A 53,939-nucleotide genomic window follows, 5' to 3' on the forward strand; every position below is an offset into this window, starting at 1 on the left:
CCTCCCCACCCCCGCCTTCGCCCACGCCTCCGACCGCGGCCACGTGCTCCTCCTCCCAACCGGCTACTACCTGATCGGCGGCGCATTCGCCGTTGCCGTCAGCTTCCTCGTGCTGGCGCTGCTGCCCGCAGCTTCCCTCGATCGGTTCTGGCGCCGGCGCCTGCCGCTATTCACCCGCGGCGACAGCACCCGCACCGCCATCAGCCTGTTATCCTTTGCCGGCTTTGCAATCCTCATAGTCGCCGGATTTTTCGGCAGCCGCGACCCGCTCTCCAACCCCTTGCCGCTGGTGATCTGGACGCTGCTGTGGGCCGGCCTCACGCTGCTGCAAGGCGTCTTCGGCGATCTGTGGTCGTGGCTGAACCCCTGGTACGGGCCGTGGCGCCTTGCCTCGCGTCTACTTGGAACAGCCGATGAAGGCCCATGGCGCCTCCCCCGATGGCTCGGCTGCTGGCCGGCCGTCATCCTGTTCTTCGCCTTTGCCTGGTTCGAGCTCGTCGATCCGGCACCCGACGATCCGGCTCGCCTCGCCTGGGCCGCCGGCCTCTACTGGCTGTTCTCTTTCCTGGCCACGCTGGTGTTCGGCTATCCCCAGTGGAGCCGCAGCGGGGAGTTCCTGACCATCTTCTTCGCGATGGTGGCACGCTTCGCGCCGGTCGAGCGCGATGAGAAAGGCCGGCTTGCACTGTGCTGGCCGGGGGCCAGGCTGCTGGCGGCGGAGCCGCTGCCGCCCAGCGGCATTGCCTTCCTGCTGCTGGCCCTGTCCTCGGTCTCCTTCGATGGCCTGTCGAAGACCTTCTTCTGGCTCGGCCTGTTCGGCGTCAATCCGCTCGAATTCCCCGGCCGCACGGCGGTGATCGGCAGCGGCAGCCTTGGGCTCGCTCTGACTTTCATTCTGCTGGCGGCGGTGTTCCTTTTCGCCGTCATCCTCGGCCAGCGTCTGGCCGGCAGCGATCAGCCGCTCGCCCAGGCAGCGGGACTGCTGGTCTGGTCGATCGTGCCGATCGCGCTCGCCTATCATGTCGCGCATTATCTGACGGCGTTGCTGGTCGATGGCCAATATGCGGCAGCCTCCCTGTCCGACCCGTTCGCGCTGGGCTGGAACCTGTTCGGCACCGCCGACATCCAGGTCGAGGCCGGCATCGTCGCCGGCGCGGAGTCGGCCTGGTGGCTGTGGAACATCCAGGCCGGCGCTATCATCTCAGGCCATGTGCTTGCCGTCCTCGTCGCCCATGGCTTTGCCTGGCGCCTGCATCCGCAGCCCGGCCGCGCCGCACTCAGCCAGTTTCCGCTCACCCTGCTGATGATCGCCTACACCGTCTTCGGCCTCTGGCTGCTTGCCACGCCAACGGTTGGATGACAAAAAGGCGGCCCCGATGTCGTTGGGGAAAGCTCGCTTGCCACGTCAAGGCTTTGGTGATTTAGTTTGTACACATGCAATTTTCCGCATCTTCTGAGCGAGGATGCCGAACCCGCCTTATCGTTGGTCAAGACTGAAAAACAGGGGAACGAACATGGCTGACAAGAACGGATTTTTCGACCTCTCCAAGACTGCACTTACCCGCCGCACCGCGCTGAAAGGTCTGGCCGCTGGCGCCGGCCTTGCCGTCGCGCCAGGTTTCGTCCGCTACTCCCAGGCGCAGAGTTCGGCGCCGATCAAGATCGGCTTCCAGTCGCACCGCACCGGCATCGGTGCTGCCTATGGCCGCTGGTACGAGAAGACCACTGCTGCCGCGGTCAAGGCGATCAACGCCGCCGGCGGCATCAATGGCCGCCAGGTCGAGGTGATCATCGAGGATGACGGCACCGATCCCGGCCGTGGTGCGGAAGTGGTCGGCAAGTTCGCCACCCAGCACAAGACCGACATCGTCTTCGGCACGCTGTTCTCGCATGTCGTCATCGGCTCGGCGCCCGCCGCCGGCGAAAACAAGATGCCCTATTTCGTCGTCAGCGAAGGCCACCACGTCGCCTCGACCAAGCTCAACCGCTATGTCTTCCAGCCCGGCATCACCGATGTGAAGAGCCAGATCCAGTCGATGGCGCCGTGGATCGCGGCCAATGCCGGCAAGAAGGTGACGCAGATCTTCCCCGATTTCGCCTTCGGCTACGACCATCGCGACTACCTGCCGCCGGCGCTGAAGGCGCAGGGCGCAGAGGTCATCGCGCAGATCGCCATCCCGCCGACGGAATCGTCCTTCACCAAATATTTTCCGCAGATCCCGCCCGAAACCGAGGTGATCTACCATGTCATGGTCGGTCCGGCGGTGCTCACCTTCGTCAAGGAACTCGGCGAGTTCTACGGTTCCAACCGGCCGCAGCTGTTCGGCTTCATCGATTCGCTTGAGGCCACCGACATCAACAGCCCCGGCCTCGAGTTCCTCGACGGCAGCCATTTCTGGGAAGGCTCGCCGCGCTATGCCCAGGCCGACGATTCCGAAGCGCAAAAAGCCTATCGCGCGGCTGTCGGCATCGACGACAATGGTGCGGCCGTCGGCGACCCCAAGGACGTCTCCACCGCAGCGCATATGTTTGGCTGCTGGGAAACGCTCTATGTCGTCAAGAAGGCGATGGAAGATGCCGGCTACAAGGGTCCGGAAGACCGCGCCAAGCTGGTCGAGGCGACCGAGGCGCTGACCGCCTTTGCCGAAGGCCCGGAGCATCCGCAGGGCGCGAAAACCTTCAACGGCAAGATCCACCAGTGTTTTGGTATCCAGAACATCTCCAAGGTCGAAGGCGGCAAGCTGAAGGTCGTGCACAAGACCAAGATCGAGGACGGACTTTACGAGGCCGAGGGGGATTATACGAAGCAAGCGCTGTGAGCTTAGCTCCAGCAGCGTGAGCGCCAAGGCACCCCCCTCTGTCCTGCCGGACATCTCCCCCGCAAGGGGGGAGATCGGATGTCGTCTTGGGTTTCGCCAATCCCCAAGGTTGGGGGGTGGGCGCCTTCGCAGAAACTGCCAATCTCCCCCCTTGAGGGGGGTGAGAAGTGGTCCGCGCAGCGGACGGAAAGCCAATTGCTTGGCTTTCCGAACGACGAACGCCCGGAGCGACAGCGGAGGGCCGGGCCCGGCAGGGCAGAGGGGGGTGCCTCGCGCATCCCTCGGTGCCTAGCCCATGCACTTCGGACCTCATCTCCTCCTCGCCGCCCTCGAAGGCCTCGTCACATCAGCGGTGCTGGCGCTTACCGCGCTTGGCCTCTCACTGGTGTTCGGCGTCATGCGCGTCGTCAACGTCGCACATGGCGAGTTCTTCATGCTGGGCGCGGTGCTCGCCTGGGCAATCACCGCGGCGATCGGTGGCCACCCGGCGCTCGGTTTCCTGGCGGCACTGGTGATCGCGCCGCTGATCGTCGGCGCCATCGCGCTGGTGGCCGAGCGGCTGGTGCTGCGCCGGCTCAACTACAATCCGGAAGCCACCATCGTTGCCACCATCGGTATGCTCTACATCATCCAACAGCTGGCGCTGAGCTTCTATGGCCCCGAGGCGCGGCCGGTGGAGCCGCCGTTCAGCTACCGCATCCTTCTGCCGTGGTTCGGCTATTCCGGCTACAAACTGTCGATCATTGCGGCTTCCGCACTTCTCCTGATCGCCACCTGGCTGGTGCTGACACGCACCAGGATCGGCCTGATCATGCGCGCCACGCAGTATGACAGCGAGACGGCGCAGGCTTTCGGCATCCCGGTCGGCCGCGTCTATGGCGGCGTCTTCGCGCTTGGCGCCATGCTGGCGGCGATCGCCGCGGTGCTGATCGTGCCGATCAGCCAGGCGCATTATCTGATGGGGCAGGATCCGCTGCTCTTGTCGTTCATCGTCGTCATCATCGGCGGCCTCGGCTCGCTGCGCGGCACTGTCGTCGCCGCCGTGCTGATCGGCCTGTCCGACGGCATCATCTCGATGTTCTTCTCGCCGACCCTGGCCAAAATCATCGCCACGCTGCTGGTCGCCATGGTGCTGGTGTTCCGGCCGCAAGGACTGTTCGGGACGACATCGCGATGAGCGAAGCTTCGCCGGCAAAGGCCTATGCGCTGCATCTCGGCGTCATCGCCCTGCTCTTCGTGCTGAGCTTCGTGCTGCCGGACTACTATCACGGCCTGCTCGCCCGCATCATGGTGCTGGCGGTGTTCGCCATGGGCTACAACATGCTGTTCGGCTATGTCGGCCTGCTCAGCCTCGGCCACGCCATGTTCTTCGGCGCCGGGCTCTATGGCGCCGGCCTTGCCGTCATCCAGCTCGGCTGGAGCGTGCCGCTGGCCTTCCTCGGCGGGATTGCCTGCGGCGCGGTGCTGGCGCTGGTGATCGGCCTGCTGGCGCTGCGCACCACGGGTGTCGCCTTCATGATCGTCACCATGATGTTCGCCCAGGTGTTTTATCTGCTGATCCTCTACTTCGCGACCTGGACCGGCGGCGATCAGGGCCAGGTCGTACCGCAGCCGGCGCGCGTGCTCAATTTCGGCACGACCTCACTCGACCTCACCAACCCGACCGTACGCTACATGAGCGCGCTGGCGCTGTTCTCGCTGGTGCTTCTGGTGACGCTGGCCATCGTCCGCTCCCGCTATGGCCGCGTGCTGGTCGCCATCCGCGAGAATGAGGAGCGCACGAAGATGCTGGGCTACGACACTTTCTCCAACAAGCTCATAGCCGTGGTCGTCTCCGGCACGATCTGCGCGGCCTCGGGGGCCGCCTATGCGCTGCTGTTCGGCTATGTCGGCTCGAGCTTCGCCTCGGTGCAGTATTCGATCCTGCCGCTGTTGTGGGTGCTGCTCGGCGGTGCTGCAACGACGCTTGGGCCACTGATCGGCACGGTCTTCATGTACTATGTCATCGACGTCACCAGCGGCTACACCTCGGCCTACCTGCTGATCGTCGGCGTTGCCCTGATCTTGCTGGTGCTGTTTTTCCCGAAAGGCATTCTCGGCACCGCCCGCCAGCGCTGGCTCGGGTGGCTGCCATGACGCCACTTTTGACCACCAAGGGCCTGTCGCGCCATTTCGGCGGGCTGCGTGCCGTCGACGGCGTCGACTTCACCTTGATGCCGGGCGAAATCCGCGCCGTCATCGGCCCCAATGGGGCGGGGAAAACCACCTTCGTCAGCCTGGTCAGCGGCCGCATCCAGCCCTCTTCGGGCGCGATCGTCTTCGACGGCGCCGACATTACCGGCCTGCCGGCCTATATCCGGGTGCGCCAGGGCATCGCCTACACCTTCCAGATCACCAGCGTCTTCGCCAATCTCAGCACCTATGACAATGTCGCGCTGCCGGTGCAGCGCACGCTGAGCGATGGTCGCTCCAAGGGCGCGGTCAAGGCCGGCGTCATGACGGCGCTCGAACGCACAGGCCTCGCCGATCGCGCCCATATGCCGGCCGGGCAATTGTCCTATGGCCACCAGCGTCTGCTGGAAGTGGCAATGGGGCTTGCGCTGAAGCCGCGCCTGCTGATCCTCGACGAGCCGACGCAAGGGCTGGCCGACAGCGAGATCGACAATTTCATCACCCTGGTGCGCGAGATCGCGAAAAACGCCACCGTGCTTTTGATCGAGCACAACATGCCCGTCGTCATGCAGCTTGCCGACCGCATCACCGTCTTCAACGCCGGCAAGATCCTGGCGGAAGGCACGCCCGAGGCGATCCGCGAAAACGCAGCGGTGCAGGAAGCCTATCTGGGGACCGCCCCATGATTGAGACGAACAAGGCGGAAGCATTGCGGATCGCGGGACTCGACTGCTTCTACGGCGAGGTCCAGGTGCTCTATGGGCTTGACCTCGTGCTGAACGAGGGCGAGGTGCTGTGCCTGTTCGGCCGCAACGGCGCCGGCAAGACGACGACGCTGAAGGCGATCATGGGCCTGGTTCCTTCAGGCGCCGGCTCGATCAAGCTCGCCGGCCAGGAATTGACCGGCCTGCCGGCGCATGAGGTGCCGAAGGCCGGCGTCGCCTATGTGCCGCAGGGCAGGCGGCTGTTCGCCGAGATGACAGTGGCGGAGAACATCGAGATCGGGCTGATGGCGCGCGGCAAGGGCAAGGCAACGCGTGAAAATGTGCTCGACCTTTTCCCGCTGCTACGCCAGCGGCTGCGGCAGCGCTCGGGCACCTTGTCCGGCGGCGAGCAGCAGATGCTGGCCATGGCGCGCGCGCTCTGCCTCGAACCGCAAGTGCTGCTCCTCGACGAACCGACCGAAGGTCTGATGCCGTCGATGATCGCCAAGATCCGCGAGACAGTGGCGAAGCTGCGCGACATGAGCGTCTCGACCATCCTGGTCGAGCAGCGGGTCGATGCGGTGCTGTCGGTCGCCGACCGCGTCTCGTTCATCGAGAACGGCCGCAACCGCGAGACGGTCGATGTCGAGGAATTGCGCGCGGATCCGTCGGCGGTCAGGCGCTATGTCGGCGTCGGCTGAGGATTACCCTCCCCCTTGTGGGGAGGGTGGCTGCGAAGCAGCCGGGTGGGGGTGCCGCACCAGACCCCCACCCGGACCTGCGGTCCGACCTCCCCACAAGGGGGAGGTAAGGGCTCCCTCTCACCCAAAGAACAGAAAACCCGCGATCAAAAAGGTCGGGATCAGCACCAGCCCGGACCACAGCATATAGCCGAAGAAGCCGGGCATGCTGACCCCGCGCTGCCGGGCGATGGCATAGACCATGAAGTTGGGCGCATTGCCGATATAGGTGTTGGCGCCCATGAAGACGGCGCCGGCTGAAATCGCCGCCAATGTCGAGGCAAATTCAGTCATCAGGTGGTGTGGGTCGCCGCCGGCCAGCTCGAAGAACACCAGATAGGTCGGTGCGTTGTCGAGGAAGGATGACAGCGCCCCGGTCAGCCAGAAATAGGCGAGATTGTTGGGTGTGCCTTGATCGGAGGTGACGAGCGCGACCAGCGGAGCCAGCGCGCCGTCGTGACCGGCCCTTAGGATGGCGATGACCGGCACGATGCAGATGAAGATGCCGGCAAACAATTTTGCCACTTCCGCGATCGGACCCCAGTTGAAGCCGTTCGCCGCGCGGTATTCCTGGCGCGAAACCGCCAATGAAACGAAGGCAAGCGCCAGGATGATGGCGTCGCGCACCAGGTTCTGCAGCTCCAGCGTCACGCCTTGAATAGAGAAGCTGACCTCCGGCTTCCATGTCGCTGACAGCAGGATGGCGCCGATGACGCCAGCCAGCAGCGGAATGTTGGGCAAGCCGCGGATGCGAACCTTCGAATCCGGCGTCGGGTCCTTGATCTTCGGCGCGCTGGCCTCGCGCCGGTGCAGGATGATGTCGATGGCCAGGAACACCGCCAGAACCAGGCCGCCGACGAACAGCGTCTCGCGCCAGAGGTTCGCGGTCGTCCAGAAGAAGTCGACGCCGCGCAGGAAGCCGACGAACAGCGGCGGGTCGCCGAGCGGCGTCAGCGAGCCGCCGATGTTGGAGACCAGGAAGATGAAGAAGATGACGACATGGGCGTTGAACGGCCTGGCGTCGTTGGCGCGGATGAGCGGCCGGATCAGGATCATCGAGGCGCCCGTCGTGCCGATGACCGATGCCAGCAGCGCACCGACCAGCAGCAGCCCGGCATTGACCAGCGGCGTGCCGTGGATGTTGCCGGCGACCAGGATGCCACCCGAAATGGTGAACAGCGCGAACAGCAGAATGATGAAGGACATGTATTCGGTGAGCAGCGCATGCAGCACGGCCTCGGTCGCCGAAGGGATGCCGAAGGCCAATGCCAACGGCACTACGACCAGGGCCGCCCACAAGGCCGCGATCTTGCCGTAGTGATGCTCCCAGACATGGTGGAACAGCAGCGGGCCGGTGGCGATCGACAGCAGCAGGCCGGCAAAGGGCAGCGCCCACCACAGCGACATCGAGGCGCCGGGCAGGGCGTGTTCATCAGCCGCGAAGGCCGCTCCCGGGAACAGAATGGCGAGAGCCATGGTGATTGCCACTAAGGTATTCGCGGATGAGAAAGGCCCCCTCATCCGGCCGCTGCGCGGCCACCTTTGCCGGGGCGAGTCGCGGGCCTCGCCCGTCCTTCGGACCCCCGGTGGGGAGAAGAGACTGGCGCCGGCGCCGGCGCCCTCCTCTCCCCTTGGGGAGAGGTCGGATTGCCCCGAATTGCTTTTCGCAATTCGGTTGGCAATCCGGGTGAGGGGGTTCTGCCCCACCGCCCGTCAGTCCGACAACTGGTCTTCAAGCGTCACGCCGGCATCGCGCATGCGCTGCAGCATGGCATCGAGCGAGCCGTTGAGGTCGATGCCACGACAGGCATCGAGCCGAACGGTGGTTTTGAACCCCTGGCTGACGGCGTCCAGCGCCGAAAAGCCGACGCAGAAATCGGTCGCCAGGCCGACCAGGGTGACGGTGTCGATGCCGCGCTCCCTGAGGTAGCCGGCGAGGCCGGTCGGGGTCGTGTGGTCGTTCTCGAAGAAGGCCGAATAGCTGTCTATGGCGGGCCGAAATCCCTTGCGGATGACGAGTTCGGCCTTGGTCCAGGCAAGGCCGGAGTGGAAATCCGAGCCGAGGCTGCCCTGGATGCAATGGTCCGGCCACAGCGTCTGCTGGCCGTAGGGCATCTCGATCATGGTGAAGGGCTGCGCGCCCGGATGGCTGGAGGCAAAGCTCGAATGGCCGGCGGGGTGCCAGTCCTGCGTCAGCACGACGTGGTCGGCGCGCCGGATCATATCGTTGACCAGCGGCACGATCTCGTCGCCGCCGGTCACGGCCAACGCGCCGCCCGGGCAAAAGTCGTTTTGCAGATCGATGACAACAAGCGCTTCGTCGGCCATGGGCTTCCCTCTTCTGTACGTCATGCTCCAGTGGAAAATGCCGCGAACGCGACCGGAGGCAGAAACTTGACCAGATGGCCGGCCGCGTCAACCTCCGAGGGCGTAACAATCTTGTTGCCGGTCCCCCGGCAAGCACGACAGGTCAAACTCTGGCTTTGACAATTTCCACCGGCTTGATATCATTTGCATACGAATGAATTTCCGGTTCGAAAACCGGCACGACAATCCCGGGGTAAACGCCTTGGGAGGGCCAAATTCGGGGAAGGCCCACTCTCTGGGAAGGCAAAGCGTGATCCGTTACGCAAAACCCACCACGGTCGACGAAGCGCTCGCGCTGCTTGGCGAGGGCGCCTGGCGCATCCTTGCCGGCGGCACCGATTTCTATCCGGCGCAAGGCGCGAAGCCGTTCCGCGACAATGCCCTCGACATCAACGGCCTCGCCGCGCTGCGCGGCATCGCCGAGACGGACGACCACTTTGTCATCGGCGCGCGCACGACCTGGACCGATCTCATCCGCCATCCCTTGCCGCCAGCCTTCGATGCGCTGAAACAGGCCGCACGTGAGGTCGGCTCGCCGCAGATCCAGAACGTTGCATCCGTCGCCGGCAATCTCTGCAACGCCTCGCCGGCCGCCGATGGCGTGCCGGGCCTGCTTGTGCTCGATGCCGAGGTCGAACTGCGTTCGGTGACCGCCACGCGCCATCTGTCCTTGCCAGATTTCATTCTCGGCAATCGCCGCACGGCCATGCAGCCTGGCGAAATGGTGACGGCCATCCGCGTGCCGAAGCCTGCCGCCGCCGGTACGTCCGCTTTCGTCAAGCTCGGCGCCCGGCGCTACCTCGTCATTTCCATTGCCATGGTGGCGGCGCGCCTGGTTGTCGAGAACGGCACTGTCATTGAAGCGGCGATTGCCGTTGGATCGTGTTCGGCTGTCGCCAGGCGGCTTGCCGGCGTCGAGGCCGCGATACGCGGATTGCTGGCCGATCATGGGCTCGCCGCTGCGATCCAGTCCGCGCCGATGACCGAGCTGTCGCCGATCGCCGATGTGCGCGGTAGCGCCGAATACCGGCTTGATGCGGTGCGCGAGATTGTCGCGCGGGCTGTGCTGATGGCCGCCGGACCAACAAACGACCATATGGTGGCGGCATGAGCCAGGTTCTGCCTGAAGTGGATGAAGCTCTGCTCTATCCGGGCAGGGTCCAGCCTGGCCTTTACCGCGCCAACATCGCCTTCGCGGTCAATGGCGCCGCCGTCTCGGTCAATGTGCCGCCGCTGCGCCGGCTGTCCCAGGTGCTGCGCGATGAATTGCAGTTGACCGGCACCAAGGTCGGCTGCGACGCCGGCGATTGCGGCGCCTGCACGGTGCTGGTCGACGGCGACCCCGTCTGCGCCTGCCTGATGTCGGCGGCCTCAGCCACCGGCGCATCGGTGACGACAGTCGAGGGGCTGGCCAATGGCCGGCTTTCGGCATTGCAGGCCTCCTTTCTCGCCCACGGCGCGGCGCAGTGCGGCATCTGCACGCCGGCGCTGCTGGTCGCGGCGACAGCGCTGCTGGATACCAAACCCAGACCGACCGAGACCGAGGTGCAGGATGCGCTGGGCGGTATTTTGTGCCGCTGCACCGGCTACCGGAAGATCATCGCGGCGGTGATGGAGGCTTCTCAGCAGGCAGCAAGCCTCGATTTCTGCCTGCCCCAGTCCGGCCACGCCGTTGGCGCGTCACCCGTCAGGCTCGACGGCGTGCCGAAGGTCACCGGCGGCGAAAAATTCGGTGGCGATTCCTTCCCTGCCGATGCGCTTGCGGTGCTGGTGGTCCGTTCGCCGCATTATCACGCCAGCTTCGCCTTCGGCGACCTCGACGGCTGGGCCAAGGCGCATCCCGGCATCGCCGCTGTCTTCACCGCGGCCGACATTCCGGGCAAAAACTGCTTTGGCGTGATCGGTCCGTTCGCCGACCAGCCGGCGCTGGCCGATGGGTTTGCGCGCCTGCGCGGCGAGGCGGTGGCGCTGGTCGCCGGCGAGCGCGAGGCGATGCTCGATCTCGAGCTGTCGGATTTTCCTATCCGCTGGACCGAACTGCCGCATGTCCTGCAGCCTTGCGAGGCGCAGGCCGAGGGTGCGGCGCTGATCCATCAGAACCGCCCTTCGAACCTGCTGACCTCCGGCTTCGTCGAGCGCGGCGATCCCGAGGCGGCCCTTGCTGTCGCCGCTATCACGGTTACCGGCGCTATCGATACCTCCTATGTCGAGCACGCCTATATCGAACCGGAAGCCGGCTATGCTTACCTCGATGGCGAGACGCTGGTTGTCGTCGCCTGCACCCAGGCGCCCTACATGGACCGCGACGATACGGCAAAGGTGCTCGGCCTTGCCGTCGACAAGGTGCGCATCGTGCCGACGGCGACCGGCGGCGGTTTCGGCTCGAAACTCGACGTCTCGCTGCAGCCTCTCATCGGCCTCGTCGCGCTGAAGACCGGCCGGCCGGCGGCGCTCGCCTACACCCGCAACGAATCGATGATGTCGACCACCAAGCGCCATCCCTCGGAGATGAAGGCGACCATCGGCGCCGACGCCGGAGGCCATGTCACCGGCATGATCTTTGCCGGCGATTTCAACACCGGGGCCTATGCCAGTTGGGGGCCGACGGTGGCCAACCGCGTGCCGGTGCATGCCTCCGGCCCCTATGCGACGCCGAACTACCGCGCCGAGGGCCGCGCCATCCACACGCATGGCCCGATCTCCGGCGCTTTCCGTGGGTTCGGCGTGCCGCAGGCGACGATCATGCAGGAGACACTCTACGACGAGCTGGCCGACAAACTCGGCATCGATCGGCTCGACTTTCGCTTGAGAAACTGCCTCCGGAACGGCTCCGAAACGGTTACCGGACAGCGGCTGGAGTCCGGTGTCGGTATTGCCGAATGCCTCGAGGCGCTGCGGCCGCATTGGGCGCGGGCGACGGCTGACGCGGAGGCTTTCAACAGTGCCCATGTGGGCAAAAAACGCGGCGTCGGCGTCGCGTCCTGCTGGTATGGCTGCGGCAACACCTCACTGCCCAATCCATCGACCATCCGGGTCGGCATCTCGGCTGACGGCACCGTCATCCTGCACCAGGGCGCGGTCGATATCGGCCAGGGTTCCAACACGGTGATCACCCAGATCTGCGCCGACGCGCTTGGCCTGCCGCTGGAAAAATTCCGGCTGAAGAGCGCCGATACGGCGATCAGCCCCGACGCGGGCAAGACTTCCGCCTCGCGCCAGACTTTTGTGACCGGTAAGGCGGCCGAGAAGGCAGGGCGAGCCTTGCGTGAAAAGATCCTGCGCTTCGCCAATGTTTCCGAAAAGGCATCTCTGCAACTGGACGGCGGGGCGATCGTCATCCGCGAGGGCGAGGCCACACGCCGCATCGATCTCGCCTCGCTCGACGCGGATGCCGACGGCTTCGTGTTCCGCGCCGAGGAAACCTACGACCCGCCGACACTGCCGCTCGATGCCAAGGGCCAGGGCAAGCCCTATGCGGTCTACGGCTACGGCGCGCAGATCGCCGAACTCGAGGTCGATCTCAAGCTTGGCACGGTGAAGCTCATCAAAATCACCGCCGCGCATGATGTCGGCAAGGCGATCAACCCGCTGCTGGTCGAGGGCCAGATCGAAGGCGGCATCGCGCAAGGCATCGGCATGGCGCTTATGGAGGAATACATTCCCGGCCGCACCGAGAATCTGCACGACTATCTCATCCCGACCATTGGCGACGTGCCGCCGATCGAGACCATTCTGGTCGAGGTTCCCGATCCCGAGGGGCCGTTCGGCGCCAAGGGGCTGGGTGAGCATGTGCTGATCCCGACGGCGCCGGCGATCCTCAACGCCATCCGCCACGCCACCGGCGTGCTGATCACCAAGGTTCCGGCGACGCCGACGCGTATCCGCGCCGCCATCCGCGAAAAGGAGGCACGCGTATGAGCGAGCTTGCCGAGCGTTTTGAGACCCATGATCCCGGCGAGAAGCAGGTGGCGGAAAAGATCCGCTGCGATGCCTGCCCGGTCATGTGCTACATAGCCGATGGCCGCACCGGTGCCTGCGACCGCTACGGCAATGCCGGCGGCCGGATCGTGCGCATGGATCCGCTGACCATTCTCGACCATGCGGCCGAGACTGGCGCCTCCATGGTTCCCTTCGTCGCCGAAGGCGAGGCATGGGATGGCGAATTGCTCAACACCGGGCGCCGCTTCGTCACGGCAATAGGCGCCGGCACCACCTATCCCGACTACAAGCCGGCGCCGTTCATCGTCAGCCAGGAGGTCGAGGGCGTCGATCTCGTCACCGTCGTCACCGAAGGCATTTTTTCGTATTGCGGCGTCAAGGTGAAGATCGACACCGACCGTCATCTCGGGCCCGAAACGGCTGTCGTGCGCTCGCAAGGCGAAGCGATCGGCCATGTCACGACCGGCGAATATGGCTCGCAGATGCTGTCGCTGGGCGGCGTGCATCATCTGACCGGCGGCTCCAAGGCGGAAGGCCGGGCAACCTGCGACGCGCTGCTCAACCTGTGCAACCGCAAGCCGGTGGAACTGACCATCGACGGCGGCGCCACCATCATCGTCGAAGCCGGCGAACCACCTGTCATCGACGGCAAGCAGGAACACCGCATGCGCGTCGGCTGCGGCTCGGCCACCATCGGCATGTTCGCCACGCAATGGCGCGGGCTGGTCGACGAGGTGGTGGTGGTCGACGACCACATCACCGGCGTCGTCTCCGAGCACCAGGCCGGCAAGGTGCTGGGCTGGCAGGATACAGGCATAAAGATCATCGGCCGCCGCTCGACGCCGGGTCGTTATTTCAAGGTCTCCGAGCCCGGCCTCGGCTGGGGCGGCACCTCGATTTCCGATCCGCTGTCGATCCTCGGCGAGTGGAACGCCAAGAAGGGTGCGCGGCCGGGCCTGTCGCTGCTCATGGTTTCGACCACCGGCGAGCAGTTCGCCTATTACGAACTCGACGACGATTTGAAGCCGGTCGAAAAGCCGTTTCCGGAGCGGCTGCAGAAGTCGGTCAATCTGATCGAGGACAATTGCGAGCCGGCGCTGTGCACCGTGCTGTTTATCGGCGGCGCCGGCGGTTCGCTGCGCGCCGGCGTCACCGAAAACCCAGTCAATCTCACCCGTTCGGTGCAAGGCTTGAAGACCTATGTGACGGTCGGCGGCGCGCCGGTCTATGTCTGGCCTGGCGGCGGCATCACGCTGATGGTCGACGTGACGCGCGTGCCGGAAGGCGCCTTCGGCTATGTGCCAACGCCGGCGCTGGTGGCGCCGATCGAGTTCACTTTGCGCCGCGATGACTATGTCCGGCTCGGCGGCTACGAAGCGGAAATCCGCAGCGTCGAGGATATCGTCGCCAAGGGCGGCGAATACCTCAACCCGCGCCGCGGCACCGGTGCGCCGACCGACAATCCATGGCCGCCGCTGGCGCAGTTGCGGCGCGCCGCGTCGAACAGGACCGGATGATGGACGGCCCACAGGCGCATTGGCTGCAGGACGGCAAGCGGCTGCATCTCAACCACGGGCCGATCGACCTGATCGTCGAGGCCTTTGGCGAGGTCCAGGAATGCCGCCTGGCCTACGAGCAAGCCGTCGCGCGCTTCCAGACGATCCTGATCGAGTTGGTCGAGGAGCTTCCCGAATTGCGGCTGCCGGCATTCTTCTTGGCGCCACGCACCTTTGCTGGCCCGACGGCGCGCCGCATGGAAGCTGCCGTCATGCCCTTGGCGGAATGTTTCATAACACCGATGGCTGCCGTTGCCGGATCGGTAGCCGACGAAATGCTCGCCGCATTGCTTGCCGGCCGCAAGCTCCAGCGCGCCTATGTCAACAATGGCGGCGACAGCGCTCTCCATATCGGCACGGGCCAGTCGATGGGCCTGGCGGTCGCCGGTACCGGCAACGGCATGGCCGACCGGATCACGATCCGCGCGGAAGATGGCGTTGGCGGCGTCGCCACCAGCGGTTGGCGCGGTCGCTCCTTCTCGCTTGGCATTGCCGACGCCGTCACCGTGCTGGCGCGGACTGGCGCCGAAGCCGATGCGGCGGCGACGCTCATTGCCAACGCGGTAGACCTGCCCGGCAATCCCGCCATCAAACGCATTCCCGCACGTGAACTGTCGCCTGACAGCGATCTCGGCGAGCGGCTGGTGACGCAAAGCGTCGGCACGCTTGCGCCTGGCGAGGTGGCGCGGGCGCTGGACAATGGCCTTGCCGTCGCCGAAGATTTTCGCCGGCGCGGCCTGATTGCCGGATCGGCGCTGTTTCTTGGCGGTGAGGCCCGCATCAGTGGCTCGGTTGCGCTTGCCGCGCCCAACAAAAATCCGAGGGAGGAAGTTGCCCATGCCTGAGTTTCCGATCCGCAAGATCGCGGTGCTGAGCGAAGAGATCTTTCATGAGGGCGGGCCGGTCGCGGACGTGCCGCGCCGGCGCGCGGCGGCCATGGCCGTGGTCAAGAACCCGTTCGCCGGGCGCTATGTCGAGGATCTGCAGAGCGCCATGGATGATCTGAAGCCGCTCGGCCTGCTGCTTTCCGACCGGCTGATCGTGGCACTGGGCGGCGACGTCAAGCAGATAGACGGCTACGGCAAGGGCGCCATCGTCGGCACGGCGGGCGAACTGGAGCACGGCGCGCTCTGGCATGTGCCGGGCGGCTACGCGATGCGCGAGCGGCTCGGCGACGCCAAGGCGATCGTGCCGTCGGCCAAGAAGGTCGGCGCCTTCGGCTCGAAGCTCGACGTGCCGCTCGGCCACATCAACGCCGCCTATGTGCGCAGCCATTTCGACGCCATGGAAGTTGGCATCAGCGACGGTCCGCGCCCCGACGAGATTCTTTTCTGTCTGGCCATGACCTGCGGGCCGCGGATTCACAACCGCATGGGCGGGTTGGCGGCCGACGGCATCAAGGCCTGGGACGGACTGCGGTGAGCGGCGGGGAGCTCAAGCTGGTCGAGGCCGAAGAGCCCGAGGAACACGACTATCTCCTGCAGGAGCAGGTCGGCTTCATCCTGCGCAAGGCGCATCAGCGCCATGTCTCTATCTTCGCCGCGCATATCGGCGACCTGACGCCGCCGCAATTCGCGGCGCTGGCCAAACTGCGCGATGTCGGCGAGACCTCGCAGAACCAGCTCGGCACGCTGATCGCCATGGATGCGGCGACGGTGAAAGGTGTCATCGACCGGTTGAAGGCGCGCGGCCTGGTCGAGCTCTCCAAGCACGAGGTCGACAAAAGACGGTTGCTGGTCAATTTGACCGCCGAAGGCCGCGACGCCATCGAACGCCTGATCCCGCTGGCGCGCGAGATCACCAGGGAAACACTGGCGCCGCTCTCGGCCAAGGAGATCGCCACCTTCACGAAGCTGCTGGCGAAGCTGGCTTGAGGTCTATCGGATGTCTGCTGTCTCAATCATGATCAGGACCTGAACACCTCGGAACAAAGCGCCTGCAATTTCGAAAAGACGCCCTTGCCGCCTGTGACGACCTGCGTTCCGCTTTGCAGCACCGTCTTGCGATCTGCCTTCAGGACCGTGCCGCCGGCCTCCTCGATCAGCAGCATGCCGGCCAGGCAGTCCCAGGCGTTCATGTGTTCTTCGACATAGCCAAGCAGCCGGCCCGAGGCCACATAGGCCAGCATCAGGGCGCCGGAGGCGTTGCGGAAGAAGACGCCGCCTTCGGCGAGGAGCTTCTTGATCAGCACGGCGATGTTCTCGGCCTCGGCCCGGTTCGAGAATCCGGTCCCCACCGAGCCTTCTTCGAGGCTGGTCGCAGCACTTGCCTTGATCGGCCTGCCGTTGACAAAGGCGCCGCCGCCGAGCCTGCCGTGAAAGGTCTCGCCGGTCGACGGTTCGTGGATGACGCCGACGACCGTCTCCCCGTCCCTGGCGCAAGCGATCACCACGCACCAGGCCGGAATGCCGCGCACGAAATTGGCGGTGCCGTCGATGGGATCGATGACCCAGACATGGCCGGTCGAGCTGGCGACCGAGGCATGTTCCTCGCCGACGATGCCGTCTTGCGGATAGTCGGCGGCGATGGCCGCGCGGATGAACAGCTCGACCTCGCGGTCGGCTTGTGAGACCAGGTCCTGATGGCCCTTGCTCTCGATGGTCAGGCTTTCCAGATCGCGGAAATATTCGAGCCCGAGTTCGCCGGCACGCCGCGCCAGATCGATGGCAAACTGCGTGCGTGCGTCAAGATCATGGGTCACGGGAAGGCTCGCTCTTGCCTGGGGATGCGCCGCACTTAGCAGAGCATCGCTTCTGGCAAAAGCACCTGGCGGATAAATGTCAGGCCGCCTTGGACAGCGATTTGTGCGCCTCGGCCAGGATCTCGAATGACCGCACCCGCGCCGCGTGATCGAATATCTGCGCGGTGACCATCAGCTCGTCGGCGCCGGTGCGGCGCACGAAGGCGTCGATGCCCTGGCGAACCGTTTCGGGAGAGCCGACGACGGCGCAGGACAGCGCCTGGCCGAGCATGGTCTTGGCCATCGGGTCGAGATCCCTGTCATAGTTCTCGACCGGCGGCGGCAATCGTCCGGGCCGGCCGGTGCGCAGGTTGACGAAGGCCTGCTGCAGCGAGGTGAACAACAGACGCGCCTCGGCATCGGTGGGCGCGGCAAAGACATTGAGGCCGAGCATCACATGCGGTTTGTCGAGCTGTTCCGACGGCTGGAAGCGCGAACGGTAGATGTCCAGCGCATGATCGAGTTCGGCCGGCGCGAAATGCGAGGCGAAGGCATAGGGCAGACCAAGCATGGCGGCGAGCTGCGCGCCGTAGAGACTGGAGCCGAGGATCCAGATCGGCACGTTCTGGCCCTCGCCCGGCACGGCGCGCAAGCGCTGGCCTTCCTCCGCGGGGAGGAAATAGCCCATCAGCTCGACAACATCCTGCGGGAAATTGTCGGCGCCGGCTTCGAGGTTGCGGCGCAAGGCGCGCGCGGTGTTCATGTCGGTGCCGGGGGCCCTGCCCAGGCCGAGATCGATGCGGCCGGGAAACAGGGCGGCCAGCGTGCCGAATTGCTCGGCGATAACCAGCGGCGCATGATTGGGCAGCATGATGCCGCCGGCGCCGACGCGAATGGTTTTGGTGCCGCCGGCGACATGGGCGATGACCACGGATGTGGCGGCGCTGGCGATGCCCGGCATGTTGTGATGCTCGGCCAGCCAATAGCGCTTGTAGCCCAGCCGCTCGGCATGGCGGGCGAGATCGAGCGAGTTGGCCAGCGACTGCGAGGCATCGCTGCCTTCGACGATCGGCGACAGGTCGAGGACGGACAGTTCGGTCATGCGGTGGTCTCCACGATCTTCTTCTCACGCACCTTGGCCTCGAAAGCCGTGCGGTCGGGAATGATGATGCCGAGCTGGCCTTGCAGCGTGTCGGCGAGTTCGGCGGCGGTGGCTATCTCTGTCTGCTCGGTGCGGCCGCCAAGGTGATGGATCGACAGGCGGTTGCCGCGCAAAGCGTAGCGCCGGTCCGGCGCGGCGCGAGCCGCGACAATCGTGGTCAGGAAATGCGATATCGGATTGGTCGACAGGAAGTAGCTGGTGACGGAATAGTCGACCTCGTATTGCGGCTGCAGGTCGAAGCGGTAGAGCGAGCGCCAGTCGCCGCCGATGGCGGCCTGCAGGCGGAAATGATCGTCGGCCTCGACGATGCGAAATGCCTCGTGCGGTGTCGCCTGTTCGAGGCCCGGTTCGAGCAGCAGCGGCGCCGTCAGGGTCAGGCCGCCGAAGCCGACATCGGCGATGCAGGTCTTGCCATCGAGCTCGACGCGCAGCAGCATGTGGCTGCGCGCGGTGATGGCGTCCTCGCTCTGCCCCCAGAGCACACGCGCGGCCAAGCCGCTGACCTCGAAACCAAGTGCCTTCAGCGCGTGCATGAGGAGCAAATTGTGCTCGAAGCAATAGCCGCCGCGCCCGCCAAGGACGATCTTGCCCTGCAGCGCTGCAAGGTCGAGCCGGACCGGGTGGCCAAGAAACGGATCGATATTCTCGAACGGGATCGCCTGCGGATGCAGGAAATGCAGCGCCTTAAGCGTATCCAGCGATGCGTCCCGCGGACCGGCGTAGCCGATGCGAGCGAGATAGGCGCCGAGGTCGAAGGGAACATCGTTCATCAGGAAGGGGTACCGGCCATTGTCCGGCCGGATATAGGCATTCGATCAGGGCGCCGCAAACACGGCCTGCCGATCAGGCGGCGGCCTTGTTGTTCTCCTCCACGGGTTCGTCTTCCACCACGGCGGTTTGCTGCGCGGCGAGGAAATTGCCGACATGGCCAAGCCCCTCGAAATGATCGCAGAACACCTTGATGACGACCAGCAGCGGCACCGCCATCAGCGCGCCCACGAAGCCCCACAGCCACGACCAGAAGGCGATCGCGATGAAGATCGCCACGGCGTTGATCTCCAGGCGCCTGCCGACCACCATAGGTGTGACGAACTGGCCTTCGACGACATCGCACAAAAGCACGAAGGCCGGCGCCAGAAGCGCGTAGGAAATGGTGTCGAAGCTGATCAGCGCCATCACCGCGACCAGCACGATGGTCAGCAGCGCGCCGACATAGGGCAGGAAGTTGAGGAGTGCCGCGGCGACGCCCCAAACCAGCGGATTGGGCATGCCGAGCGCCCACAGGCCGAGGCCGATGACGGTGCCGAGACCGGCATTGATGATGGTGACGGTGAGCAGATAGTGCGAGATTTCACGCTCGACGTCATAGACGACGCGCAGCGCCCGCTTCTTCTCGCTGAGGCTGGCGAAGGACTGGATGATCTTCTCGTAGAACATCGTGCCCGAGGAGAGCAGGAACAGCGACAGCACGAAGATGATGGTGAGGCTTGTTCCCGCCGACAGGATATTGCTGGCAGCCGATGACAGGATGCCGGACTGGGCGACCGCGACTTTCTGGATGCCCGGCTCCTGCGAGGTCTCGGTCATCTGTTCGACCTGATGCGAGATCTGCATGATCCTTTCCAGCGGACGCCGCAATTGCGCCAGCCGCTCGGTGAGCTGCTGGCCGATCGACGAGGTGTTGTTGAGGAGGTCGATGACCGGACCACTGAGCAGGTAGCCGGCACTGGCAACGAGGGCGATCGACAGCAATACCAGCAGGGTCGCCGAAACCACTTCGGGAATGCCGCGCTTGCGCAGCAGGCGCACGATCGGCGTCAATGTCAGCGCCAGCAGGAAAGCCAGGATGACCGGCATGAAGAAGGCGCGGCCGAAATAGAGCGCATAGACGGTCATGAAGATGAAGATGCCGACCAGCAGCGAACGCATCAGATGGGTATCGGCACGTGCCACGGTGCGCGCTTCGGCCGCTTCGGCAGTGCCTGCGACCAACGCGTCGGGTTCGGTTTTCATGGTCACCCCTCGAGCCGACGTCCTCCACGCGGCGATTGCCTTCATGAAACGCGGAGTTCCGGGTGGAGGTTCCATGAGCCGGCTTCGGAATGGTGCGGGATTGAACGGGCCCGGCTAGAACCAGACCGCAGTCGAACAGCCCATCGATTGAAATATTACATTTGATGCAATTGAGGCCATGCCTTCAGGAGGCTTAATACATCCAGGCTTTCGCGATGCCAGAAAGGCAGAAAACGCCCAGCACGGCTGTAGCGTAACGCGAAGGTGTGCGTGCAATCAGAAACTGATCTTGCAAGAGGATGTTACAATGCAGAGATTCACCCTTCAGACGATCGAGTCGGCACCGGAGAAATCCAGGCCAACGCTGAAAGCCCTGGAAGAAAGATTTGGTTTTCTTCCGAACCTGATGGCGACGATGGCGAACAATCCGGTTCTTCTCAACGGATTCGCTGGCACCTTCGGCAGCTTTCACGGCGGCAGCCTCGACGAGATCGAAAAGCAGGTGCTGCTGCTGACGAACGCCGTCACGATCAAATGTCCTTGGACGGTTGCCGCCCATTCGACATTCGCCATCGAAGACGGGATCGCCGAGAGCGAAGTCATGGCGATCCGAGCGGGCAAATTGCCGAGCAATCCCAGATATGCCGCACTCTCGGCACTGACAAAGGCGCTGATCGAGACCAGGGGGAACGTCAGCGACGCCGACATCGACGCGTTTACGTCGGCGGGCTATTCGAAGGCCCAGATCCTGGAAGTCGTGACCGGTGTCGGCATTTCCACCATGGCGGCGACCACCACCAATATGGCCGGCACGCCGATCGAGGAGCGCTTCCAGCCTCAGGTATGGTCCGCGGCAGCCTGAACCGGTCGACATCGCATGGATTGGCTGATGCGATCCATGCGATGTCGGCATCGTCCGCTGTATCTGCGGATGGATTGTGGGGACCGATGAAGTCGGCTGATCTCAAGACGAACATGACGCCGAACCTCGGTGTGCTGCTGCGTCACTGGCGCGATTTGCGCGGCCGGAGCCAGCTGGACCTGTCGCTCGACACCGGCATTTCGCAAAAGCAGATCAGCTTCGTCGAAAGCGGACGCAGCGTTCCCGGCCGCCAGACCTTGATGACGATTGCGCAGGCGCTCGATATCCCCTTGCGCGACCGCAACATTTTGCTGCTGGCGGCAGGTTATGCGCCGATGTTTTCGGAAAATGCGTGGGACTCCGCCGAGATGACGGGGGTGACCAAAGCCTTGAAGCGCATGCTGCAGCAGCACGAACCCTTCCCGGCCCTGGTCATGGATCGTTACTGGAACGTGCTGATGACCAATGAAGCGGCGCCGCGCTTCTTCGGCTGTTTCATCGACATGACCGCCCGCCAGGGACCGCGCAACATGCTGCACCTGATGTTCGATCCCCAGGGCATGCGTCCATTCGTCGCCAATTGGCCTGAAGTCGCGAAAAGCCTGTTCGAGCGCGTCTATCGCGAATCCATCGGCCGTGTCGTCGACGACAGGACAAAGGCATTGCTGGCGGAGCTGCTCGCCTATCCGGACGTGAAAAGCGATTGGAAGAACCCGGTGGCGATCGGCTTCATGCCGACCATTCCACTGGGTTTCGTCAAGCCAACCAAAGAGGGGCCGGCCAAAGAGGGGGGCGACCGGGTTCTCAACTATTTTTCGATGGTCACCACAGTGGGCACGCCGCAAACCGTCGCCGCCCAGGAACTGCGTATCGAATGCATGTTCCCGGCGGACGAGGCGACCGAGATCCATCATGCCGAAATGATGGCGGAAGCCGGCAACCCCTAGCGTGCAGCGGCCACTGCCGGCACGGATTTCGCCGTCTCCTTGCGCACGATCGGCGCCACCTGGGTGCCGTAGAGTTCGATCGCTTTCATGATCTTGGCGTGCGGCATGGTGCCGATCGCCATCTGCAGCAGGAAGCGGTCATTGTTGAAGATCCTGTGCTGGGCAACGATCTTTTCCGCCACCTGCTCCGGACTGCCGACGAACAGGGCGCCATTGGGACCACGCGACTGGTCGAAATGCGCCCGCGATGTCGGGCCCCAGCCGCGCTCACGGCCGATGCGGTTCATCACCTCGGCCTGCGGACCGTAGAAATCGTCGGCCGCCTGTTCGGTCGTCTCGGCAATGAAGCCATGCACGTTGATGCTGGTGGCGAGACCCGCCGGGTCACTGCCGGCGCGCTTGGCAGCCTCGCGATAGAGGTCGAACAGCGGTGCGAAGCGCGCCGGCTCGCCGCCGATGATGGCGAGCGCCAGCGGCAGGCCGAGCGCGCCCGCGCGCGCGGCAGACTGTGGCGTGCCACCAATGGCGATCCAGACCGGCAACCTGTCCTGGAACGGCCGGGGATAGACGCCGCGATCGTTGATCGGCGCACGCAGATTGCCGGACCAGGTGACCTTCACCTGATCGCGAATGGCAAGCAGCAGATCGAGCTTTTCGGCGAAGAGCTCGTCATAGTCCTCGAGATTGTAGCCGAACAGCGGGAAGGATTCGATGAACGAACCGCGCCCGGCCATGATCTCGGCACGGCCGCCCGAGAGAAGATCGAGCGTGGCGAATTGCTGGAAGACGCGCACCGGATCGTCCGAGGAGAGCACGGTGACCGCGCTGGTCAGCTTGATGCGTTTCGAGCGCTCGGCGGCCGCGGCCAGCGCCACGACCGGTGCTGAGGCGGCATAATCGGGCCGGTGATGTTCGCCGAGACCAAAGACGTCGAGACCGACCTGGTCGGCCAGTTCGACCTCCTCGATCAGGTTGCGCAGGCGCTCGTGCGGGCCGATGGCGCCGGGGCCTGGCTGCGGGCTGACGTCGGCAAAAGTGTAGAGACCGAGTTCCATGTCATGTCATCCTGGTGTTGGGTTTTGCCGCTAGACGTAGCGAACGACCTGCCTTGCCGCCAGAGGCGTGGACGGTAAACAGTGCATGTCGGTTTGGGTGGAAAGGCGTCTCCCGGCTGCAACATCACGGAATTTCATGGCTGGCATACCGTTTTGGCGCTTGAACTCTCGGCATTCGCGCGTATGTAAGCCTCGCGAATTGACTTCAGGGAAGTGGACTTGGCTATCTACAGGGAAAAAGACATTTTCGAGCGGCGCAATGCCGCGAACGAGGCAAAGAAGGCGCTTCTGGAGCGCTTCAAGTCAAAGCCGGCGGCAGATGATCCCGCAGTGCTGGCGCGACAGGCCGAACGCAAGGCAATCCTCGAGGCCCGCGAAATCCGCGAAGCCGAGAAGGCAAGGCTGAAGCAGGAAAAGCTGGCACGCGAGGCGGTCGAGAAGGCCGAGCGCGAAGCAGCGGCTGAAGCGGCCCGCGTTGCGGCCGAAGAGGCAGCACAGGCTGAAGCGAAGATCAAGGAAGCCGAAGAGACCGAGCGTATTGCTCGCTTGCTGGCCGACGAAGCCGAGCGCAAGGCGAAACGCGACGCACGCTATGCGGCGCGCAAGCAGCGCACCGGCAGAACGCCCCCAGGCTTCTCCGCCCGCTAGCAGCTTCGGCGTAGCCAGTTCGAATATTGAATCAGGGTCACCTCGCAGCGGCCCTGAAGGTGTTTGTGCGAAGGCAGCGCCTTTGGGCGACATGCATTCAGGCTGCGAATTTCAGCCCCATGATGCCGCAGACAATCAGCGCGATGCAGGCGAGCCGGATCGCGGTTGCGGGTTCGCCGAGCAGCCAGATGCCGAGCAGCGCCGTGCCGACCGTGCCGATGCCGGTCCACACCGCATAGGCAGTGCCGACGGGAAGCGCCTTCAAAGCCAGGCCGAGTAGTGTGAGGCTGATGATCATCGAGGCGACCGTGAGCACGGTCGGAATCAACCTGGTGAACCCGTCAGTGTATTTGAGACCGATCGCCCAGCCGATCTCAAACAGGCCGGCGAAAAACAGAAGAATCCATGACATCGGGAACGCTCCATCCAGCACCGGGCTGGACGGAATCCGACCCTCAGATGCTGATCATAATGGGCGGGTCGTCCCGACCGAATTTTCGGGGAGGCGCGGGGTCGTCCCCGCGCCGTTGATATAGGTTGTCCAAACGCCCGATCAACCCGGCGGCATCATCTGACGCCACCGGTGGGATTTTGCCGCGCCTGACTTGCCGAGGCCTACTTTTCCTTGATGCGCATCGCCTTGACCGGCGGCGCCTTCAGGGCGGGGGCGGGCGCCGGCTTCTTGGCATCCTTCTTCGGCTTGCGGGCTTCCTTGCCAGCCTTCATCGCACCTTTAGCCATGATTCGTTCCTCCAATTGCGGGAAGCGAAGTGAAACAAGAGAAACGCTTCGCTGCAAGGGGGCAGCGCCCGTCGCAGCCATCGGCCGGCTGCTTTCAACCAATTTCTAATTTACTCGTAAACCACGGCGGTCCGTGCCATTCTCATCTTCGCACTGCAGCATCGACCCGCGCTTTCGCCGGGTGATCGTCAGGCAGGCCGGTCAGGACGACAATGCGGATCCACATTGGCTGCGAGATGAGTTTCGACTTTCCGCAGGAAACCCCGCTCATCGCGATGCTCAATGTCCACTATTCCCGCGCCTCCGATCTCGAGCGTCCGGATTTCTTGACCTCGAACCCACCGGTGCCGATCGAGAGCTACCGCGACAGTTTCGGCAATTGGTGCAACCGCTTCGTGGCGCCGCCCGGGCGGTTCACCTTCGGCACGGATGCGGTGATCCGCGCGCCCGGCACCTTCGAGATGGGCGAGCTGATGGCCTGGCAGCACGACGTGCGAGACCTGCCGGCGGAAACGCTGCTGTTCCTGCTGCCCAGCCGGTTTTGCGAGAGCGACCTTTTGGCCAATGAAGCGTGGCGGCTGTTCGGCCATACGCCACTCGGCATACCGCGCGTGCAGGCGGTGTGCGATTTCGTCCACAACCACATCGTCTTCAACTACGGCAACGCACGGCCGACGCGCACCGCGGCGGAAGCCTATCGCGAGCAGAGCGGCGTATGCCGCGACTTCGCGCATCTCGCCGTCACCTTCTGCCGGGCGCTCAACATCCCGACGCGCTACTGCACCGGCTACATCAGCGATATCGGCATGCCTAAGCCGTGGTCGAGCATGGATTTCGCCGCCTGGATGGAAGTCTATCTCGGCGGCCGCTGGCATGTCTTCGACCCGCGCAACAATGCACCGCGCATCGGCCGCATCCTGATCGCCTCCGGGCGCGACGCGGCGGACGTGCCACTGACCCATATTTTCGGACCAGGGACACTCGCCGGCTTCAAGGTGTGGACCGACGAGATCGTCGAATAGCGTTCCGGCCCCTTCGAAGACTTTGAACGACCCGGCGATTGGCGCGTTGTGATGGCTGTGGAGCTTCGGCGGCTGGGCCGCTACAACTTTATGCCTTGAAGGGGACGACACCGCATGGCCGGGCATGGCGGCTCCAAAACGGTCATCTATGCGGCGCTCGCCGGCAATCTGGCGATCGCGCTGACCAAATTCGCCGCCGCCTTCTTCACCGGCAGCTCGGCGATGCTGTCGGAAGGCGTGCACTCGCTGGTCGATACCGGCAATGGCGGCCTGCTGCTCTACGGCATGCACCGTGCCGCGCGCCCGGCTGACCGCACGCATCCGCTCGGCCATGGCCGGGAACTCTATTTCTGGAGCTTCATCGTTGCCCTGCTGGTCTTCGCGCTCGGCGCCGGCGTGTCGTTGTACGAGGGCATCGTCCACATCATGGCGCCGGAGCCGGTCGCCAACGTCAAGGTGAACTACATCGTTCTCGCCCTGTCCTTCCTGTTCGAAGGCAGCTCCTGGATGGTGGCGCTGAAGGAGTTCCGCCGAGAGAAAGGCACGCAGGGCTGGCTGCAGGCGGTGCAGTCGAGCAAGGACCCGAGTGTCTACACCGTGCTGTTCGAGGACAGCGCGGCGCTTCTCGGCCTGATCGTCGCCTTTGCCGGCATATTGGCGGCGGAGATGCTGGAGATGCCGGAGCTCGACGGCGCCGCCTCGATCGGCATCGCGCTCATCCTCGGCGCGACGGCAAGTTTCCTCGCCCGTGAAAGCAAAGGCCTGCTCATCGGCGAACCGGCCTCGCCCGAGGTGCAGAGAAAAGTGCTGGCGATCGCCCAGCAGGATCCGGCGGTGCAGCGGGCGAACGGCGTCCTGACCGTCCACATGGGACCGCAAGAGATCGTTGCTGGGCTCAGCATCGAGTTCGAGGACCATCTGACGGCGCCGGAGATCGAGGCCTGTGTCGAACGCCTGGAGGCGCGGCTGAAGAAGGAAATGCCGGAGATCACGCGGCTGTTCGTCAAGCCGCAGACCACGGGCACCTGGGAGCAGCGGCGCAAGCTGATCGAGGCGGCATCGAACTAGTCCTGGACCAGCGCAGCGCCGTTGCCCCGTCGCATTGCCTTGCTAAGATCAGGCGACGGATTTCGGAGGAACGAGCATGAAGATCGACGGCGGGTGCCATTGCGGCGCCATTACCTATGAGGCGGAGGTCGACCCGGCAAAGACCTCGATCTGCCACTGCACGGACTGCCAGCAACTGACCGGCACGGCCTTTCGCGTCACCGTTCCCGCGCCCGAGGATCACTACCGGATCACCCGGGGCACGCCAAAAATCTATATCAAGACCGGATCGAGCGGCGCCAAGCGCGCCCAGGCATTTTGCGGCGAGTGCGGTTCGCATCTTTACGCGACGTCGGTCGGCGACGGCCCGAAGGTCTATGGGATCAGGGTGGGTACCGCGCGGCAACGCGAGGATCTGGTGCCGACACAACAGAAGTGGCACAGGTCGGCCCTGCACTGGCTTCCGGAATTCGAGGACATAAGCATCGTGGAGGAGCAGTAGCAGCCGCCTCTCGGCCGAAAGCCGCCAAGACAAGCAATTATGTGCTAGCCTCGCTCACCATCAAAGGGCGGGTAACAGCGATGTTGGAAACGGACAAACTGTTTGCCGGCTCGATTCCGGAAAACTACGACCGCTATATGGTGCCGCTGATTTTCGAGCCGTTCGCCGCGGACCTTGCACAGCGAGCCGCGTCCTTCTCGCCCAGCGCCGTCCTCGAGGTCGCCGCGGGCACCGGGGTCGTCACCCGCGCCTTGGCGCCAAAACTCTCCCCTGACGCAAGCTATGTCGTGACCGACCTCAACCAGCCGATGCTCGACTACGCCGCTTCGCGGCAGGCCCCCGACAGTCGCATCCAATGGCGCCAGGCCGATGCCCTGGTGCTGCCATTCGAAGACGCGGCCTTCGATCTCGTTTGCTGCCAGTTCGGCGCGATGTTCTTTCCCAGCCGCCCCTCCGCCTACCGCGAGGCCAGGCGGGTGCTGAAGCCCGGCGGACATTTCCTGTTCAACGTATGGGACCGCATCGAGGAGAATGTGTTTGCCGATGATGTGACGAACGCGCTGGCAAGGATGTTTCCGAACGATCCGCCGCGCTTTCTCGCCCGCACGCCGCATGGCTACCACGATACGGCACTGATCCGCAGCGAGCTGGAAGAGGCCGACTTCTCCGGTGTGGCGATCGAGACGAGAGCCGAACAAAGCCGTGCGCCCTCGCCGCGCATTCCGGCCGTCGCTTACTGCCAGGGAACGGTGCTTCGCACCGAAATCGAGGCCCGGGATCCGGGCAAACTCGACGCCGCAACGGATTATGCCGCAGCCGCGATTGCGGCCAGGCATGGCAGCGGCGCGGTTGCCGCCAAAATTCAGGCACACGTCATCGTGGCTGTGGCCTAGGCAGTTTATCCATTCAGTCGTCGCCTTCGACGACGCGCAGCCTGAGCTGGCCGGTCTTCGAATCGGCAACGCGCGGGCCGGGCTCGAGTTTGGCGGCCGGTGGCCGTGACGGCGCGTCCGGGGTGGCATCGCCATCGGGCTGCACTCCGAACTCCAGCGCCTCGATCTTCTGGCCGCGCTTGGTCACCTTCGATGTCGAGACGAGGATATCGTCGATGTCCTTGGCCGACTGGCCGAAATGCACCTGTAGCTTGCGCACGCGCTCGTCGACACGTTGCACATCCTCCATCAGCCGGATCACCTCGCCCTGGATCAGATGTGCCTGCTCGCGCATGCGGGCATCCTTGAGGATTGCCTGGATGACCTGGATCGACAGCATCAGCAGCGACGGCGAGACGATGACGACGCGGGCGCGGTGCGCCTTGTGGACAACAGCCTCGAAATTCTCGTGGATCTCGGCGAACACCGATTCCGACGGCACGAACATGAAGGCGGTGTCCTGGGTCTCGCCCTGGATCAGGTATTTTTCCGAGATGTCGCGGACATGGATCTCGATGTCACGGCGGAAGGCCTGGGACGCAACCTTCTGCAGGTCGGCGCCATCAGCGGCGCGGATGGCGTTCCAGGCTTCCAGCGGAAACTTGGCATCGATTGCCAGCGACGGCGCGCCGTTCGGCATCTTCACCAGGCAATCCGGCCGGCTGCCGTTCGACAGCGTCGCCTGGAACTCATAGGCGCCGTGCGGCAGACCGTCGGCGACAATCGCCTCCATGCGCGACTGGCCGAAGGCGCCGCGCGTCTGCTTGTTGGAAAGGATAGCCTGCAGCTGTACGACCTGGCCGGCGAGCGACTGGATGTTGCCTTGCGCGACATCGATGATCGCCAGCCGCTCCTGCAGTTTGGCCAGGCTCTCATGCGTGGATTTGGTCTGCTCGGTCATGGTCTGGCCGAGGCGGCCGGTCATGGCGTCGAGCCGCTGGCCGATCGACTGCGTCAGCTCCGCCTGGCGCGCGCCGAACACTTCGGCGATGGCGCCCATGCGGCCCTGCATCTCGGCCTGGCTTTGCAAGATACCGGCCATCCGTGCCTCGGCGTCGCGGGCGTGGTCGGCGGCTTCCGCGGCAGCGACCGCGCGCGCCTTGGCCGACCGCCACAGCGCGATGACCAGCGCCACGAACAGGCCGAGGAACAACAAGGCGCCGAAAGCCAGCGCGTGGCCAAGCGTGATTGTCGAGGCGCCAAGCCGTGCGACGGGCTGCGAAAGGATGGTGCTCAGATCATTCATGTGGACAGCATAGCCGATTCGGCCTGACCGCACAGATCAAAACAAGAACATGAGTCAGATGCCCCGGTTGACGCTTTTCGCTGGACGTCTTACGTGGGACGCCATGCCGATCAAGCCGCTCATCATCCTTCCCGATCCCATCCTGCGCCAGCTCTCCAAGCCGGTGGAGCGCGTCGACGCGCCCTTGCGCAAACTGGCCGACGACATGCTGGCGACCATGTATGACGCCCCCGGCATCGGGCTGGCGGCGATCCAGATCGGCGAGCCGCTGCGCATGCTGGTGATCGACCTCGCCAAGGAAGACGAAACGCCAGCGCCGCATGTCTTCATCAACCCGGAGATCCTGGAAAGCGCCGAGGCGCGCTCCGTCTATGAGGAAGGCTGCCTGTCGATCCCCGATTATTACGCCGAGGTCGAACGCCCGGCTTCGGTGCGGGTGAAGTATCTCGACCGCGACGGTAAGCTGCAGGAGATGGAGGCCGAGGGGCTGATGGCGACCTGCCTGCAGCATGAGATCGACCATCTCAACGGCGTGCTGTTCATTGACCACATCTCAAAGCTGAAGCGCGACATGGTGGTGAAGAAGTTCAAGAAGCTCGCCAAGGACAAGGCGCCGGGCAAGCTGGCGGGATAGGAGTGATTCGAGCAGCCCGCGCTGTTCATTTCGCCTTGTCCTTTGCCCATCATCGAATTTCGTTGAGAATAGACGCAGGGTTTGATATCAATGATATCAAACCCTGGAGATGCCCATGGGCGACATGTTGATCAGAGACATCCCCGAACCTTTGAAGCGCGAAATCGAACAAGCAGCGCGTAAGGGTGGCCAGAGCCTGTCAGGCAAGGCGATCGATCTTTTGCGTAAAGGCATGGTCGCGGAAAAAGGCCCCAAGCCGGAGCCGGGTCTCTCGGCATGGGATGCGATTCGCTCGGCATTTGTCGCTGAAAACGCCATTGGCGATGAATTTTCCGAGATCATGGACGAGATCGAAGCGGACAGGAAACGCGACTTCGGTCGTCCCATTGAGGGTTTCGAGTGATTGTCCTCGATACCAATGTCGTTTCCGAGGCCAGCAAGCCAGTGCCCGACTCGAACGTCTCCGCCTGGTTCCGAAAGCAGGATCTTCTCGCGCTCTATATGTGCGGACCAGTCATCATGGAGCAATCTTTCGGCGCGGAACGGTTCTTGAACCAGACCGGATCGAACCGTTATGTTCGCGTGCTCGATCAGCTGATTTCGCAGCAGTTCGCTGGCCGTATCGTGGAATTTTCGGGTTCGATCCCTCGACTGGCCGGCAGGCTGCGCGCGGCACGCGAAAGGATCGGGCGGCCCATCAGTCCGTCCGACGCCATGATCGCCGCGATCTGCCTCGCCCATGATGCGACGCTCGCGACGCGCAATGTGCGCGACTTCGATGGGCTTGACCTGAAGCTGGTAAACCCGTTTGAAGCAGGAGCGTGAGCCGGCTCACGGCGCGAGCAGAAGACAGGATATCGTAAGAAAAATGCCCCTTCGCGTCATCTTCATGGGCACGCCGGAGTTTTCGGTGCCGACGCTGCGCGCGATCGCCGAGGCCGGACATGAGATATCAGCCGTATACACGCAGCCGCCGCGCGCGGCCGGCCGGCGCGGATTGGAGCTGACCCCATCTCCGGTGCAGCGCGAGGCCGAGCGGCTGGGCATAGAGGTGCGGACGCCGACATCCCTCAAAAGCGAGGCCGAGCAGGCTGCTTTCGGCGCCCTGCGGGCCGATATCGCCGTGGTCGTCGCCTATGGATTGCTGCTGCCCAAGGCAATTCTCGACGCGCCCCTGCTTGGCTGCATCAACGGCCATGCGTCGCTTTTGCCGCGCTGGCGCGGTGCCGCCCCCATCCAGCGCGCCATCATGGCGGGTGACCTGGAAACCGGCATGATGGTGATGCGCATGGAAGAGGGCTTGGACACCGGACCGGTGGGATTGCTTGAAAAATGCGCCATAGACCCCGATATGACAGCCGGCGATCTGCATGATCGGTTGATGAGCGTTGGTGCCGCCCTGATGGTGGAAGCGCTGGCGCGGCTGGAAGAGAACACTCTGACATTTACCGCGCAAGCGGCGGAAGGGGTGACTTACGCCAGAAAAATCGATAAATCCGAGACGCATGTGGATTGGACGCGGCCCGCGGCCGAGGTCCATAACCACCTTCGTGGCCTGTCGCCCTTTCCCGGCGCCTGGTCCGAAATTGACATTGGCGGCCGCATGGAACGGCTGAAACTGCTTCGCTCGACGCTGTCTGAAGGCCTGTCGCTTTCGGGAGATTTGGGCGAGTCGGGAGGAATTCTCGATGACCGGCTGACGGTCGCCTGCGGGGCGGGCGCGGTCAGGCTGGTCGAAGTTCAACGTGCGGGCGGAAAGCCCGCCGCCGCGTCGGAATTCCTGCGCGGAGCCAAGATCGTAAAAGGAATGAAGTTCTCATGAGCATGATGTCGATACGCGCGGCAACGCCGCGGGATCGCGAGGCCATTCGCCTCGTCGAGGAACACGCTTTCGGCCAGCAGGCGGAGGCCGGGCTGGTCGACGCGCTGGTGACCGGCGGCGACGCCGTCGTCGAACTGGTGGCGGAAGAAGACGGCCAGGTTGTCGGCCATATCCTGTTTTCGCGGCTGTTCGTCCAGAGTGGCGGCAAGAGCTCTGCGGCCGTGGCGCTGGCGCCGCTGGCGGTGGAGCCTTCGTTCCATGGCAGCGGCATTGGCGGGGCGCTGATCCGCGAGGCGCATATCCGCCTTAGGGATGCTGGCGAGACGCTGGCCGTGGTGCTGGGCGACCCGGCCTATTACGGCCGTTTCGGCTATAGCCATGCTCGCGCTGAAAAGTTCGAGAGCGAGTACCAAGGCGAAGCGCTGCAGGCGCTGGCCTGGGGCGATGCTCCCGAAGCTGGCAAGCTGGTCTACGCCTCGGCCTTCACCGCTCTCGCCGCCTAGGCAAGAGCGTATAGCTGCCCGGCATGCCGCGTTTTCGCCTCGACATCGAATATGACGGCGGCCTGTTCGCCGGCTGGCAGCACCAGGCCGATCAGCCTTCGGTGCAGCAGGCGATCGAGCAGGCGATCGAAAGATTCAGCGGCGAGGCGGTGCGGCTGCGCGCCGCCGGTCGCACCGACGCCGGGGTGCATGCGACCGCCCAGGTGGCGCATGTCGACCTCACCAAGGCATGGGCTGGCGACAAGGTGCGCGATGCCATCAACGCCCATCTGCAGGCAGCCGGCGCGCATGTCGCCATCCTGAAGGCGGCGATCGTCCCCGACGATTTCGACGCGCGATTCTCAGCCACAGGCCGCCACTATCTCTACCGCATCCTCAATCGTCGCGCGCCCGCCGCCCTGGAAAAGGGCAAGGTGTGGTGGGTGCCGAAGCGGCTCGATGCCGGCGCCATGCACGAGGCGGCTAAAATCCTGCTCGGCCGGCATGACTTCACCACCTTCCGCTCGACGCAGTGCCAGGCCAACAGCCCGGTCCGGACACTGGAGCGGCTCGATGTGAGCCGGGCGGGCGACATGATCGAGGTGAGAGCCTCGGCGCGCTCCTTCCTGCACAACCAGGTGCGCTCCATGGTCGGCTCGCTCAAACGCATCGGCGATGGCGGCTGGACCGAGGCCGACCTCAAGGCGGCGCTCGAAGCGCGCGACCGCGCCGCCTGCGGCCAGGTGGCGCCGCCCGACGGGCTTTTTCTCATTGGCGTCGATTATCCCGGATGAGCCGGCAGGCTCTGTCCTGATAGAGCCGGGAGGCTCTATTCCGAGCCCGGTAAGCTCTATCCCGGGACGAGTCCGGAAAGGCTCTGAGCCCCGACATCGTCCGGCACGGAGATGCCAAGCAGCATCTGCAGCCCAAACAGCACCAGCAACGAAGCGATGAACATGCCGACGAAAACGGCGGTTCCGATCGCCGCGCCCTTGCCGATCGTGGCGTTGGTCATGCGCCAGGTCAGCGCCATCGACAGGGCAAACAAGAGCAGAGACACAAGGCTCGATATCTGGCTCGCGGACGAAAGGAAAAGTCTGATCAGCGCCGAGGGCAGCATCAGCCAGGCGGTGATGGCGGAGGCCCAGTTGCTGGCAACGACATAGTGGACGAAGCGGCCGCCAATGCCGGCGCGCGGCGCGACCACAGCGAACACGACCAGCGGCAGCACCCAGGAGCCGATATCGACCGTTGCCAGGCGCAACAGCATGCCGAAACGGCCCACGAAAGCGTTGGGATCGCCGATCTCGTTGGCGATGCCGACCCAACCGACGATCAGCGCCGGCGCGGCAACGACGATGGCGAAGAAGGAATTCCAGAAGCCGTCCGCCGACAGGTCAAGCAGGCGCAATCCGTCGACCTTGCCGAGCATCAGCCGCCAGGCACCGGTCAGCGAAGCTTGGGTTTCATCCGCCGAAAGCATGCTGCTCAGCCCTGCCCGAACCAGTCTTCGATGAAGCGTTGATAGATCCGCGTCAGCGTTTCGAGATCGGCAAGGGCGACGCGCTCGTCGACCATATGCATGGTCTTGCCGACCAGGCCGAACTCGACCACCGGGCAGTAATCCTTGATGAATCGTGCATCCGAGGTGCCGCCGGAAGTAGACAGCGCCGGTTTCTTGCCGACCGTCGCCTTGATCGAGCCGGCAAGCGTGTCGACCAGTTTGTCGTCGCGGGTCAGGAAGACATGGCTTGGCCGGTCGCGCCAGACGAGGTCGTAGTCGACCGGCATCTTCTTGCCCGGCCGATACTTCTTGCGCTTCGCCGCCTGGTCGAGGCGGTTGTGGATTTCGGCCTGAACGGTCTCGGCCGTCCAGGTGTCGTTGAAGCGGATGTTGAAGGTCGCTGTGGCCTTGGCCGGAATCACATTTGTGGCCGGGTTGCCGACATCGATGGAGGTGACCTCCAGATTGGTCGGCTGGAAATCCTTGGTTCCCTTATCGAAGACGGGATGCAGTAAGGCGTCGACCAGGCTGATCAGCCCGCGCACCGGATTGTCGGCAAGCTGCGGATAGGCGGCATGGCCCTGGCGGCCATTGACGGTGATTGAACCGGAGAGCGAGCCGCGACGGCCGATCTTGATCATGTCGCCGAGCGCATCAGGATTGGTCGGCTCGCCGACGATCGAGGCATCCCATTTCTCGCCCCTGGAAGCGGCCCATTCGAGCAGCTTGACAGTGCCGTTGATTGCCGGACCTTCCTCGTCGCCGGTGATCAGCAGCGAGACCGAGCCCTTGGGGCCGCCATTGCTCTCGACATGGCGCGCTATCGCCGCGATGAAACAGGCAATGCCGCCCTTCATGTCGACGGCGCCGCGGCCATACATCTCGCCCTTGGCGATCTCGGCGGCGAAAGGCGGATGCGTCCAGGCGGCCTCGTCGCCGACCGGCACGACATCGGTGTGGCCGGCGAACATCAGATGCGGGCCATTGCCGGACCGCCTTGCATAGAGGTTCTCGATGTCGGGCGTGCCGGCTTCCGAAAAGACCGGCCGGTCGACCAGGAAGCCGAGCGGTTTCAGCATCGTTTCCAGCGCGCTCAGCGCGCCGCCTTCGGCTGGTGTCACCGAGGGGCAACGGATAAGGGCGGCGAGGTTAGCGGCGGGATCGGTCGGCAGCGTCATGGCAAAAGCGATAGTCGAAAGCGGAAGGCCTGTCACGGCCAGACATAGGGGCCAGCCCAATGGCAGGCGATGGCGCCAACATTATGGTTTTCATGTCGTATAGTCCGGCCGGTGCGGAGTTAAGAGATGACAGACGGGGAAAAAAGGATCGTCATCGCCGGCGCCGGCAGCATTGGCTGTTATGTCGGCGGCTGCCTGGCGCTTGCCGGGCGGCAGCCTGTCCTGCTGGCCCGACCGCGCATCGAGGCAGCGCTGCGGCAGGGGGGATTGCGCGTCAGCGACCTCGAGGGCCGCGATCGCCTGGTCAGGCCGGGCGGGCTCGGGATCACCACGGATCCAGCCACCGCCTTGCCCGACGCGGATGTGATCCTGGTCACCGTCAAGAGCGGCGCGACACAGGAGATGGCTGCGCTGATCAACGCCCATGCCCGCCCCGATGCGGTGGTGGTCAGCCTGCAGAACGGCGTCGACAATGCCGACAGGCTGCGCGCCGCGCTTGGCCCGCGACCCGTGCTGGCCGGGATGGTGCCGTTCAATGTGGTGCAATCGCCGGACGGTGAGCTGCCGCTGCGCGTCCACCGTGCCAGCGACGGCAAGGTGATGATCGAGGCCGGCGGCCTTGCCGGCCTTCTCGATGTCGCCTGTCTTCTCGATGTCGTAGGGCTGGCGGTCGAAACGCATGGCGACATGAAGGCCGTGCTGTGGGGCAAGCTTCTGATGAATCTCAACAACGCGCTGGTGGCGTTGTCGGGCCTGCCGCTGGCGAGCGAACTCGCCGACCGCCGCTGGCGGCTGATCCTGGCCGGCCAGATCGACGAGGCCTTGCTGGCGATGAAGGCCTCCGACATCGAGCCGGCGCGGATCGCCGGGCTGCGGCCGGCGCTGCTGCCGAAAATTCTCCGGCTGCCTGACTGGCTGTTCAAATTGCTGGCGCGGCGCATGCTGGCGATCGACCCTCAGGCACGCTCGTCGATGTGGGACGATTTGCAACGCGGCCGGCCGACGGAAATCGGCGAGCTGCAAGGCGCAGTGATCGGCCTCGCCGAAAGGACGGGGACGCCGGCGCCGCTCCTGAAAAGCGTTACCGCTTTGGTCCGCGCCGCGGAAGCGGCGCGGCTTGGCTCGCCGGGCCTGGCGCCGGAACAGGTTGTGCCGCCGGGTGCCTCTCGATCAGCGTGATCTTCTGCCAGATCTTGCGCGACAGGTTTGAGCTCAAATTCTCGATGTCGTTGACGCCATCGATGACCACGTCGTCATTGACCGACTGCGCGAACAGAGCGGCAATCTTGCCGGTGATCGACAGCATTTCGGAGCAATAGTCGAGATAGCGCGCCAGATCGGCGGCATTGGTGATGCGGGCCGGGGAATGCGCCGTCGGCCTGAAATTGGCCGAAAGTGCTGCCGGATCCTTGGTCAGCTGGTGCATGTCGATGACATGGATCAGCGAGCGCAGGCCGTGCAATTGGCGAAACACCCGCTTGCGCTTGATGCGCTCCTCGGTGCGGATCAGCGCCAGCAGGCCGAGCACGGCGAGGATGATCATGTTGATCGTGGCCTCGATGCCTTGCACCGACTGCACCGCATCGTCGGCCTGGGAGATGTGAATGAGCGGCAGGATGGTGCCGACGAACAGGAAGATCAACGCACCGGCGAGGACGGCGGCGATGATGAGCCCGCGCAGCCACCAGATCGGTTCCTCGAGCCCTTTCGCCGCCTTGGCCAGATCGCGCGACAGCGACACCAGTTCGGCGGCGACGCCGCGCAGCCCGGCCTGGGGAAACCGTTCCGCAACGCGCTCTTCAAGCCGTTCGGCGGTGTCGATGATCAGTTTCGGATCAAGCGTGCGGTAGCGCATGTCCGATCAGTCCTCAGGTTGCGCCGGCTCGTTGGTGCGTCGGCCATAACGGTTGGGTCCAGGCTGCCCTGGAAACAGGCACAACACAAGAAAGGCGACGATCGAGACGACCGGTACGAACAGGATCAGCGCGGCAATGCCCGGCTTGTCGAGGTCGTGCAGGCGTTTCACCGCCAGCGCGATGTTCGACCACAGCGAGGCAATGAAGGCGATGAAGAAGATGAACGACCACATATTGCTCTCGGCCGAGCCTTCCGGCACCAGCGTGAAGCGGTAGAGCGGGAACGCCTGGATGATGGCGACCAGCAAGCCACCAAGAAAATAGGCCGCGCGGCTGACGCGGCCCGATGTCTTGAAGAAAAGCCAGGTGAGATTTGAACTGTCAGGCAAGCGGGTCCGGTCCGTATTGATTGGCACCGCTCGTGCCTTGCAGGATGCCAAGTTCGACCAGCAGCCAGATGCCGCCGATGACAGGTACCAGGCCGATCAGCGTCCACCAGCCCGATTTGTTGCGGTCGTGCCAGCGTTTGGCATAGAGGGCAATAGCGAAATAGATCGATGCCAGCGCGAAGAGGATGCCGATGATGCCGATCTGGGCGCCGCTGCCTGTGGTGAAACGCGTGCCAAGGATCGAGTCGAGAATGAAGGCGACGATACCGATAACGATGAACACGCCAATGCCAGCCCAGAATTTGGCGCGGTTGATGCGACCGTCGAAACTCGTCAGCAGATACTTCCAGTCCATGTCACCCCTCCATGTTGAACCAGCGCGACCGATTGTCGCGCCGGCGGAAGGTGCGCCCGCTTTGCGGAAAGATCAATCGCGCAGCAATTCGTTGATCGAAGTCTTGGAGCGGGTCTTGGCATCGACCCGCTTGACGATGACGGCGCAGTAGAGGCTGGGGCCGGGCTCGTTGTTTGGAAACAGCTTGCCGGGCATCGAGCCGGCGACGACGACGGAATTTGGCGGCACTTCGCCGTAGAAGACCTCACCGGTGGCGCGGTCGACGATCTTGGTCGACTGGCCGATGAAGACGCCCATGCCGAGCACCGAGCCTTCGCGCACGATGCAGCCCTCGACGACTTCCGAACGCGCGCCAATGAAGCAATTGTCCTCGATGATGGTCGGGCCGGCCTGCATCGGCTCCAGCACGCCGCCGATGCCGACGCCGCCCGACAGATGCACGTTCTTGCCGATCTGGGCGCAGGAGCCGACCCCGACCCATGTGTCGATCATGGTGCCGGTATCGACATAGGCGCCGACATTGACGAAGGACGGCATCAGCACGGCGCCCGGCGCAACATAGGCCGAGCGACGCACGATCGATCCCGGCACGGCGCGGAAGCCCGCATTCTCGAAATCGACGGCGCCCCAGCCATCGAACTTGGACGGCACCTTGTCCCACCACACGGCCTCGCCCGGGCCGCCCTTGATGATCTCCATCGGGTTGAGCCGAAAGGACAGCAGCACCGCCTTTTTCAGCCACTGGTTGACGTGCCACTTGCCGTCCGGCTGGCGCTCGGCGACGCGGGCGGCGCCGCGGTCGAGCAGGTCGAGCGCCGACTGGATGGCGTCACGCGTTTCGCCGCGGGTCGCGGTCGAAATCGTGTCGCGCTCCTCGAAGGCCTTCTCGATGGTCTTTTCGAGGCTCGCCAGATCAGGCTTCGACATGAATTCGCTCCATTACCAAGCTGTTAAGGGGCTGCGCCTTAACCTGTTTCGAAAGTCGCGCGACCCCGGGCATGCTTCGCCTGCTTGGGTCTTTGCATGTAGCAGGTTCTTGTCGCAAAACCGCCGGACACGTTTGCGGAACCTGCTTATGTTAAGGCTCAATGGGGGTCAATCGCACCTGCGTCACGGGACGGCGCAGTCAAGGGAATTTGGACGGGTAATTTGATGACACCTATGGAAAAGGCGGGGTGGACGCCGCTGCCGCATTCGGACGAGGATCTGGAGCGGTCGAAAAGCGTGCCGGACACGCCGCAGACGCGGGCCGAGACCTACCGGCTTGCCTGGAACGACCCCGATTTCATGACGCGGCGCGAATTGCGCGCAGTGCGCCTGCAGCTCGAACTCTTGAAGCCGGAGATGATCCTGGCCGAGCGCGGCATCCGTTCGACGGTGATCCTGTTTGGCGGCGCGCGCCTGCCGGAACCCGGCGGCGAAGCCTGGGCCGCCAAGAACGAGACGCAGAAGAAGAACCTCGAGGAAAACAGCAAATATTACGAGGAGGCGCGCAAATTCGCCCGCCTGTGCTCGCGGCAGTCGGCCGCCTCATACTATCGCGAATATGTCGTGGTGACCGGCGGCGGCCCCGGCGTGATGGAAGCGGGAAACCGCGGCGCCGACGATGTCGGCGCGCCGTCGATCGGGCTCAACATCGTGCTGCCGCACGAGCAGGCGCCGAACGCCTATGTGACGCCGGAGCTGTGTTTCAACTTCCACTATTTCGCCATCCGCAAGATGCACTTCGTCATGCGCGCCAAGGCGGTGGCGGTGTTTCCCGGCGGCTTCGGCACGATGGACGAGTTCTTCGAGACGCTGACCCTGATCCAGACCGGGCGCATGGAGCGCGTGCCGGTGATCCTGTTCGGCAAGTCGTTCTGGAAGCGCGCGATCAACCTCGACTTCCTCGCAGAGCAAGGCACGATCAGCCCTGGCGACCAGGACATCATCGATTTCGTCGACACCGCCGACGAGGCCTGGGGGATTATCAGCCGGTTCTACAAATTAGGGGAGTAGGGCGGGGAACTGAGGAACTGGGGAATTGAGGAATTGAGGAATTGAGGAATTGAGGAATTGAGGAATTGAGGAATTGAGGGGATCGCGGTCTCTGCGTTTCGGATCAATTCCCCAATTCGTCAGTTCTTCAATTCGTCAATTCCCTACTCCCCGGCAACTATCCCCGTCAGAAACCCCGCCAGATCGTCGGTGACGAAGTCGACGTCGTCTTCCTGCGCGGGGTCGCGCTCCCAGATCTCGGCAAAGGTCGGCTCGAAGTTGCGCGGCACTACCAGAACGGTGGTCATGCCCAGCGCCTTCGGCACCTCCAGGTTGCGGGCGAGATCCTCGAACATCACCGCATTGTGGCCGGTGACGGCGTGCAACTCGGCGAACTTCTCGTAGGTCTGGCGCGCGGGCTTGGGATTGAGGCCAGCGGCGACGATATCGAAGATGTCGTCGAAATGATCGAGGATGCCGAGCTGGCGCGCGGTGCGCTCGGCGTGCCGGCGGTCGCCATTGGTGAAGATGAATTTGCGGCCGGGAAGCTGGCGGATGGCGGTGCCGAGGACAGGGTCGGGCACCAGCCAGGAATAGTCGATGTCATGCACCTTCTCGAGGAAATCGTCGGGATCGATGCCGTGGCGCGTCATCAGCCCGTTCAGCGTCGTGCCATATTCGAGATAAAGCTCCTTCTGCAGCTTGCGCGCCTCCTCGCGCGGCAGCGCCAGCAGTTCCCCGACATAGGCGGTCATCTTGACGTCGATCTGCGAGAACAGATTTGAATGATGCGGATAGAGCGTGTTGTCGAGGTCGAACACCCAGTCGGTGACATGGGCGAAGCGGGCGGGATCAGGCAGCGTGGTCATGCGCTCCTTATGGCATGAAACGGGGATTCTGAAAGAGACTTTATCCACAACTTTCACGCGCTTTTAGTGGCAGAAATGGCCGCACGATTCAAATTTTATGCAACCGGGAAAGGTGGCCTTCAGGGCTTGCTGGCACACAGACAGTCCTGTGGGGAGCCTGCGATGAACAGCATTATTCTGAAATCCGCCGCTATCGCTTTCGCCTCCGTCGCCGCCTCTCTTCTCCTGACGTTGATCATCGTTCCGGCTCTGGGATTCCCGATCAACCGAACGATCTGGCTGACCTCCACCCTTTGTCCGCTGGTGCTCGCATGGGTGGCATGCGCCAGCACCTTCTGGCAGAGCGACAGGCTGAAAAACGCGCACCGCGAACTGGCCAGGGCGCACGCCCAGCTTGCCGCGGCGCATCGCCGCCTGTCGGAGAAGGCGAGCCGCGATGACATGACCGGCATGCTCAACCGGGAAAGTTTCTTTGCCGCGCTGGACGGCTCGCGGCGTAAGTCCGACCGCGGCGCTCTGCTGATCATCGACGCCGATCATTTCAAGAAGATCAATGACAGTTTCGGCCACCTGACCGGCGACGATGCGCTGCTGCTGATCGCCAGCGCCATCGAGCGCGGCGTGCGCAGCGGCGACGTGCTTGGCCGCATCGGTGGCGAGGAGTTCGGCGCGTTCCTGGTCGGGGCCACTGAGCAGGAGGCCAAGCGTGTCGCCGAGCGCATTCGCCGCGAGGTTGAGCTGATCCGCTTCCGGCCGGTCGATGAACGGACCATTCCGCTGACCGTCAGCATCGGCGGCACCGTCTGCGGCGAGGACGTCAACGTCTCGGAACTGATGCGCGCCGCGGACCGGCGCCTCTACCAGGCCAAGCATCGCGGCCGCAACCTGACGATCCTCGACACGGACATTTCCGCGGCAGCGTGAGCTGCCAGTCCGGTACACCCGGCCTGTTAAGGAATTTCTAACCCTGTTTGCATTCGGTTGTGCCGCTTGCCCGCCTTTTCACTGCTTGGAGACCGCGCTTGGCACGATACTGGCCTCTGTGACGATGCGTGTGCCATTTGGGGAATGTCATGCGCGCATCGAAGCCCCTGCCCGAGAGACCTGTCATGAGTTTCTTCAAGAAAATGTCGCGCCGCACGCTGGTGCGGGCAATGATCGCACTGCCTGCCCTGCCCGTGTTCCGCAAGCTGCCCGAGATCGACGCGGCCCAGGCCGGTCCATCACGGGCCGACCCGAATGAGATCGTCGAGGTTAATGGCTGGATCCTGAAGCGGAGCGATCTGGCATGATCTTCGACAGCTATGAGGCGTATCGCGCCGCCAACTTCAAACCCAAGGTATGCATCCTCGGTTCCGGCCCGGCCGGCACCACCATTGCCCGCAAGCTGGGTGCCGCCGGCATTCCGGTCGTGGTGCTGGAGGCCGGCTCGCGGGACTTCAGCGACGAGTCGCAGGATTTCTACCGTGGCACCACGGTCGGCGATTTCTATTTCGACCTCGACATCACCCGGCTGCGGTATATGGGCGGCAGCTCCAACCACTGGGCCGGCTGGTGCCGCGTGCTCGACAAACAGGATTTCGAACCGAAGGCGTGGGCACCCGACACAGGCTGGCCGATCCGCCGCGCCGACATTGAGCCCTATCTGCCCGAGGTGCACGATATCCTGGAGCTTCCCGATTTCCGGCCTGACGTCCCGATCTCGGACGACATACGCTGGGTGCAGCTGATCAAGAGCCCGGCGGTGCGCTTCGCCGAGAAATTCGCCGACGAACTCGACAAGAGCCGCAACATCGCCGTCGTGCTCAACACCTATGCCACCGAGCTTGCCGGCGACGGCAAACGGGTGACCGGCGCCAAACTATGGTCCAACGGCCAGGACGCCGGCTCGTTCAGCGCCGACTACTTCATCGTCTGCACCGGTGGGCTGGAGAATTCGCGGCTGCTTCTGTGGTCGAACCAGCGCTCCAACGGCGGCGTCGTTCCGAACGCCACGGCACTTGGCCGCTACTGGATGGAGCACCCGACCTTCGAGGGCGGCAATGCCATCCTGGCCGATTACGGCGAGTTCGAGGTCGATGCCGTCAACGAGGCCTTCTTCTCGCCGACGCTTGCCGCGATGGAGCGGCTGCAGATCATGAATTTCGGCATCAGGCTGATCGAGACACCCTATGCCGGCGTCAAGCATGTGATTGCCGACCTCGCCTGCACGGCACCCGACATGGCCGAATGGGTCGCTTACCAGCTCAGCCAGAACCTGCGCTGCGCGGCCCAGCTCTACGTCGCCTGGGAACAGGCGCCGCTGGCGTCCAACCAGATCGAACTGTCGAAGACCGATGTCGACCATGCCGGCGTGCCGCGCATCGAGCTGCACTGGAAGAAATCGGAACTCGAACGCCGCACGCTTGTCGAAGGTCTAAAACTGTTCGGCAAAACACTCATCGACAAGGATCTCGGCCGGGTTCGTCTCATGGACTGGATTGCCAATGGCGAGGATTATCCGACCAACGAGGAGACCGCGGGTCACCATCACATGGGTGGTACGCGCATGGGCACCGACGTCACTAAGAGCGTGGTGGACGCCAACTGCAAGGTGCACGGCATGGACAATCTCTATGTCGGCGGCTCCTCGGTGTTCTGCACATCGGGTCAAGCCAACCCGACGACGACGATCACCGCGCTCGCCTGCCGGCTGGGAGAGCATTTGAGCAAGGTGGTCTCCGTCTGAGGTCCCAGCGCCAGCGCGCCAGAAACTCCTTGTAAGGTCCCCTCGCCGGCGCCAGTTGGTGGCGCCGGTGGAAGCCTGGAACAGGCTCAAAAGCCGTAGATGGCGATGCGCACCAGCACGGCCGCGGCGGCAAGCGCCACGAGCAGGATGCCGAGGCCGATGGGAGAGCCCCAGCCATACCATTCCATCGCCAGCTTGGCGTATTTGAACTCGTCCTCGTTCAAGAGAGGCTGCCGTTGTTGAATCAAGCTCATTTCTTCACTCCTTGTCGACGGCCTGCTCTTGCCTTGTCCAGGCGGCGGCCGCATATTGCTGTAATGATCTAAATGTTAGACGGATTGATAGTTAGATGATCGAAATAAATTCGTCAAGCAAGAATCGTGACGAGATGACAAGGGCCATCGGCCTTGCCATCATGCAGTGGCAGGACGCGACGCAGGCCTATGACGAGGCGGTGGGGATGCGGCTCGGGCTGAACATGGCCGAGCGTCATTGCATCGGGCTGCTCTATGGCGGCCCGCAATCGGCCGGCGCGGTAGCAACCGCGACCGGGCTGACGCCGGCGGCGGTGACGGCACTGATCGACCGGCTGGAGGCGCGCGGCCTGCTGACGCGCACGCGCAGTCTCGAGGACCGGCGCAAGGTGGTGATCGAGGCGACCGAGGCGACGCGGGAGCTGTCGGCGCGCTATTACGGCGCCATCGCGCGGGAGGGCGAAAAGGTGATCGCCACCTTCAGCGACGCCGAACTCGCGACAATATCGCGCTTCGTCAACGCCGCGCTCGACCTGCAGCGCGCTCAGCTTGCGCGGCTGAAGGCCGAGGGGTCGGACAGCCCCGGGCGATAGGGGCGCGATGTGTTCGCGGCGTTACCGCAAATGTCGGCAGGGAACGGGACTATTTCGGCTGGACCCCATAGGCGACAAGAAACGCCTCCACCGAGGCATCTGCGTGCCGTTCAAGTTCGGCCTTGGAGCGCCGGTTGCTTCCGGTGAACATGGCTTCATTCATCGGGATCCAAAGAAGCATTCCAAAAAAATGGCTGGCTGCCAGATACGGGTCACGGGTTTGTACCAGCCCTCGATCGGTGAGCTTCTGAAAGCAGGACGCCATCGAGGCAAGCATGCGCTCAAAACCCTTTTCGTACCAACTGCGGCCAAGCTGCGGCATTCGATCCGCGTTGGCGATAATCAAGCGCCGTAGCTTCAACAGCTCTTCATCCATGAGTGTCGTTATCAAACATCGAGCCAGCTCCTGCAGGCCACCCTCCATGAATTTCGCCTCGGAAAGCAGTGTCGTCACGGCCTCGATGATGTCGTTGGCCTGGGTAGCGGTTGCCAGAACGACTTCGCCGAAAAGCGTCTCCTTGTCGGTAAAATGCTTGTAGACGGTCTGCTTGGAAGCTCCCGCCTTGGTGGCGATTTCTTCCATACTGGTTCCATCATAACCCTTGCCTATGAACGCCGCCGTGGCCGCCTGGATGATTTCACGGTCCTTGCGTGCTGATCTGGTCTCACCGTCGATTTCCATGGAATTCTCCTGACAAGTACTAGACGGTACCGTTCCCGCATGATAGTCACAACAACAGTACTAGACTGACTAGTACCCGTCAACGAAAGCAGGGGTTAAACCGATGAGCAAAATGATTTTCGTCAATCTACCGGTGCGCGATCTGCAGGCAGCGACCAACTTCTATCTCGCGATCGGCGGCACACTGAATCCGCAGTTCTCGAACGACCAGGCCAGCTCGATCATGTTCTCGGACTCCATTGGGGTCATGTTGCTGACGCACCAGCATTACGGCCAGTTCACAGCGCGGCAGATCGGCGACCCCAAGCGTGACAGCCAGATGCTGATCGCGCTCACCACCGACAGCAAGGACGAGGTCAATGCCGTAATCGAGAAGGGCGTGGCGGCAGGCGGCCGCGCTGATCCCAATCCAGCGCAGGATCTCGGTTTCATGTTCAACCGCCACATCGAAGACCCTGACGGCTACGTCTGGGAGTTCCTGTGGATGAACCCCGCCGCCATGCAATAGCCCAGCGGGATCAAAGCGTCTAAGTCGCGTCGCATTGAAATGGATTCATGCGACGCGCCTTAGGTTTTTGGGCGAGATGCGTCAGACCGTCGCCGGGTCGAGCGCCGGCTGGCCCTTGCGGCGGGCGACGATCGCCTCGAAATCGGCGGTCTGGAAGGCATCGCGCAAGGCGTCGAAGGACGGCAGCACGAAATAGGCGCGCTGGAACTTGTCGATCTCGTAGCCGGTGCGCATGACCGTTTCGAGGTCGAAGGCCACATGATGGGCGTCCTTGCTGTCGACAGCGAACTGCAACTCGGTGAAGGACGACATCAGGCCGGCGCCGAAGGCCTTCAGCGGCTGGCCAGCCTCCTGCATCAGGCCATACTCGGCCGTGTACCAGTAGAGCCGGGTGATCATCTCGTCACCGCCGAGCGCGATGATGTCGCCGGCCTTCTTGCCATACATCTGCATGAAGTCGGCGAACACCGGCTGCGACAGCACCGGCACGTGTCCGAAGAAATCGTGGAACATGTCGGGCTCGACGATGTAGTCGAGCTCCTGCCTGGTGCGCAGCCAGTTGGTGACCGGGAAGCGGCGGTTGGCGAGATGATCGAAGAAGGGCGCGGCCGGGATGAGACCCGGCACGGCGACGATCTCCCAGCCGGTCAGTTTGCGCAGCTTGGCACTGATATCAGCGAAATCGGGGATGCGGTCGAGCAGGCCAAGTTTTTCGACACCGTCGAGATAGGAGTGGTGGGCGAGCTTGCGCGTCAGCTTGGTCTGGCGGTCGCACAGAGTGCGCCACACCGCCTGTTCCTCGGCGCTGTAGTCGTAGCCCTGCGCCACGGTGAAATCGGCACGGCAGACCGAATAGTCGCCGCGCAAGCCTTGCGCCGCGCAGTCGCGGGCATATTCGGCAACGCTCATCGTCGTCATGGTTGTTCTCCTCGCAAATCGGCAATGGCAGACGTGGTCAAAGAGTAACCGGATTTGCCGAGGCAATTTGGTTTTGATGATGGTTCGCTTGCGAGATTCGGGATAACATTCACTCGCAATTCGCACTATGGGAGTGAAAATGCCTCAATTCGACGATTTCGAGATCAAGATGCTCGATGTGCTGCAACGCGACGGCCGCAAGCCCGTCTCCGAGCTGGCGCAAGAGATCGGCCTGTCGACGACGCCATGCGCGCGGCGCTTCGAAGCGCTGCAGGATGCCGGCATCATCAAGGGCTTTGCCGCGGTGATCAGCCGCCGCGCGGTCGGCCTGATGGTCGAGGTGTTCATCCAGGTTCGCCTGGTCAGCCACAGCGATGGCTCGCCCGAAAGCTTCATTGCCGCGGTGCAGCGCATGGACGAGGTGTCGTCGTGCTGGACGATGACCGGCGACCACGACTTCCTGCTGCATGTCATGGTGCCGTCGGTCGACGAGCTCAACGCCTTCGTCATGCACCGGCTGATGCGGCTCGACGGCGTGCGCGACGTCCACACGCAGCTGGTGCTGCAGAACATCAAGGGGCCCGGCCACGTGCCGCTCGCGCATCTCAGGCGGTGATGCCAGCCTTCCTCATTCCTGCGGAAAAGCTGCACGCAAACTGCTGAAACGGGCCAATCGGGCGGCTATATCGCCAACCAGCATATGCGGACCATCTCTCCATGAGGTCCGCCATGAAAATCGTCCTGATCAATCCGCCGCACACCGCCATCGGCAGCCGGGTGCCGGACGATCATTTGCCGCCGCTTGGCCTGCTGGCGATCGGTGGCCCGCTGATCGATGCCGGCCATCAGGTGCGGCTGGTCGATGCAGAATTTGGGCCGATGCCGCTAGACAGCGCGGTGCGCGACGCTCTGCATGACTTTCCGGACTTCGTCCTGATCGGCCATTCCGGCTCGACCTCGGCGCACCCGACCGCCTTGCTGATCGCAGAAATGATCCAGCGGCGCGAACCGGCGACCATCGTCATCTATGGCGGCGTCTTCCCGACCTATCACTGGCGCGACATACTGGCGGCGACCGATGTCTTCGACTTCATCGTGCGCGGCGAGGGCGAGGCCACCGTGGTGGCGCTGGTCGAGGCGCTGGAAATGCATCAGCCACCGGCGAGCGTTGCCGGCATCGCATTCCGCGACGATCTGCGCCGGCCCTTCGCCACGCAGGCGGCCATGACGATCGCCGAGCTCGACGCCTACCGCGTCGGCTGGGAGCTGATCGACCACAGCCGATATAGTTATTGGGGCGGCAAGCGCGCCGTGGTGATGCAGTTCTCGCGCGGCTGTCCGCATCTGTGCAATTATTGCGGTCAGCGCGGTTTCTGGACCCGCTGGCGGCATCGTGACCCCAAAAAGTTCGCGCAGGAGATCGCCTGGCTGCACCGCCAACATGGCGTCGAGTTGATCAATCTCGCCGACGAGAACCCGACGGTTTCGAAGAAGGCCTGGCGCGCCTTTCTCGACGCGCTGATCGCCGAGAACGTACCGGTGCTGATCGTCGGTTCGACCCGCGCCGACGACATCGTGCGCGATGCCGACATCCTGCATCTCTACCGCAAGGCGGGCGTTATCCGCTGGCTGCTCGGCATGGAAAACACCGACGAGCAGACGCTTCAATTGATCCGCAAGGGCGGCAGCACCTCATCCGACCGCGAGGCGATCAGGCTGTTGCGAAAGCACGGCATATTGTCGATGGCGACCTGGGTGGCCGGCTTCGAGGATGAGGGGCTTCGCGACCTGTGGCGCGGCTTTCGCCAGCTGATCGCTTACGACCCCGACCAGATCCAGGCGCTCTACGTGACGCCGCATCGCTGGACGCCGTTCTTCCGCATCGCCCGCGACCGCAAGGTCATCCAGAAGGATGCCCGGCTGTGGGACTACAAGCACCAGGTGCTGCAGATGACGCGGCTGAAGCCGTGGATGCTGTTCTTCAGCGTCAAGCTGATCGAGGTGGCGGTGCAGTCGCGGCCAAAGGCGCTGGCGCGCATCCTGTTCCACCCTGACCCCGAACAGCGGCATTCGATGCGCTGGTACACCAAAATGGGCCGCCGGGTCTGGTTCCGCGAGGTCTGGGGGTTTCTGGCCCAAGATGGCCGTGTGAAGGACGGGCCGACGCTTGCCGAATTCTGGGGCGCGCCGCAGGACGCGGAAGAGGAATCGATGGCTGTTCGGCGACCGGCGAAAAAGCCGGAGCTTTCCACCACCGCAAATCTCGGACTGCCGGATAAAAGATTAGCCGGCTGACAGTCTGTTACGGCACGATCAGCGTGCCGGCGCCGTGTTCGGTGAAGAGCTCGAGCAGCACCGCATGCGGCGTCTTGCCATTGAGGATGACGACGCCTTCGACGCCACGCTCGATCGCTTCGATGCAGGTCTCGACCTTGGGGATCATGCCGCCCGAGACCGTGCCGTCCTTGATCAGCGCCCTGGCCTCGGCGACGGTCAGCTCGTCGATCAGCTTCTTGTTCTTGTCGAGCACGCCGGGCACGTCGGTGAGGAACAGCAGGCGCGAGGCCTTGCAAGCGCCGGCGATGGCGCCGGCGAAAGTGTCGGCGTTGATGTTGTAGGTGTGGCCGTCGCGGCCGGGCGCCACTGGCGCAAGCACCGGGATCATCTCGGAGCGCGCCAGAAGGTCGAGCAGCGTGCGGTCGACCTCGACCGGCTCGCCGACGAAGCCGAGATCGAGGACGCGCTCGATGTTGGAATCGGGGTCGATCATGGTCTTGCGCGCCTTTTCGGCGAAGACCATGTTGCCGTCCTTGCCGCACAGGCCGATCGCCCATTCGCCCTCGGCGTTGATCAGCGCCACGATCTCCTTGTTGATCGAACCGGCCAGCACCATTTCGACGATCTCGACCGTCTTCTGGTCGGTGACGCGCAGGCCACCCTCGAATTTGGATTCGATGCCCATCTTGGCCAGCATGGCGCCGATCTGCGGCCCGCCGCCGTGGACGACGATCGGGTTGACGCCGGACTGTTTCAACAGCGCGATGTCGCGCGCAAAAGCCTTGCCGAGCTCGATGTCGCCCATGGCGTGGCCGCCATATTTCACCACGACGGTCTTGTGTTCGTAGCGCTGCATGTAGGGCAGTGCGCGCGACAGCAGGGCGGCCTGCATTTCGGCGGTGGCGGCGATGTCCGTCATCGGGGCGGTTCCCTGGATGTAGGTGTAAGACGGCGGCGTCTTAGCGGGAATTGGCCCGGGCCGCAAATGGCATTGCTGTCATATTCAAATGTCTCACGACGTCGTCATCGCGAAGGAACCATCAAGGGAGCCCTGCGGCCGAGCCAGCCCGAGATCTTCTCCATCTGCGCGGCGAAGGACAAAAGCGTCTCCTCATCGCCCGGGCGGCCGGCGGCCTGGATGCCCAGCGGCAGGCCGGCGTCGGTGACATAGACGGGCATCGCGATCGACGGCTGGCCGCTGACATTGTGGATCGCCGGCCAATGGGTGAACAGAAGGCTCTTGTCCATCAGCTGGCCGAACAAGGGTTTCAGTTTCAGCAAAGGTGTGAGGTGAAGCTTGTCGAGCAGGTTTTCGATCAGCTCATCGGCGCCTTTCGGATCCATGGCGCCGCAGGCGAGCGGCGGGTGCGCTATGACAGGCATCAGCACGGCATCATACTGCGCGGTCTCTTCGATCATCCGCCGCGAGACGGCATGCAGCCGCTGCAGGCTGGCATAGATCTCGCCGGCCGAGAGCATTTCACCCAACCGGCCGAGCACCCGCGTGGCGCGCTCGACATCGCCGGTAACGGAACGGCCGACACGCAGCGCTTCCGCGCGCAGCATGCCCGCGACTGCGGAAGCAACCGTCCGGCAGAAGTCGGCCAGGAAATCGCGGCCGATGAAGGGCAGGTCGATGTCCTCGACGGTGTGGCCGCCCTCGCGCGCAAGTCCCACCGCGATGTCCAGTGCTTTCATTGTTTCGGCCGAGATCGGCAGGCCAAGCGGCGACTTGCGGTAGACGGCGAGGCTGAGCTTGCCGGGGTCGCGCGCGGCGGCAGCGGCGAACGTGCCCTTCGGCGGCAGTGCCGCGTAGGGCGACAAGGTGTCAGGGCCGTGGGTGAGGTCGAGCAGCAAAGCGCAATCGCGCACCGAGCGGGTGACGGCATGGTCGACCACCATGCCGTACCAGCTTTCGCTGACCAGTGGTGTCAGCGGGATGCGGCCGCGCGAGGTCTTGAGGCCGACCAGCCCGGTGCAGGCGGAAGGCACGCGGATCGAGCCGCCGCCATCCGAGGCATGCGCCACCGGCACCACGCCGGCGGCGACCAGGGCTGCCGAACCACCCGACGAGCCACCGCTGGTGTGGCCAGTGTTCCAGGGATTGCGAGTGATGCCGAAGGCCTTGGATTCGGTCATCAGCCGCAGCCCGTGTTCCGGCGACGTCGAGGTGACGATCGGGATCAGCCCGGCGGCGAGGTAGCGGTCGGTCATCACCGAATTGACGTCGGGCACGGAGGCGGGAATACGGCTGCCGCCATGCGACGGGACACCCTTGATGGCGATGCCGAGGTCCTTGATGGCAAAGGGCACGCCGGCCAGCGGCAGCGAGCGGTCGACGGTTTTCGCCCTGGCCCGTGCGGCCTCATAGAGCGGCTCGGCCGTGGCATTGATTTCAGGCCTTGTGGCCTCGGCGCGCGCGATCGCCGCTTCGATCAATTCGACCGGTGAGACCTCGCCCTTGCGCACCAGACCGGCGAGGCCGGTTGCGTCTTCTTCCCACAGGATCCGTTCGACCGACATGGCGCGCTCCCCACTCCCGCCAAGCTAGCCAGCGGCGATTCCCTTGGCAATCGAAGCCTGCGCCCGTAGGCCGGAACTTTAGGCGCACAGAATATTTCCGGCGTTGCAAATACAACGTAATCGCCTAATTTGACCCGCATGACGCCGCAGGACATCACCAAGCTGATCGTCCGGACTTCGATGAAGGATCGGGCAGCGTTCGATCTGCTCTACCGGCAGACCAGCGCGAAACTTTTCGGCGTATGCCTTCGTGTATTGAACGACCGGGGAGATGCTGAAGAAGCGCTGCAGGAAGTCTTCGTCAAGATATGGACGAAGGCGGATCGTTTTGCTGTCTCCGATCTGAGCCCGATCTCCTGGCTGGTGGCAATCGCACGCAACCACGCGATCGATCGCGTCAGGGCGCGGCGCAAGCCCGCCGCCGATATCGACGCCGCGCTCGACGTGGCCGATCCGGCACCGGGACCTGAAGCGATGGTGGTGGCGGGCGACGAATCCGAGCGCATCCATCATTGTCTCGAAGAGCTGGAGAAGGACCGGGCGGCGGCCGTCCGGGGCGCTTATCTCAAGGGCGAAAGTTATGCCGAACTGGCGGAACGCCACGGCGTGCCGCTGAACACGATGCGTACCTGGCTGCGCCGCAGCCTGATGAAACTTAGAGAATGTCTGGAAAGATGACACTGGCAGAGGACAATGGACCGGAACGTGGAGGCGACGACCTGTTCGCCGCCGAATACGTTCTCGGCGTTCTGCCGGTGGAAGAGCGGCAGATCGCATCCAGGCGCATCGATACCGAGACCGATTTCGCGCGGCTCGTCGATGGCTGGGAAGTGCACCTCTCGCCGCTGGCCGCCGCCTATGCGGAGGTCGAGCCGCCGCCTTCCGTGAAGGTGGCTGTCGATCGCCGGCTGTTCTCGAGCACCGCTCAAACCTCTGCCGCACCAAGCGCCGGAATTTGGTCCAGCCTCGCCTTCTGGCGCGGCCTTGCCGTCGCGGCTGTTGCTGCTCTGGCTCTCTATGTCGCCGTGCCCTATGTCAATCGGCCGGCTGAACAACCGCAGGAGCGGCTTGTCGCCTCGCTGGCCGCCGACGGCAGCGATGTAAAATATCTCGCCGTCTATGATTCCGAGCGGCATGAGGTCAGCCTTTCACACGTTTCCGGCACGCTCGCTTCCGGCAAGGACTTCGAACTTTGGATGATCGAGGGCAAGAACGCCCCGGTCTCGATGGGCGTCATCCCTGCCGGCGCGACCGCGCATATCGGGGTCTCGCCCGCCACGCAGCAGAAGCTGGCGCAGGGCGCGGTGCTGGCTGTCAGCCTGGAGCCTTCAGGCGGTTCGCCGACCGGGCAACCGACCGGGCCGGTGGTTGCCGCGGGCGATCTGAAGGGCATCTGACCGGATTCTCCTCACCGCGAACCCGTTGCCAGAATAATCCAAATCTATCTTATGTCACGCATGTCTAAATAACCGCGCGAGCCGGCAAACCGTTGCGCCGGATAAATCTCTTCGTCCAAGCGATAAAATTAAAAATCCAAAAATATTCTGAAACTCATACGCTTGTGCTCCGTATCTCCTCGCGTTCCCAAAAATGGGAAGAGAAACCCGAGGAGTTTGAACATCATGCGTAGATTCGCCACCCTTTTGCTCGCCGGTACGATCGCCGTTTCCGCGCTTGCCACCGCTGCCTATGCCGAAAACCCGATGGTCGGCGGCGCCGCCATGTATGCCCAGAAGAACATCGTCGAGAACGCCGTCAATTCGAAGGACCATACGACGCTGGTCGCCGCCGTCAAGGCGGCCGGCCTGGTCGAGACCCTGCAGGGCGCCGGTCCGTTCACCGTGTTCGCGCCGACCAACGAGGCCTTCGCGGCACTTCCGGCCGGCACGGTCGACACGCTGCTCAAGCCCGAGAACAAGGACAAGCTCACCAAGATCCTGGCCTGCCATGTCATCGGCGCCAAGGCGATGGCGGCGGATGTCGCCTCGATGGCCAAGGCTGACGGCGGCACGCACAAGGTCAAGACGGTCGGCGGCTGCGAGCTGTCGCTGAAAGCCGAGGGCGGCAAGGTCACCGTCACCGACGAGAACGGCAACGTCGCCAATGTGACGATCGCCGATGTCGAGCAGTCCAACGGCGTCATCCACGTCATCGACAAGGTTTTGCTCCCGAAGATGTGATCGGCCCTGGAATGTAACAAAGGGCTTGCAGCGACGAACCTGCAGCAAGAGCCCTCCGTCGGTTGCATAATCTCGCTCCCGCGACCTGCAAACGACACGCGTGCTTCCGCGCCGCCCACAGTCAACCGTGGACCGGCGCGGAGTGTCGTTGAGGACCACCGTCACTGGCTTTTGACGTCTGCGTGGCGGTATAGTTTGGCAAAAAGAACAACCGGAGGAACTGGTCATGAACCGTCGCGACTTTCTTTTGAGCGGTGCCGCCGCCATCGGCGTCGTCGGGGCAGCGGCAACCATGCTGCGCATGGGCAGCCCGCAGGCGGCACAGGCCGCCGAGAAATTCGAGGTCACCAAGACCGACGACGAATGGAAAGCGATCCTGTCGCCCGCCGCGTTCGACGTGCTGCGCAAGCAAGGCACGGAGTATCCCGGCACCAGCCCGCTGCTGAACGAGCACCGCAAGGGCATTTTTGCCTGCGCCGGCTGCGACCTGCCGGTCTATCCCTCGGAGACGAAGTTCGATTCCGGCACCGGCTGGCCGAGCTTCTGGCAGGAGATCGCCAATGGCATCGGCAAGACCGAGGACAGGTCGCTCGGCATGACCCGCACCGAGGTGCATTGCCGCCGCTGCGGCGGCCATCTCGGCCATGTCTTCGACGATGGCCCGGCGCCGACCGGCTTGCGCCACTGCATCAATGGCGTGGCGCTGACCTTCAAGCCTGCCACGGCCTGACGAAATTCTACCGGAAACGAAAACTCCGGGTCTTGCGGCCCGGAGTTTTTTGCGCGGTCAGAGCTTTTCGGGCGTGGACTGGAGGAGCTTCCCGAAACCGCCGCGTGTGGTTCTCCTGTCAGTGCCCGCCGCCGCCGCCGCCACCAGGTGCGGCCGGCTTGTTGATCAGCATGGTGAACAGGCCGAGCGTCGCGAACAGCACCGTCAGCATGTAGAACACATCCATGAAGGACAGCAGCGCCGCCTGTTGCTGGACCATGCCCGACAGCTTGGAGATCGCCGCACTGGCGGCATCGAGGCCCGTGGTTTGCTCGAAATTCAGCGTC

The 53,939-nt window shown here is 63.9% G+C and carries 61 protein-coding genes (1 of these 61 running past the window's edge); 38 read left to right on the forward strand and 23 right to left on the reverse strand.

The features are described 5' to 3' along the window. The 6 genes from CKW40_RS31965 to CKW40_RS31995 form a co-directional block, all read left to right on the forward strand. Window positions 1-1,360: hypothetical protein (locus CKW40_RS31965; RefSeq protein ID WP_143748406.1), on the forward strand; the 1,360-nt coding region annotated here is incomplete at its 5' end. 154 nt (window positions 1,361-1,514) lie between these two features. Further along, window positions 1,515-2,819: an ABC transporter substrate-binding protein gene (locus tag CKW40_RS31970; protein WP_095203732.1), complete on the forward strand. Its 1,305-nt coding sequence runs from the start codon at window positions 1,515-1,517 to the stop codon at window positions 2,817-2,819. Between the two features lie 295 nt (window positions 2,820-3,114). Further along, entirely contained in the window at window positions 3,115-3,996 is an 882-nt protein-coding gene (locus CKW40_RS31980) for a branched-chain amino acid ABC transporter permease (protein WP_095203733.1), read from the forward strand. Then, a complete protein-coding gene (locus CKW40_RS31985) occupies window positions 3,993-4,955 on the forward strand; it encodes a branched-chain amino acid ABC transporter permease (RefSeq protein WP_095203734.1) in 963 nt (320 codons plus the stop codon). The genes CKW40_RS31980 and CKW40_RS31985 overlap by 4 nt, the downstream gene beginning before the upstream one ends. Then, window positions 4,952-5,677 (forward strand): ABC transporter ATP-binding protein, encoded by a 726-nt coding sequence (locus CKW40_RS31990; protein ID WP_095203813.1) that lies wholly within the window; start codon window positions 4,952-4,954, stop codon window positions 5,675-5,677. The genes CKW40_RS31985 and CKW40_RS31990 overlap by 4 nt, the downstream gene beginning before the upstream one ends. Next, window positions 5,674-6,396 carry an ABC transporter ATP-binding protein gene (locus CKW40_RS31995; protein WP_095203735.1) on the forward strand — a complete coding sequence of 241 codons (723 nt, stop codon included), beginning with the start codon at window positions 5,674-5,676 and terminating at the stop codon, window positions 6,394-6,396. Before CKW40_RS31990 ends, CKW40_RS31995 begins: the two co-directional genes overlap by 4 nt. 120 nt (window positions 6,397-6,516) lie before the next feature. On the opposite strand, the gene CKW40_RS32000 is transcribed toward CKW40_RS31995, so the two are convergent. Together CKW40_RS32000 and pncA are read right to left on the reverse strand one after the other, a co-directional pair. Beyond that, complete coding sequence (locus CKW40_RS32000; RefSeq protein ID WP_095203736.1) at window positions 6,517-7,911, reverse strand: sodium:proton antiporter; 1,395 nt, start codon at window positions 7,909-7,911, stop codon at window positions 6,517-6,519. 237 nt (window positions 7,912-8,148) lie between these two features. After that, window positions 8,149-8,763 (reverse strand): bifunctional nicotinamidase/pyrazinamidase, encoded by a 615-nt coding sequence (gene pncA / locus CKW40_RS32005; RefSeq protein WP_095203737.1) that lies wholly within the window; start codon window positions 8,761-8,763, stop codon window positions 8,149-8,151. A gap of 289 nt (window positions 8,764-9,052) precedes the next feature. On the opposite strand from pncA, the gene CKW40_RS32010 reads away from it, so the two are divergent. From CKW40_RS32010 to CKW40_RS32035, 6 genes are read left to right on the forward strand one after another with little or no spacing between them, the layout of a single operon-like run. Continuing rightward, on the forward strand, window positions 9,053-9,913 hold the full coding sequence (locus CKW40_RS32010) for an FAD binding domain-containing protein (RefSeq protein ID WP_095203738.1): 861 nt from the start codon (window positions 9,053-9,055) through the stop codon (window positions 9,911-9,913). Next, window positions 9,910-12,720 carry a molybdopterin-dependent oxidoreductase gene (locus CKW40_RS32015; protein WP_095203739.1) on the forward strand — a complete coding sequence of 937 codons (2,811 nt, stop codon included), beginning with the start codon at window positions 9,910-9,912 and terminating at the stop codon, window positions 12,718-12,720. The genes CKW40_RS32010 and CKW40_RS32015 overlap by 4 nt, the downstream gene beginning before the upstream one ends. Continuing rightward, complete coding sequence (locus CKW40_RS32020) at window positions 12,717-14,258, forward strand: 6-hydroxynicotinate reductase (RefSeq protein WP_095203740.1); 1,542 nt, start codon at window positions 12,717-12,719, stop codon at window positions 14,256-14,258. Before CKW40_RS32015 ends, CKW40_RS32020 begins: the two co-directional genes overlap by 4 nt. Continuing rightward, a complete protein-coding gene (locus CKW40_RS32025; RefSeq protein ID WP_095203815.1) occupies window positions 14,258-15,142 on the forward strand; it encodes a UPF0280 family protein in 885 nt (294 codons plus the stop codon). The genes CKW40_RS32020 and CKW40_RS32025 overlap by 1 nt, the downstream gene beginning before the upstream one ends. Then, window positions 15,135-15,719, forward strand: a complete 585-nt coding sequence (locus tag CKW40_RS32030; RefSeq protein WP_095203814.1) for an amino acid synthesis family protein — start codon at window positions 15,135-15,137, stop codon at window positions 15,717-15,719. The genes CKW40_RS32025 and CKW40_RS32030 overlap by 8 nt, the downstream gene beginning before the upstream one ends. Next, window positions 15,716-16,171: a MarR family winged helix-turn-helix transcriptional regulator gene (locus CKW40_RS32035; RefSeq protein ID WP_095203741.1), complete on the forward strand. Its 456-nt coding sequence runs from the start codon at window positions 15,716-15,718 to the stop codon at window positions 16,169-16,171. The genes CKW40_RS32030 and CKW40_RS32035 overlap by 4 nt, the downstream gene beginning before the upstream one ends. Before the next feature lie 32 nt (window positions 16,172-16,203). Here CKW40_RS32035 and CKW40_RS32040 read toward each other — a convergent pair whose 3' ends face one another. From CKW40_RS32040 to CKW40_RS32055, 4 genes are all read right to left on the reverse strand, one after another. Next, a complete protein-coding gene (locus tag CKW40_RS32040) occupies window positions 16,204-16,998 on the reverse strand; it encodes an inositol monophosphatase family protein (protein WP_095203742.1) in 795 nt (264 codons plus the stop codon). Between the two features lie 79 nt (window positions 16,999-17,077). Continuing rightward, window positions 17,078-18,079 (reverse strand): LLM class flavin-dependent oxidoreductase, encoded by a 1,002-nt coding sequence (locus CKW40_RS32045; protein WP_095203743.1) that lies wholly within the window; start codon window positions 18,077-18,079, stop codon window positions 17,078-17,080. Further along, entirely contained in the window at window positions 18,076-18,909 is an 834-nt protein-coding gene (locus CKW40_RS32050; RefSeq protein WP_095203744.1) for an arylamine N-acetyltransferase family protein, read from the reverse strand. Before CKW40_RS32050 ends, CKW40_RS32045 begins: the two co-directional genes overlap by 4 nt. 73 nt (window positions 18,910-18,982) lie before the next feature. Beyond that, window positions 18,983-20,152 (reverse strand): AI-2E family transporter, encoded by a 1,170-nt coding sequence (locus CKW40_RS32055; protein ID WP_095203745.1) that lies wholly within the window; start codon window positions 20,150-20,152, stop codon window positions 18,983-18,985. Window positions 20,153-20,459: 307 nt separating this feature from the next. Between CKW40_RS32055 and CKW40_RS32060 the strand changes: the two genes are divergently transcribed. Together CKW40_RS32060 and CKW40_RS32065 are read left to right on the forward strand one after the other, a co-directional pair. Further along, window positions 20,460-21,014, forward strand: a complete 555-nt coding sequence (locus CKW40_RS32060; RefSeq protein WP_095203746.1) for a carboxymuconolactone decarboxylase family protein — start codon at window positions 20,460-20,462, stop codon at window positions 21,012-21,014. A gap of 86 nt (window positions 21,015-21,100) precedes the next feature. Further along, complete coding sequence (locus tag CKW40_RS32065; RefSeq protein ID WP_244571374.1) at window positions 21,101-21,961, forward strand: helix-turn-helix domain-containing protein; 861 nt, start codon at window positions 21,101-21,103, stop codon at window positions 21,959-21,961. On the opposite strand, the gene CKW40_RS32070 is transcribed toward CKW40_RS32065, so the two are convergent. Then, the gene (locus CKW40_RS32070; protein ID WP_095203747.1) at window positions 21,958-23,016 is read right to left on the reverse strand and encodes an LLM class flavin-dependent oxidoreductase; all 1,059 of its coding nucleotides are present in this window, start codon (window positions 23,014-23,016) and stop codon (window positions 21,958-21,960) included. The genes CKW40_RS32065 and CKW40_RS32070 overlap by 4 nt on opposite strands. Before the next feature lie 219 nt (window positions 23,017-23,235). On the opposite strand from CKW40_RS32070, the gene CKW40_RS32075 reads away from it, so the two are divergent. Then, window positions 23,236-23,664 carry a DUF6481 family protein gene (locus tag CKW40_RS32075; RefSeq protein WP_095203748.1) on the forward strand — a complete coding sequence of 143 codons (429 nt, stop codon included), beginning with the start codon at window positions 23,236-23,238 and terminating at the stop codon, window positions 23,662-23,664. Between the two features lie 97 nt (window positions 23,665-23,761). Here CKW40_RS32075 and sugE read toward each other — a convergent pair whose 3' ends face one another. Together sugE and CKW40_RS45455 are read right to left on the reverse strand one after the other, a co-directional pair. After that, window positions 23,762-24,076 carry a quaternary ammonium compound efflux SMR transporter SugE gene (gene sugE, locus CKW40_RS32080; protein WP_095203749.1) on the reverse strand — a complete coding sequence of 105 codons (315 nt, stop codon included), beginning with the start codon at window positions 24,074-24,076 and terminating at the stop codon, window positions 23,762-23,764. Window positions 24,077-24,279: 203 nt separating this feature from the next. Beyond that, a complete protein-coding gene (locus CKW40_RS45455) occupies window positions 24,280-24,405 on the reverse strand; it encodes a hypothetical protein (RefSeq protein WP_013891842.1) in 126 nt (41 codons plus the stop codon). Window positions 24,406-24,617: 212 nt separating this feature from the next. On the opposite strand from CKW40_RS45455, the gene CKW40_RS32090 reads away from it, so the two are divergent. The 4 genes from CKW40_RS32090 to CKW40_RS32105 all read left to right on the forward strand — a co-directional run bounded on the left by CKW40_RS32090 (window position 24,618) and on the right by CKW40_RS32105 (window position 27,869). Beyond that, window positions 24,618-25,427: a transglutaminase-like domain-containing protein gene (locus CKW40_RS32090; RefSeq protein ID WP_095203750.1), complete on the forward strand. Its 810-nt coding sequence runs from the start codon at window positions 24,618-24,620 to the stop codon at window positions 25,425-25,427. A gap of 114 nt (window positions 25,428-25,541) precedes the next feature. After that, window positions 25,542-26,495: a cation diffusion facilitator family transporter gene (locus CKW40_RS32095; RefSeq protein ID WP_095203751.1), complete on the forward strand. Its 954-nt coding sequence runs from the start codon at window positions 25,542-25,544 to the stop codon at window positions 26,493-26,495. Window positions 26,496-26,571: 76 nt separating this feature from the next. Further along, window positions 26,572-26,976, forward strand: coding sequence for a GFA family protein (locus CKW40_RS32100; RefSeq protein ID WP_095203752.1), 405 nt, complete (start codon window positions 26,572-26,574; stop codon window positions 26,974-26,976). An 80-nt stretch (window positions 26,977-27,056) separates the two neighbouring features. After that, the gene (locus CKW40_RS32105) at window positions 27,057-27,869 is read left to right on the forward strand and encodes a class I SAM-dependent methyltransferase (protein ID WP_095203753.1); all 813 of its coding nucleotides are present in this window, start codon (window positions 27,057-27,059) and stop codon (window positions 27,867-27,869) included. A gap of 13 nt (window positions 27,870-27,882) precedes the next feature. On the opposite strand, the gene CKW40_RS32110 is transcribed toward CKW40_RS32105, so the two are convergent. Further along, on the reverse strand, window positions 27,883-29,154 hold the full coding sequence (locus CKW40_RS32110) for a DNA recombination protein RmuC (RefSeq protein ID WP_095203754.1): 1,272 nt from the start codon (window positions 29,152-29,154) through the stop codon (window positions 27,883-27,885). Between the two features lie 103 nt (window positions 29,155-29,257). Here CKW40_RS32110 and def point away from each other — a divergent pair, with 103 nt between their 5' ends. The 6 genes from def to truA all read left to right on the forward strand — a co-directional run bounded on the left by def (window position 29,258) and on the right by truA (window position 32,886). Beyond that, complete coding sequence (gene def, locus CKW40_RS32115; RefSeq protein WP_095203755.1) at window positions 29,258-29,788, forward strand: peptide deformylase; 531 nt, start codon at window positions 29,258-29,260, stop codon at window positions 29,786-29,788. 115 nt (window positions 29,789-29,903) lie between these two features. Beyond that, window positions 29,904-30,191, forward strand: a complete 288-nt coding sequence (locus tag CKW40_RS32120) for a plasmid stabilization protein (protein ID WP_179298194.1) — start codon at window positions 29,904-29,906, stop codon at window positions 30,189-30,191. Continuing rightward, the gene (locus CKW40_RS32125; RefSeq protein WP_095203757.1) at window positions 30,188-30,613 is read left to right on the forward strand and encodes a type II toxin-antitoxin system VapC family toxin; all 426 of its coding nucleotides are present in this window, start codon (window positions 30,188-30,190) and stop codon (window positions 30,611-30,613) included. Before CKW40_RS32120 ends, CKW40_RS32125 begins: the two co-directional genes overlap by 4 nt. A gap of 43 nt (window positions 30,614-30,656) precedes the next feature. Beyond that, on the forward strand, window positions 30,657-31,610 hold the full coding sequence (gene fmt / locus CKW40_RS32130) for a methionyl-tRNA formyltransferase (protein ID WP_095203758.1): 954 nt from the start codon (window positions 30,657-30,659) through the stop codon (window positions 31,608-31,610). Next, window positions 31,607-32,113 (forward strand): GNAT family N-acetyltransferase, encoded by a 507-nt coding sequence (locus CKW40_RS32135; protein WP_095203759.1) that lies wholly within the window; start codon window positions 31,607-31,609, stop codon window positions 32,111-32,113. Before fmt ends, CKW40_RS32135 begins: the two co-directional genes overlap by 4 nt. Before the next feature lie 23 nt (window positions 32,114-32,136). Beyond that, complete coding sequence (gene truA / locus CKW40_RS32140; protein WP_095203760.1) at window positions 32,137-32,886, forward strand: tRNA pseudouridine(38-40) synthase TruA; 750 nt, start codon at window positions 32,137-32,139, stop codon at window positions 32,884-32,886. A gap of 56 nt (window positions 32,887-32,942) precedes the next feature. On the opposite strand, the gene CKW40_RS32145 is transcribed toward truA, so the two are convergent. Both CKW40_RS32145 and dapE read right to left on the reverse strand, forming a co-directional pair. Next, window positions 32,943-33,575 (reverse strand): transporter, encoded by a 633-nt coding sequence (locus tag CKW40_RS32145; RefSeq protein ID WP_095203761.1) that lies wholly within the window; start codon window positions 33,573-33,575, stop codon window positions 32,943-32,945. A 5-nt stretch (window positions 33,576-33,580) separates the two neighbouring features. After that, on the reverse strand, window positions 33,581-34,774 hold the full coding sequence (gene dapE, locus CKW40_RS32150) for a succinyl-diaminopimelate desuccinylase (protein ID WP_095203762.1): 1,194 nt from the start codon (window positions 34,772-34,774) through the stop codon (window positions 33,581-33,583). Between the two features lie 126 nt (window positions 34,775-34,900). On the opposite strand from dapE, the gene CKW40_RS32155 reads away from it, so the two are divergent. Continuing rightward, window positions 34,901-35,953, forward strand: coding sequence for a 2-dehydropantoate 2-reductase (locus tag CKW40_RS32155; RefSeq protein WP_095203763.1), 1,053 nt, complete (start codon window positions 34,901-34,903; stop codon window positions 35,951-35,953). On the opposite strand, the gene CKW40_RS32160 is transcribed toward CKW40_RS32155, so the two are convergent. From CKW40_RS32160 to dapD, 4 genes are all read right to left on the reverse strand, one after another. Beyond that, the gene (locus tag CKW40_RS32160) at window positions 35,856-36,629 is read right to left on the reverse strand and encodes a hypothetical protein (protein ID WP_095203764.1); all 774 of its coding nucleotides are present in this window, start codon (window positions 36,627-36,629) and stop codon (window positions 35,856-35,858) included. The genes CKW40_RS32155 and CKW40_RS32160 overlap by 98 nt on opposite strands. 6 nt (window positions 36,630-36,635) lie before the next feature. Then, the gene (locus tag CKW40_RS32165) at window positions 36,636-37,019 is read right to left on the reverse strand and encodes a DUF805 domain-containing protein (protein WP_179298195.1); all 384 of its coding nucleotides are present in this window, start codon (window positions 37,017-37,019) and stop codon (window positions 36,636-36,638) included. Next, complete coding sequence (locus CKW40_RS32170; protein ID WP_095203765.1) at window positions 37,012-37,374, reverse strand: DUF805 domain-containing protein; 363 nt, start codon at window positions 37,372-37,374, stop codon at window positions 37,012-37,014. Before CKW40_RS32170 ends, CKW40_RS32165 begins: the two co-directional genes overlap by 8 nt. 72 nt (window positions 37,375-37,446) lie before the next feature. Continuing rightward, window positions 37,447-38,301, reverse strand: a complete 855-nt coding sequence (dapD, locus tag CKW40_RS32175; RefSeq protein WP_095203766.1) for a 2,3,4,5-tetrahydropyridine-2,6-dicarboxylate N-succinyltransferase — start codon at window positions 38,299-38,301, stop codon at window positions 37,447-37,449. A 225-nt stretch (window positions 38,302-38,526) separates the two neighbouring features. On the opposite strand from dapD, the gene CKW40_RS32180 reads away from it, so the two are divergent. Then, window positions 38,527-39,372: an LOG family protein gene (locus tag CKW40_RS32180; RefSeq protein WP_095203767.1), complete on the forward strand. Its 846-nt coding sequence runs from the start codon at window positions 38,527-38,529 to the stop codon at window positions 39,370-39,372. 143 nt (window positions 39,373-39,515) lie between these two features. On the opposite strand, the gene CKW40_RS32185 is transcribed toward CKW40_RS32180, so the two are convergent. After that, window positions 39,516-40,220 carry a pyrimidine 5'-nucleotidase gene (locus tag CKW40_RS32185; protein ID WP_095203768.1) on the reverse strand — a complete coding sequence of 235 codons (705 nt, stop codon included), beginning with the start codon at window positions 40,218-40,220 and terminating at the stop codon, window positions 39,516-39,518. Between the two features lie 162 nt (window positions 40,221-40,382). Here CKW40_RS32185 and CKW40_RS32190 point away from each other — a divergent pair, with 162 nt between their 5' ends. The 3 genes from CKW40_RS32190 to CKW40_RS32200 all read left to right on the forward strand — a co-directional run bounded on the left by CKW40_RS32190 (window position 40,383) and on the right by CKW40_RS32200 (window position 42,948). Then, window positions 40,383-41,144 carry a GGDEF domain-containing protein gene (locus CKW40_RS32190; protein WP_095203769.1) on the forward strand — a complete coding sequence of 254 codons (762 nt, stop codon included), beginning with the start codon at window positions 40,383-40,385 and terminating at the stop codon, window positions 41,142-41,144. 185 nt (window positions 41,145-41,329) lie between these two features. Then, a complete protein-coding gene (locus CKW40_RS32195) occupies window positions 41,330-41,512 on the forward strand; it encodes a hypothetical protein (RefSeq protein ID WP_095203818.1) in 183 nt (60 codons plus the stop codon). After that, on the forward strand, window positions 41,509-42,948 hold the full coding sequence (locus CKW40_RS32200) for a GMC oxidoreductase (RefSeq protein ID WP_095203770.1): 1,440 nt from the start codon (window positions 41,509-41,511) through the stop codon (window positions 42,946-42,948). Before CKW40_RS32195 ends, CKW40_RS32200 begins: the two co-directional genes overlap by 4 nt. Window positions 42,949-43,034: 86 nt before the next feature. Here the strand turns inward: CKW40_RS32200 and CKW40_RS44060 are convergent, their stop codons facing one another. Continuing rightward, window positions 43,035-43,202: a hypothetical protein gene (locus CKW40_RS44060; protein WP_179298196.1), complete on the reverse strand. Its 168-nt coding sequence runs from the start codon at window positions 43,200-43,202 to the stop codon at window positions 43,035-43,037. Window positions 43,203-43,297: 95 nt separating this feature from the next. Here CKW40_RS44060 and CKW40_RS32210 point away from each other — a divergent pair, with 95 nt between their 5' ends. Further along, a complete protein-coding gene (locus tag CKW40_RS32210) occupies window positions 43,298-43,795 on the forward strand; it encodes a MarR family winged helix-turn-helix transcriptional regulator (protein WP_095203772.1) in 498 nt (165 codons plus the stop codon). A 49-nt stretch (window positions 43,796-43,844) separates the two neighbouring features. On the opposite strand, the gene CKW40_RS32215 is transcribed toward CKW40_RS32210, so the two are convergent. Next, a complete protein-coding gene (locus CKW40_RS32215) occupies window positions 43,845-44,477 on the reverse strand; it encodes a TetR/AcrR family transcriptional regulator (RefSeq protein ID WP_095203773.1) in 633 nt (210 codons plus the stop codon). A 103-nt stretch (window positions 44,478-44,580) separates the two neighbouring features. Between CKW40_RS32215 and CKW40_RS32220 the strand changes: the two genes are divergently transcribed. Continuing rightward, complete coding sequence (locus tag CKW40_RS32220; RefSeq protein ID WP_095203774.1) at window positions 44,581-44,985, forward strand: VOC family protein; 405 nt, start codon at window positions 44,581-44,583, stop codon at window positions 44,983-44,985. Between the two features lie 81 nt (window positions 44,986-45,066). Here the strand turns inward: CKW40_RS32220 and phhA are convergent, their stop codons facing one another. Further along, the gene (gene phhA, locus CKW40_RS32225; protein ID WP_095203775.1) at window positions 45,067-45,903 is read right to left on the reverse strand and encodes a phenylalanine 4-monooxygenase; all 837 of its coding nucleotides are present in this window, start codon (window positions 45,901-45,903) and stop codon (window positions 45,067-45,069) included. A gap of 139 nt (window positions 45,904-46,042) precedes the next feature. Here phhA and CKW40_RS32230 point away from each other — a divergent pair, with 139 nt between their 5' ends. Continuing rightward, window positions 46,043-46,519, forward strand: a complete 477-nt coding sequence (locus tag CKW40_RS32230; protein WP_023810775.1) for an Lrp/AsnC family transcriptional regulator — start codon at window positions 46,043-46,045, stop codon at window positions 46,517-46,519. A 113-nt stretch (window positions 46,520-46,632) separates the two neighbouring features. Beyond that, window positions 46,633-48,198 (forward strand): magnesium-protoporphyrin IX monomethyl ester anaerobic oxidative cyclase, encoded by a 1,566-nt coding sequence (bchE, locus tag CKW40_RS32235; protein ID WP_095203776.1) that lies wholly within the window; start codon window positions 46,633-46,635, stop codon window positions 48,196-48,198. A 7-nt stretch (window positions 48,199-48,205) separates the two neighbouring features. Here the strand turns inward: bchE and argB are convergent, their stop codons facing one another. After that, the gene (gene argB, locus CKW40_RS32240) at window positions 48,206-49,099 is read right to left on the reverse strand and encodes an acetylglutamate kinase (protein WP_095203777.1); all 894 of its coding nucleotides are present in this window, start codon (window positions 49,097-49,099) and stop codon (window positions 48,206-48,208) included. Window positions 49,100-49,203: 104 nt separating this feature from the next. Then, window positions 49,204-50,703 carry an amidase gene (locus CKW40_RS32245; RefSeq protein WP_095203778.1) on the reverse strand — a complete coding sequence of 500 codons (1,500 nt, stop codon included), beginning with the start codon at window positions 50,701-50,703 and terminating at the stop codon, window positions 49,204-49,206. A gap of 138 nt (window positions 50,704-50,841) precedes the next feature. Here CKW40_RS32245 and CKW40_RS32250 point away from each other — a divergent pair, with 138 nt between their 5' ends. The 4 genes from CKW40_RS32250 (at window position 50,842) to msrB (ending at window position 53,613) form a co-directional block, all read left to right on the forward strand. After that, a complete protein-coding gene (locus tag CKW40_RS32250; protein ID WP_095203779.1) occupies window positions 50,842-51,381 on the forward strand; it encodes a sigma-70 family RNA polymerase sigma factor in 540 nt (179 codons plus the stop codon). After that, the gene (locus CKW40_RS32255) at window positions 51,378-52,100 is read left to right on the forward strand and encodes an anti-sigma factor (protein ID WP_095203780.1); all 723 of its coding nucleotides are present in this window, start codon (window positions 51,378-51,380) and stop codon (window positions 52,098-52,100) included. Before CKW40_RS32250 ends, CKW40_RS32255 begins: the two co-directional genes overlap by 4 nt. A gap of 225 nt (window positions 52,101-52,325) precedes the next feature. Further along, window positions 52,326-52,883, forward strand: coding sequence for a fasciclin domain-containing protein (locus CKW40_RS32260; protein WP_095203819.1), 558 nt, complete (start codon window positions 52,326-52,328; stop codon window positions 52,881-52,883). A 226-nt stretch (window positions 52,884-53,109) separates the two neighbouring features. Further along, window positions 53,110-53,613: a peptide-methionine (R)-S-oxide reductase MsrB gene (gene msrB, locus CKW40_RS32265; RefSeq protein WP_095203781.1), complete on the forward strand. Its 504-nt coding sequence runs from the start codon at window positions 53,110-53,112 to the stop codon at window positions 53,611-53,613. Window positions 53,614-53,731: 118 nt separating this feature from the next. Here the strand turns inward: msrB and CKW40_RS32270 are convergent, their stop codons facing one another. Beyond that, window positions 53,732-53,939, reverse strand: partial view of a DHA2 family efflux MFS transporter permease subunit gene (locus tag CKW40_RS32270; protein WP_095203782.1) — the 3' end only. It continues 1,388 nt past the right edge of the window; 208 of the gene's 1,596 nt are visible here — the last part of the coding sequence; the start codon falls outside the window, past its right edge; it ends in the stop codon at window positions 53,732-53,734.

Source organism: Mesorhizobium carmichaelinearum, from assembly GCF_900199455.1.
GTDB lineage: Bacteria > Pseudomonadota > Alphaproteobacteria > Rhizobiales > Rhizobiaceae > Mesorhizobium > Mesorhizobium carmichaelinearum.

Coding starts and splice junctions, on each gene's coding strand:
- CKW40_RS31980 (WP_095203733.1), top strand. CDS start 3,115: ATGCACTTCGGACCTCATCTCCTCCTCGCCGCCCTCGAAGGCCTCGTC.
- CKW40_RS32135 (WP_095203759.1), top strand. CDS start 31,607: ATGAGCATGATGTCGATACGCGCGGCAACGCCGCGGGATCGCGAGGCC.
- CKW40_RS32215 (WP_095203773.1), bottom strand. CDS start 44,477: ATGGAAATCGACGGTGAGACCAGATCAGCACGCAAGGACCGTGAAATC.
- CKW40_RS32255 (WP_095203780.1), top strand. CDS start 51,378: ATGACACTGGCAGAGGACAATGGACCGGAACGTGGAGGCGACGACCTG.
- CKW40_RS31995 (WP_095203735.1), top strand. CDS start 5,674: ATGATTGAGACGAACAAGGCGGAAGCATTGCGGATCGCGGGACTCGAC.
- CKW40_RS32025 (WP_095203815.1), top strand. CDS start 14,258: ATGGACGGCCCACAGGCGCATTGGCTGCAGGACGGCAAGCGGCTGCAT.
- CKW40_RS32120 (WP_179298194.1), top strand. CDS start 29,904: ATGGGCGACATGTTGATCAGAGACATCCCCGAACCTTTGAAGCGCGAA.
- CKW40_RS32210 (WP_095203772.1), top strand. CDS start 43,298: ATGATCGAAATAAATTCGTCAAGCAAGAATCGTGACGAGATGACAAGG.
- CKW40_RS32045 (WP_095203743.1), bottom strand. CDS start 18,079: ATGACCGAACTGTCCGTCCTCGACCTGTCGCCGATCGTCGAAGGCAGC.
- CKW40_RS32000 (WP_095203736.1), bottom strand. CDS start 7,911: ATGGCTCTCGCCATTCTGTTCCCGGGAGCGGCCTTCGCGGCTGATGAA.
- CKW40_RS32180 (WP_095203767.1), top strand. CDS start 38,527: ATGACACCTATGGAAAAGGCGGGGTGGACGCCGCTGCCGCATTCGGAC.
- CKW40_RS32190 (WP_095203769.1), top strand. CDS start 40,383: ATGAACAGCATTATTCTGAAATCCGCCGCTATCGCTTTCGCCTCCGTC.
- CKW40_RS32200 (WP_095203770.1), top strand. CDS start 41,509: ATGATCTTCGACAGCTATGAGGCGTATCGCGCCGCCAACTTCAAACCC.
- phhA (WP_095203775.1), bottom strand. CDS start 45,903: ATGACGACGATGAGCGTTGCCGAATATGCCCGCGACTGCGCGGCGCAA.
- CKW40_RS32020 (WP_095203740.1), top strand. CDS start 12,717: ATGAGCGAGCTTGCCGAGCGTTTTGAGACCCATGATCCCGGCGAGAAG.
- CKW40_RS32090 (WP_095203750.1), top strand. CDS start 24,618: ATGCGGATCCACATTGGCTGCGAGATGAGTTTCGACTTTCCGCAGGAA.
- truA (WP_095203760.1), top strand. CDS start 32,137: ATGCCGCGTTTTCGCCTCGACATCGAATATGACGGCGGCCTGTTCGCC.
- CKW40_RS32170 (WP_095203765.1), bottom strand. CDS start 37,374: ATGGACTGGAAGTATCTGCTGACGAGTTTCGACGGTCGCATCAACCGC.
- CKW40_RS32185 (WP_095203768.1), bottom strand. CDS start 40,220: ATGACCACGCTGCCTGATCCCGCCCGCTTCGCCCATGTCACCGACTGG.
- CKW40_RS32050 (WP_095203744.1), bottom strand. CDS start 18,909: ATGAACGATGTTCCCTTCGACCTCGGCGCCTATCTCGCTCGCATCGGC.
- CKW40_RS32065 (WP_244571374.1), top strand. CDS start 21,101: ATGAAGTCGGCTGATCTCAAGACGAACATGACGCCGAACCTCGGTGTG.
- CKW40_RS32145 (WP_095203761.1), bottom strand. CDS start 33,575: ATGCTTTCGGCGGATGAAACCCAAGCTTCGCTGACCGGTGCCTGGCGG.
- CKW40_RS32155 (WP_095203763.1), top strand. CDS start 34,901: ATGACAGACGGGGAAAAAAGGATCGTCATCGCCGGCGCCGGCAGCATT.
- CKW40_RS32060 (WP_095203746.1), top strand. CDS start 20,460: ATGCAGAGATTCACCCTTCAGACGATCGAGTCGGCACCGGAGAAATCC.
- dapE (WP_095203762.1), bottom strand. CDS start 34,774: ATGACGCTGCCGACCGATCCCGCCGCTAACCTCGCCGCCCTTATCCGT.
- CKW40_RS32055 (WP_095203745.1), bottom strand. CDS start 20,152: ATGAAAACCGAACCCGACGCGTTGGTCGCAGGCACTGCCGAAGCGGCC.
- dapD (WP_095203766.1), bottom strand. CDS start 38,301: ATGTCGAAGCCTGATCTGGCGAGCCTCGAAAAGACCATCGAGAAGGCC.
- CKW40_RS32100 (WP_095203752.1), top strand. CDS start 26,572: ATGAAGATCGACGGCGGGTGCCATTGCGGCGCCATTACCTATGAGGCG.
- CKW40_RS32070 (WP_095203747.1), bottom strand. CDS start 23,016: ATGGAACTCGGTCTCTACACTTTTGCCGACGTCAGCCCGCAGCCAGGC.
- def (WP_095203755.1), top strand. CDS start 29,258: ATGCCGATCAAGCCGCTCATCATCCTTCCCGATCCCATCCTGCGCCAG.
- CKW40_RS32095 (WP_095203751.1), top strand. CDS start 25,542: ATGGCCGGGCATGGCGGCTCCAAAACGGTCATCTATGCGGCGCTCGCC.
- CKW40_RS32250 (WP_095203779.1), top strand. CDS start 50,842: ATGACGCCGCAGGACATCACCAAGCTGATCGTCCGGACTTCGATGAAG.
- fmt (WP_095203758.1), top strand. CDS start 30,657: ATGCCCCTTCGCGTCATCTTCATGGGCACGCCGGAGTTTTCGGTGCCG.
- CKW40_RS32230 (WP_023810775.1), top strand. CDS start 46,043: ATGCCTCAATTCGACGATTTCGAGATCAAGATGCTCGATGTGCTGCAA.
- CKW40_RS31985 (WP_095203734.1), top strand. CDS start 3,993: ATGAGCGAAGCTTCGCCGGCAAAGGCCTATGCGCTGCATCTCGGCGTC.
- bchE (WP_095203776.1), top strand. CDS start 46,633: ATGAAAATCGTCCTGATCAATCCGCCGCACACCGCCATCGGCAGCCGG.
- CKW40_RS44060 (WP_179298196.1), bottom strand. CDS start 43,202: ATGAGCTTGATTCAACAACGGCAGCCTCTCTTGAACGAGGACGAGTTC.
- CKW40_RS32160 (WP_095203764.1), bottom strand. CDS start 36,629: ATGCGCTACCGCACGCTTGATCCGAAACTGATCATCGACACCGCCGAA.
- CKW40_RS32030 (WP_095203814.1), top strand. CDS start 15,135: ATGCCTGAGTTTCCGATCCGCAAGATCGCGGTGCTGAGCGAAGAGATC.
- CKW40_RS32015 (WP_095203739.1), top strand. CDS start 9,910: ATGAGCCAGGTTCTGCCTGAAGTGGATGAAGCTCTGCTCTATCCGGGC.
- CKW40_RS45455 (WP_013891842.1), bottom strand. CDS start 24,405: ATGGCTAAAGGTGCGATGAAGGCTGGCAAGGAAGCCCGCAAGCCGAAG.
- CKW40_RS32195 (WP_095203818.1), top strand. CDS start 41,330: ATGAGTTTCTTCAAGAAAATGTCGCGCCGCACGCTGGTGCGGGCAATG.
- CKW40_RS31990 (WP_095203813.1), top strand. CDS start 4,952: ATGACGCCACTTTTGACCACCAAGGGCCTGTCGCGCCATTTCGGCGGG.
- CKW40_RS32110 (WP_095203754.1), bottom strand. CDS start 29,154: ATGAATGATCTGAGCACCATCCTTTCGCAGCCCGTCGCACGGCTTGGC.
- CKW40_RS32260 (WP_095203819.1), top strand. CDS start 52,326: ATGCGTAGATTCGCCACCCTTTTGCTCGCCGGTACGATCGCCGTTTCC.
- CKW40_RS32220 (WP_095203774.1), top strand. CDS start 44,581: ATGAGCAAAATGATTTTCGTCAATCTACCGGTGCGCGATCTGCAGGCA.
- msrB (WP_095203781.1), top strand. CDS start 53,110: ATGAACCGTCGCGACTTTCTTTTGAGCGGTGCCGCCGCCATCGGCGTC.
- CKW40_RS32245 (WP_095203778.1), bottom strand. CDS start 50,703: ATGTCGGTCGAACGGATCCTGTGGGAAGAAGACGCAACCGGCCTCGCC.
- pncA (WP_095203737.1), bottom strand. CDS start 8,763: ATGGCCGACGAAGCGCTTGTTGTCATCGATCTGCAAAACGACTTTTGC.
- argB (WP_095203777.1), bottom strand. CDS start 49,099: ATGACGGACATCGCCGCCACCGCCGAAATGCAGGCCGCCCTGCTGTCG.
- CKW40_RS31970 (WP_095203732.1), top strand. CDS start 1,515: ATGGCTGACAAGAACGGATTTTTCGACCTCTCCAAGACTGCACTTACC.
- sugE (WP_095203749.1), bottom strand. CDS start 24,076: ATGTCATGGATTCTTCTGTTTTTCGCCGGCCTGTTTGAGATCGGCTGG.
- CKW40_RS32105 (WP_095203753.1), top strand. CDS start 27,057: ATGTTGGAAACGGACAAACTGTTTGCCGGCTCGATTCCGGAAAACTAC.